General features: G+C 72.6%; 59 protein-coding genes and 1 pseudogene. 32 read left to right on the top strand and 28 right to left on the bottom strand.

What is annotated here, in order from left to right:
- The first annotated feature begins 311 nt into the window (after positions 1-311).
- The 11 genes from MFF58_RS06250 (at position 312) to MFF58_RS06200 (ending at position 11,560) form a co-directional block, all read left to right on the top strand.
- Complete coding sequence (locus MFF58_RS06250; RefSeq protein ID WP_238286069.1) at positions 312-1,205, top strand: cobalamin B12-binding domain-containing protein; 894 nt, start codon at positions 312-314, stop codon at positions 1,203-1,205.
- 29 nt (positions 1,206-1,234) lie between these two features.
- The gene (gene ppsR, locus MFF58_RS06245; protein WP_238286068.1) at positions 1,235-2,680 is read left to right on the top strand and encodes a transcriptional regulator PpsR; all 1,446 of its coding nucleotides are present in this window, start codon (positions 1,235-1,237) and stop codon (positions 2,678-2,680) included.
- 609 nt (positions 2,681-3,289) lie between these two features.
- Positions 3,290-4,174, top strand: coding sequence for a chlorophyll synthase ChlG (gene chlG / locus MFF58_RS06240; RefSeq protein ID WP_238286067.1), 885 nt, complete (start codon positions 3,290-3,292; stop codon positions 4,172-4,174).
- The gene (locus MFF58_RS06235) at positions 4,174-5,505 is read left to right on the top strand and encodes a BCD family MFS transporter (RefSeq protein ID WP_238286066.1); all 1,332 of its coding nucleotides are present in this window, start codon (positions 4,174-4,176) and stop codon (positions 5,503-5,505) included. The genes chlG and MFF58_RS06235 overlap by 1 nt, the downstream gene beginning before the upstream one ends.
- A gap of 4 nt (positions 5,506-5,509) precedes the next feature.
- On the top strand, positions 5,510-6,781 hold the full coding sequence (locus MFF58_RS06230) for a geranylgeranyl diphosphate reductase (RefSeq protein WP_238286065.1): 1,272 nt from the start codon (positions 5,510-5,512) through the stop codon (positions 6,779-6,781).
- Entirely contained in the window at positions 6,778-7,278 is a 501-nt protein-coding gene (locus MFF58_RS06225) for a TspO/MBR family protein (protein WP_238286064.1), read from the top strand. The genes MFF58_RS06230 and MFF58_RS06225 overlap by 4 nt, the downstream gene beginning before the upstream one ends.
- Positions 7,278-7,649 (top strand): hypothetical protein, encoded by a 372-nt coding sequence (locus tag MFF58_RS06220; RefSeq protein ID WP_238286063.1) that lies wholly within the window; start codon positions 7,278-7,280, stop codon positions 7,647-7,649. The genes MFF58_RS06225 and MFF58_RS06220 overlap by 1 nt, the downstream gene beginning before the upstream one ends.
- Before the next feature lie 22 nt (positions 7,650-7,671).
- Positions 7,672-9,273 carry a cytochrome c gene (locus MFF58_RS06215; protein WP_238286062.1) on the top strand — a complete coding sequence of 534 codons (1,602 nt, stop codon included), beginning with the start codon at positions 7,672-7,674 and terminating at the stop codon, positions 9,271-9,273.
- Between the two features lie 199 nt (positions 9,274-9,472).
- Positions 9,473-9,646, top strand: a complete 174-nt coding sequence (locus MFF58_RS06210; RefSeq protein WP_010686369.1) for a YqaE/Pmp3 family membrane protein — start codon at positions 9,473-9,475, stop codon at positions 9,644-9,646.
- 128 nt (positions 9,647-9,774) lie between these two features.
- The gene (locus MFF58_RS06205) at positions 9,775-10,905 is read left to right on the top strand and encodes an L-talarate/galactarate dehydratase (protein ID WP_238286061.1); all 1,131 of its coding nucleotides are present in this window, start codon (positions 9,775-9,777) and stop codon (positions 10,903-10,905) included.
- Positions 10,906-11,086: 181 nt separating this feature from the next.
- Entirely contained in the window at positions 11,087-11,560 is a 474-nt protein-coding gene (locus MFF58_RS06200; protein WP_238286059.1) for a hypothetical protein, read from the top strand.
- A gap of 180 nt (positions 11,561-11,740) precedes the next feature.
- Here the strand turns inward: MFF58_RS06200 and MFF58_RS06195 are convergent, their stop codons facing one another.
- From MFF58_RS06195 to MFF58_RS06175, 5 genes are all read right to left on the bottom strand, one after another.
- Positions 11,741-13,273 carry a L,D-transpeptidase family protein gene (locus MFF58_RS06195; RefSeq protein WP_238286057.1) on the bottom strand — a complete coding sequence of 511 codons (1,533 nt, stop codon included), beginning with the start codon at positions 13,271-13,273 and terminating at the stop codon, positions 11,741-11,743.
- A gap of 268 nt (positions 13,274-13,541) precedes the next feature.
- Positions 13,542-14,273, bottom strand: a complete 732-nt coding sequence (locus MFF58_RS06190; RefSeq protein ID WP_238286055.1) for a DUF1796 family putative cysteine peptidase — start codon at positions 14,271-14,273, stop codon at positions 13,542-13,544.
- On the bottom strand, positions 14,270-15,232 hold the full coding sequence (locus MFF58_RS06185; RefSeq protein WP_238286053.1) for an acetyl-CoA carboxylase carboxyltransferase subunit alpha: 963 nt from the start codon (positions 15,230-15,232) through the stop codon (positions 14,270-14,272). Before MFF58_RS06185 ends, MFF58_RS06190 begins: the two co-directional genes overlap by 4 nt.
- 108 nt (positions 15,233-15,340) lie before the next feature.
- Positions 15,341-16,714, bottom strand: coding sequence for a PleD family two-component system response regulator (locus MFF58_RS06180; protein ID WP_238286052.1), 1,374 nt, complete (start codon positions 16,712-16,714; stop codon positions 15,341-15,343).
- Positions 16,715-16,845: 131 nt separating this feature from the next.
- On the bottom strand, positions 16,846-17,217 hold the full coding sequence (locus MFF58_RS06175; protein WP_012318846.1) for a response regulator: 372 nt from the start codon (positions 17,215-17,217) through the stop codon (positions 16,846-16,848).
- A gap of 73 nt (positions 17,218-17,290) precedes the next feature.
- Here MFF58_RS06175 and MFF58_RS06170 point away from each other — a divergent pair, with 73 nt between their 5' ends.
- Positions 17,291-17,593, top strand: a complete 303-nt coding sequence (locus MFF58_RS06170) for a DUF3572 domain-containing protein (protein ID WP_308445420.1) — start codon at positions 17,291-17,293, stop codon at positions 17,591-17,593.
- A 72-nt stretch (positions 17,594-17,665) separates the two neighbouring features.
- Here MFF58_RS06170 and MFF58_RS06165 read toward each other — a convergent pair whose 3' ends face one another.
- Together MFF58_RS06165 and MFF58_RS06160 are read right to left on the bottom strand one after the other, a co-directional pair.
- Entirely contained in the window at positions 17,666-18,589 is a 924-nt protein-coding gene (locus MFF58_RS06165) for a cell envelope integrity EipB family protein (protein WP_238286050.1), read from the bottom strand.
- A gap of 123 nt (positions 18,590-18,712) precedes the next feature.
- Positions 18,713-20,557 (bottom strand): ABC transporter ATP-binding protein, encoded by a 1,845-nt coding sequence (locus MFF58_RS06160; RefSeq protein ID WP_238286049.1) that lies wholly within the window; start codon positions 20,555-20,557, stop codon positions 18,713-18,715.
- 311 nt (positions 20,558-20,868) lie between these two features.
- Here MFF58_RS06160 and MFF58_RS06155 point away from each other — a divergent pair, with 311 nt between their 5' ends.
- Complete coding sequence (locus MFF58_RS06155) at positions 20,869-21,282, top strand: helix-hairpin-helix domain-containing protein (protein ID WP_238286048.1); 414 nt, start codon at positions 20,869-20,871, stop codon at positions 21,280-21,282.
- 251 nt (positions 21,283-21,533) lie between these two features.
- On the opposite strand, the gene trpB is transcribed toward MFF58_RS06155, so the two are convergent.
- On the bottom strand, positions 21,534-22,775 hold the full coding sequence (gene trpB, locus MFF58_RS06150) for a tryptophan synthase subunit beta (RefSeq protein WP_238286047.1): 1,242 nt from the start codon (positions 22,773-22,775) through the stop codon (positions 21,534-21,536).
- 164 nt (positions 22,776-22,939) lie between these two features.
- Here trpB and msrA point away from each other — a divergent pair, with 164 nt between their 5' ends.
- Positions 22,940-23,656: a peptide-methionine (S)-S-oxide reductase MsrA gene (gene msrA / locus MFF58_RS06145; protein ID WP_238286046.1), complete on the top strand. Its 717-nt coding sequence runs from the start codon at positions 22,940-22,942 to the stop codon at positions 23,654-23,656.
- Positions 23,657-23,822: 166 nt separating this feature from the next.
- On the opposite strand, the gene MFF58_RS06140 is transcribed toward msrA, so the two are convergent.
- Both MFF58_RS06140 and MFF58_RS06135 read right to left on the bottom strand, forming a co-directional pair.
- Positions 23,823-24,773, bottom strand: coding sequence for a prephenate/arogenate dehydrogenase family protein (locus tag MFF58_RS06140; RefSeq protein ID WP_238286044.1), 951 nt, complete (start codon positions 24,771-24,773; stop codon positions 23,823-23,825).
- Positions 24,766-25,881, bottom strand: coding sequence for a pyridoxal phosphate-dependent aminotransferase (locus MFF58_RS06135; protein ID WP_238286043.1), 1,116 nt, complete (start codon positions 25,879-25,881; stop codon positions 24,766-24,768). The genes MFF58_RS06140 and MFF58_RS06135 overlap by 8 nt, the downstream gene beginning before the upstream one ends.
- Before the next feature lie 245 nt (positions 25,882-26,126).
- On the opposite strand from MFF58_RS06135, the gene MFF58_RS06130 reads away from it, so the two are divergent.
- The 6 genes from MFF58_RS06130 (at position 26,127) to MFF58_RS06105 (ending at position 29,586) form a co-directional block, all read left to right on the top strand.
- On the top strand, positions 26,127-26,438 hold the full coding sequence (locus tag MFF58_RS06130; RefSeq protein WP_238286042.1) for a hypothetical protein: 312 nt from the start codon (positions 26,127-26,129) through the stop codon (positions 26,436-26,438).
- Between the two features lie 134 nt (positions 26,439-26,572).
- Positions 26,573-26,740: a hypothetical protein gene (locus MFF58_RS06125; protein ID WP_238286041.1), complete on the top strand. Its 168-nt coding sequence runs from the start codon at positions 26,573-26,575 to the stop codon at positions 26,738-26,740.
- Between the two features lie 71 nt (positions 26,741-26,811).
- Positions 26,812-26,991 carry a hypothetical protein gene (locus tag MFF58_RS06120; protein ID WP_238286040.1) on the top strand — a complete coding sequence of 60 codons (180 nt, stop codon included), beginning with the start codon at positions 26,812-26,814 and terminating at the stop codon, positions 26,989-26,991.
- 194 nt (positions 26,992-27,185) lie between these two features.
- Positions 27,186-28,391 carry a homoserine O-acetyltransferase MetX gene (gene metX / locus MFF58_RS06115; protein ID WP_238286039.1) on the top strand — a complete coding sequence of 402 codons (1,206 nt, stop codon included), beginning with the start codon at positions 27,186-27,188 and terminating at the stop codon, positions 28,389-28,391.
- A gap of 29 nt (positions 28,392-28,420) precedes the next feature.
- Positions 28,421-29,140 carry a methionine biosynthesis protein MetW gene (gene metW, locus MFF58_RS06110; protein ID WP_238286038.1) on the top strand — a complete coding sequence of 240 codons (720 nt, stop codon included), beginning with the start codon at positions 28,421-28,423 and terminating at the stop codon, positions 29,138-29,140.
- 185 nt (positions 29,141-29,325) lie between these two features.
- On the top strand, positions 29,326-29,586 hold the full coding sequence (locus MFF58_RS06105) for a hypothetical protein (RefSeq protein WP_238286037.1): 261 nt from the start codon (positions 29,326-29,328) through the stop codon (positions 29,584-29,586).
- A gap of 13 nt (positions 29,587-29,599) precedes the next feature.
- Here MFF58_RS06105 and MFF58_RS06100 read toward each other — a convergent pair whose 3' ends face one another.
- Complete coding sequence (locus MFF58_RS06100; RefSeq protein WP_238286035.1) at positions 29,600-30,592, bottom strand: catalase family peroxidase; 993 nt, start codon at positions 30,590-30,592, stop codon at positions 29,600-29,602.
- Positions 30,593-30,768: 176 nt separating this feature from the next.
- Positions 30,769-33,120, bottom strand: a complete 2,352-nt coding sequence (locus MFF58_RS06095; RefSeq protein ID WP_238286034.1) for a lytic transglycosylase domain-containing protein — start codon at positions 33,118-33,120, stop codon at positions 30,769-30,771.
- 200 nt (positions 33,121-33,320) lie between these two features.
- Here MFF58_RS06095 and dapA point away from each other — a divergent pair, with 200 nt between their 5' ends.
- From dapA to MFF58_RS06080, 3 genes are all read left to right on the top strand, one after another.
- Positions 33,321-34,220, top strand: coding sequence for a 4-hydroxy-tetrahydrodipicolinate synthase (gene dapA / locus MFF58_RS06090; protein ID WP_238286033.1), 900 nt, complete (start codon positions 33,321-33,323; stop codon positions 34,218-34,220).
- Between the two features lie 15 nt (positions 34,221-34,235).
- Entirely contained in the window at positions 34,236-34,709 is a 474-nt protein-coding gene (gene smpB, locus MFF58_RS06085; RefSeq protein WP_238286032.1) for an SsrA-binding protein SmpB, read from the top strand.
- Between the two features lie 226 nt (positions 34,710-34,935).
- Entirely contained in the window at positions 34,936-35,505 is a 570-nt protein-coding gene (locus tag MFF58_RS06080; RefSeq protein WP_238286031.1) for a peroxiredoxin, read from the top strand.
- Between the two features lie 4 nt (positions 35,506-35,509).
- Here MFF58_RS06080 and MFF58_RS06075 read toward each other — a convergent pair whose 3' ends face one another.
- The 3 genes from MFF58_RS06075 to rpoZ all read right to left on the bottom strand — a co-directional run bounded on the left by MFF58_RS06075 (position 35,510) and on the right by rpoZ (position 39,342).
- A complete protein-coding gene (locus tag MFF58_RS06075) occupies positions 35,510-36,151 on the bottom strand; it encodes a LabA-like NYN domain-containing protein (RefSeq protein ID WP_238286030.1) in 642 nt (213 codons plus the stop codon).
- 343 nt (positions 36,152-36,494) lie between these two features.
- Positions 36,495-38,747, bottom strand: a complete 2,253-nt coding sequence (locus tag MFF58_RS06070; protein WP_238286287.1) for a RelA/SpoT family protein — start codon at positions 38,745-38,747, stop codon at positions 36,495-36,497.
- 184 nt (positions 38,748-38,931) lie between these two features.
- Positions 38,932-39,342: a DNA-directed RNA polymerase subunit omega gene (gene rpoZ, locus MFF58_RS06065; RefSeq protein WP_010685409.1), complete on the bottom strand. Its 411-nt coding sequence runs from the start codon at positions 39,340-39,342 to the stop codon at positions 38,932-38,934.
- A gap of 290 nt (positions 39,343-39,632) precedes the next feature.
- Between rpoZ and fabD the strand changes: the two genes are divergently transcribed.
- The 4 genes from fabD (at position 39,633) to fabF (ending at position 43,340) form a co-directional block, all read left to right on the top strand.
- Positions 39,633-40,577, top strand: a complete 945-nt coding sequence (fabD, locus tag MFF58_RS06060) for an ACP S-malonyltransferase (RefSeq protein WP_238286029.1) — start codon at positions 39,633-39,635, stop codon at positions 40,575-40,577.
- Between the two features lie 17 nt (positions 40,578-40,594).
- A complete protein-coding gene (fabG, locus tag MFF58_RS06055) occupies positions 40,595-41,332 on the top strand; it encodes a 3-oxoacyl-[acyl-carrier-protein] reductase (RefSeq protein ID WP_238286028.1) in 738 nt (245 codons plus the stop codon).
- Positions 41,333-41,661: 329 nt separating this feature from the next.
- Entirely contained in the window at positions 41,662-41,901 is a 240-nt protein-coding gene (locus MFF58_RS06050; protein ID WP_007559070.1) for an acyl carrier protein, read from the top strand.
- 176 nt (positions 41,902-42,077) lie between these two features.
- Positions 42,078-43,340, top strand: coding sequence for a beta-ketoacyl-ACP synthase II (fabF, locus tag MFF58_RS06045; protein ID WP_238286286.1), 1,263 nt, complete (start codon positions 42,078-42,080; stop codon positions 43,338-43,340).
- A gap of 130 nt (positions 43,341-43,470) precedes the next feature.
- On the opposite strand, the gene MFF58_RS06040 is transcribed toward fabF, so the two are convergent.
- The 4 genes from MFF58_RS06040 to MFF58_RS06025 all read right to left on the bottom strand — a co-directional run bounded on the left by MFF58_RS06040 (position 43,471) and on the right by MFF58_RS06025 (position 47,057).
- On the bottom strand, positions 43,471-44,184 hold the full coding sequence (locus tag MFF58_RS06040) for a YidB family protein (RefSeq protein WP_238286026.1): 714 nt from the start codon (positions 44,182-44,184) through the stop codon (positions 43,471-43,473).
- A 154-nt stretch (positions 44,185-44,338) separates the two neighbouring features.
- Positions 44,339-44,542 (bottom strand): hypothetical protein, encoded by a 204-nt coding sequence (locus tag MFF58_RS06035; RefSeq protein WP_238286025.1) that lies wholly within the window; start codon positions 44,540-44,542, stop codon positions 44,339-44,341.
- A 95-nt stretch (positions 44,543-44,637) separates the two neighbouring features.
- Positions 44,638-44,907: a hypothetical protein gene (locus MFF58_RS06030; RefSeq protein ID WP_238286023.1), complete on the bottom strand. Its 270-nt coding sequence runs from the start codon at positions 44,905-44,907 to the stop codon at positions 44,638-44,640.
- Positions 44,904-47,057, bottom strand: coding sequence for an OmpA family protein (locus MFF58_RS06025; protein WP_238286022.1), 2,154 nt, complete (start codon positions 47,055-47,057; stop codon positions 44,904-44,906). Before MFF58_RS06025 ends, MFF58_RS06030 begins: the two co-directional genes overlap by 4 nt.
- 174 nt (positions 47,058-47,231) lie before the next feature.
- On the opposite strand from MFF58_RS06025, the gene MFF58_RS06020 reads away from it, so the two are divergent.
- The 3 genes from MFF58_RS06020 to MFF58_RS06010 all read left to right on the top strand — a co-directional run bounded on the left by MFF58_RS06020 (position 47,232) and on the right by MFF58_RS06010 (position 48,875).
- A complete protein-coding gene (locus MFF58_RS06020) occupies positions 47,232-48,122 on the top strand; it encodes a hypothetical protein (protein WP_238286021.1) in 891 nt (296 codons plus the stop codon).
- 79 nt (positions 48,123-48,201) lie between these two features.
- Positions 48,202-48,450, top strand: coding sequence for a hypothetical protein (locus MFF58_RS06015; RefSeq protein WP_238286020.1), 249 nt, complete (start codon positions 48,202-48,204; stop codon positions 48,448-48,450).
- Positions 48,451-48,533: 83 nt separating this feature from the next.
- Complete coding sequence (locus MFF58_RS06010) at positions 48,534-48,875, top strand: hypothetical protein (RefSeq protein WP_238286019.1); 342 nt, start codon at positions 48,534-48,536, stop codon at positions 48,873-48,875.
- Positions 48,876-48,919: 44 nt separating this feature from the next.
- Here the strand turns inward: MFF58_RS06010 and MFF58_RS32220 are convergent, their stop codons facing one another.
- Complete coding sequence (locus tag MFF58_RS32220; protein ID WP_283206426.1) at positions 48,920-49,048, bottom strand: hypothetical protein; 129 nt, start codon at positions 49,046-49,048, stop codon at positions 48,920-48,922.
- Positions 49,049-49,553: 505 nt separating this feature from the next.
- Between MFF58_RS32220 and MFF58_RS06005 the strand changes: the two genes are divergently transcribed.
- Positions 49,554-49,805 (top strand): hypothetical protein, encoded by a 252-nt coding sequence (locus tag MFF58_RS06005; protein WP_238286018.1) that lies wholly within the window; start codon positions 49,554-49,556, stop codon positions 49,803-49,805.
- A gap of 163 nt (positions 49,806-49,968) precedes the next feature.
- Here the strand turns inward: MFF58_RS06005 and MFF58_RS06000 are convergent, their stop codons facing one another.
- Together MFF58_RS06000 and MFF58_RS05995 are read right to left on the bottom strand one after the other, a co-directional pair.
- The gene (locus tag MFF58_RS06000) at positions 49,969-50,211 is read right to left on the bottom strand and encodes a hypothetical protein (protein WP_238286017.1); all 243 of its coding nucleotides are present in this window, start codon (positions 50,209-50,211) and stop codon (positions 49,969-49,971) included.
- A 112-nt stretch (positions 50,212-50,323) separates the two neighbouring features.
- Positions 50,324-50,509 (bottom strand): hypothetical protein, encoded by a 186-nt coding sequence (locus MFF58_RS05995; RefSeq protein ID WP_238286015.1) that lies wholly within the window; start codon positions 50,507-50,509, stop codon positions 50,324-50,326.
- Between the two features lie 102 nt (positions 50,510-50,611).
- On the opposite strand from MFF58_RS05995, the gene MFF58_RS05990 reads away from it, so the two are divergent.
- On the top strand, positions 50,612-50,830 hold the full coding sequence (locus MFF58_RS05990; protein WP_279602823.1) for a hypothetical protein: 219 nt from the start codon (positions 50,612-50,614) through the stop codon (positions 50,828-50,830).
- A gap of 108 nt (positions 50,831-50,938) precedes the next feature.
- Here the strand turns inward: MFF58_RS05990 and MFF58_RS05985 are convergent, their stop codons facing one another.
- The 6 genes and pseudogenes from MFF58_RS05985 to MFF58_RS05960 form a co-directional block, all read right to left on the bottom strand.
- A complete protein-coding gene (locus MFF58_RS05985) occupies positions 50,939-51,262 on the bottom strand; it encodes a hypothetical protein (protein ID WP_238286011.1) in 324 nt (107 codons plus the stop codon).
- A 299-nt stretch (positions 51,263-51,561) separates the two neighbouring features.
- Entirely contained in the window at positions 51,562-51,861 is a 300-nt protein-coding gene (locus MFF58_RS05980; protein ID WP_238286009.1) for a PilZ domain-containing protein, read from the bottom strand.
- Between the two features lie 216 nt (positions 51,862-52,077).
- On the bottom strand, positions 52,078-52,260 hold the full coding sequence (locus MFF58_RS05975; protein WP_238286008.1) for a hypothetical protein: 183 nt from the start codon (positions 52,258-52,260) through the stop codon (positions 52,078-52,080).
- 224 nt (positions 52,261-52,484) lie between these two features.
- Positions 52,485-52,856: a hypothetical protein gene (locus MFF58_RS05970; RefSeq protein ID WP_238286007.1), complete on the bottom strand. Its 372-nt coding sequence runs from the start codon at positions 52,854-52,856 to the stop codon at positions 52,485-52,487.
- A gap of 92 nt (positions 52,857-52,948) precedes the next feature.
- Positions 52,949-53,218, bottom strand: a complete 270-nt coding sequence (locus tag MFF58_RS05965; RefSeq protein WP_238286006.1) for a hypothetical protein — start codon at positions 53,216-53,218, stop codon at positions 52,949-52,951.
- Positions 53,219-53,423: 205 nt separating this feature from the next.
- A pseudogene (locus MFF58_RS05960) lies at positions 53,424-53,517 on the bottom strand (MucR family transcriptional regulator); the annotation flags it as partial.

Below are 53,517 nucleotides of genomic sequence, written 5' to 3'. Positions count from 1 at the left end.
CGCCCCCAATTTGCCCGGCGCCGATGGCCCCGTCGTTGGCAGAGGCTAGGTCGAGGGTCCCAGAAGTGTCAAGTGCGCTTGACGCTTTTGCTCACTGACAGACGAGCCGATATTTTTCTTCCTCTAAGATCATTGCCAAGTTCGTCAGGAAGCGTATCGTCGCTGCCGCTGACGGACATTGTGGCAACTTGGCTGGTCGGGACCAGGGGCCAACGAAGACGAAGAATAGACAGGCGTGCAACGCCGCACCCGATTCGCGAACGCAGCTGCTGGTCCTTTCCGGGCCGGGGCCGTATCAGGGAGGGATGCCGATGGGAGACTGGAGGCATTTCGGCGAACGCCTGGAATATGGTCCACCGTCGGCCGGCTGCGGGCCCGTCGATGAGGGGAGCTCCGTCTTCCGCGATGCCGCCCTCGCCTGGGCCGAGCCGTACCGGCCGCTGCCGGACGCGCTGGCCCGCGTCGTCGAGGGCGAGATCCTGCCCCGACTGATGCTGGCCCACCGTCCCGCCGCGGGCCGCCGCGGGCAGCGCGAGCGCGGCCCAAGCCCGCGGGAGATCGCCGAGTTCAGCGCCCTGCTGCTCGCCCCCGGGCCGGTGGATCTCGACGCCCAGGTGGATGCCCTGCGGGACGGCGGCCTGCCGCTCGCGCGCCTCCTCCTCGACCTCCTCGCCCCCGCGGCGCGGCACCTCGGATCCCTCTGGGAAGAGGATGCCTGCGACTTCCTCGCCGTAACGGAGGCGCTCGGCCGCCTCCAGTCGGTGAGCCGCCGCCTCTGCGCCGAGCTGGAGAGCGAATCGGTCCCGGCGAACGGCCGCAGCGTGCTGCTGTTCCCCTGCCCCGGCGAGACCCATCGGTTCGGCCTGTCGATCGTTGCGAGCTTCTTCCGGGAGGCCGGCTGGGACGTGACCACGGCGGTGCCGGGCCCCGACCTCGATCCCCTGGCCCTCCTCGGCGCGGACTGGTTCGACGTGGTCGGCCTGTCGCTCTCCGCCGATGTCCTGCTGCCGGCGCTGGCCGCGACGGTGACGGACGTGCGGCGCGCCTCGCGCAATCCCGGCCTCCGCGTGCTGGTCGGGGGGCCCTACTTCGCCCGCCACGGCGGCGAGGCGGGGGTCGTCGGGGCGGATGCCTGCGTGGTGGACGCGTGCCTGGCACCCGCCACCGCGGAAGCTTTGCTGGACAGACAGGCATTGGCCTGCTGAAAGGGTTGCAACCCGAACATCACATTGCGGTGACCGTGACGCCCCAGCCCCGCCCCTCCCCGCAGCCGCCGCCCAAGGCGCTGCAGCAGGTGGCCGGCCACCTCGACGGCGAGGCGGTCGGGCGGATCGTCGCGGCCTCCGCGGACCTGTCGCTGGTGATCGATGCCGACGGGGTCATCCGCGACGCGACCATCGGCACCGATCTGGAGGCGGAGAACATCCCCGGGTGGCTGGGGCGGCGCTGGGTCGACATCGTGACGGTGGAGAGCCGGCCGAAGGTCGATTCCCTCCTGCGCGACGCGCGGCCCGAGGGCATCACCCGCTGGCGCCAAGTGAACCACCCCTCCCCCAGCGGCATCGACCTGCCGATCCGCTACGCCTCGATCCGGCCGGCCGAGGGCGGGCCGATCCTCGTGCTCGGCCGCGACATGCGGGCGGTGGCCGCCCTGCAGCGCCGGCTGCTGGAGACCCAGCAGGCCCTGGAGCGGGACTACGACCGCCTGCGCGCCGCCGAGACCCGCTACCGTCTGCTGTTCCAGATCTCGGGCGAGCCGGTCCTGGTGGTCGACGCCGGCGCGCGCCGGGTCGTCGAGGCGAACCCGGCGGCCGCGCGCCTGCTCGGGCGCTCCGCCAAGCGCATCGGCGGGCAGGACGCCGTCGACCTGTTCGATCCGGTCAGCACCCGGTCCCTGGAGGCGCAGTTCGCCGCCCTGCGGGCGACCGGGCAGGCCGGCGAGATCCGGGCCGTCCTGCCGCACGGCCGCGGCGAGGTGACGGTGTCGGCGTCGCTGTTCCGCGGCGAGGGCGGCGCCAGCGTCCTGATGCGGCTCGTGGCCGATCCGGCTCCCGCGGAGGGGGCCCCCGACCAGGAGGCGCCGACCCGCGCGGTGATCGACGCGATGCCCGAGGGTTTCGTGCTCACCGACCCGGCGCGGCACGTCCTGACCGCCAACGCCGCCTTCCTGGAACTGGCCCAACTCGCCACGGAGGGGCAGGCCCGGGGGCGCAGCCTCGACCAATGGCTCGGCCGCGACGAGACCGAGGCGCAGGCCCTGTTCGCGACGCTCGTCGACCACGGCGCCGTGCGCCGTTTCCCCACCGTCGTCCGCGGCACCTTCGGCGGCATTGAGGATGTGGAGGTCGCGGCCGTGTCGGTGGCCGGCGCCCGCCCCTGCCTGGGCTTCGCCATCCGGCCCGCCCCGCGGCGGATCTCGGAGGGCCGGTTCGGCGTCGGGCGGGAGGTTCCGCGCTCGGTGGAGCAGATGGCCGAGCTGGTCGGGCGGGTCTCGATGAAGACCCTGGTGCGCGAGACCACCGACCTGATCGAGAAGCTCTGCATCGAGGCGGCCCTTCGTATCACCCGGGACAACCGGGCCTCGGCGGCCGAGATGCTGGGCCTGAGCCGGCAGGGCCTCTACGCGAAGATGCGCCGCTACGGTGTCGGGGACCTCGACGGGCAGGCCGAGGAGGCCTGAGGCCCGGATCCGCCCGGGACAGTCCCGGCTGCGCGACGCCTCCCGTTTCCGCGACGCTCCCAGGACCGCCTCGGCACGTCGCGGCCGCCGCAGGGAGGATCGTGGGGCGCCACGGTGCCCGCCGCCAGGACGAACGGGGGCGCCGGCTCGCTCCGTCCCATGACGACCGCTCCGGCGGGTCGGGATCCGGTCTCGGCCAGCAGATCAGGATGGCATCGCCGGTCCGCGCCGCTCCGGGGTGGATCGTGAGCCGGCAGGGCGCGGCGTCCGTGGTGGACGGGACCGCGCGGGAGGTCCGGCGAGCGCGGGCCGGGCCGCACGCCCGCCGCGGAGCCGGCGCACGCCCGGGAGAGGCCGGGATCGGGCAGGATGCGGCAATGCGCCGGGGTCTGCCTCCGCACCCGCATCATGGGCGCGCAGGACGCGCGAAACGCCCTTCGGCGGCGCACAAAACCCCCGCCGCACCGGGCGTCGCATGCGCGCTCGACGCACGTGACGCATAATGTATTTTCGTCCGGCGGTTGTATTCGCCCGACAAAGGCGGCGCACAGCCCAGGCGCCAGTGTAAATCTATCTTGACACTCGGGCGGGGGGCGGTAGCCTCCCGGTATGGCCGCCACGCCCGCCCCGAGCGCAGTCCTCGAACTGCTGAAGCCGATCACGTGGTTCGCGCCGATGTGGGCGTTCGCCTGCGGCGTGATCTCGTCGGGGCAGCCCGCGCACGGCCAGTGGCCGGTCATCGCCGCCGGGGTGCTGCTCGCCGGACCGCTGGTCTGCGCCACCAGCCAGGCCGCCAACGACTGGTTCGACCGCCACGTCGACGCGATCAACGAGCCGAACCGGCCGATTCCCTCGGGCCGCATCCCGGGCCGCTGGGGCCTCTACCTCGCCCTGGTCTGGACGCTGCTGTCCCTGGTGGTGGCCGCGGCCTTGGGGCCGTGGATCCTCGGGGCCGCCCTGTTCGGGCTGGCGCTGGCCTGGATCTACTCCGCGCCGCCCCTGCGCCTGAAGAAGAACGGCTGGTGGGGCAACGCCGCGGTGGCGCTCTGCTACGAGGGCCTGCCCTGGTTCACCGGCGCCGCCGTGATGGCCGCCGCCCTGCCGGACCGCCGGGTGCTGGTCGTCGCGCTGCTCTACGCGACGGGCGCCCACGGGATCATGACGCTGAACGACTTCAAGTCGGTGGAGGGCGACCGGCGCATGGGCCTGCTGTCCCTGCCGGTGCAGATGGGCACCGAGCGGGCCGCCCGCTTCGCCTGCCTGGTGATGGCCGTGCCGCAGGTCGCGGTGATCGCGCTCCTCGTCGGCTGGGAGCAGTACGGGCATGCCGGCCTCGTGGCCGCCCTGCTCGCCGGGCAGGCGGCCCTGATGGTCCGGTTCCTCGAGAGCCCCCGGGAGCGGGCGGCCTGGTACAACGGCACCGGCACCACCCTCTACGTGCTCGGCATGCTGGTCGCGGCCTTCGCCCTGCGGCCGCTGGTGGGAGGGGCGTGATGGCATCGGATCCGAGCGCAGGCCTCGGCTGGCCCCAGATCGTCCGCCTCGGCCTCGTCCAGACGGCGCTCGGCAGCGTCGTCGTGCTGATGACCGCCACCCTCAACCGGGTGATGGTGGTGGAGCTCGCGCTCCCCGCCTTCGTGCCGGGCCTGCTGGTCGCCCTGCACTACGCCGTGCAGGTGCTGCGCCCGCGCTGGGGCTACGGCTCCGACCGGAGCGGCCGGCGCACCCCCTGGATCGTCGGCGGCATGGCGGCCCTGTGCCTCGGCGGGTTCGGGGCGGCCTGCGGCACCGCGCTGGCCGCCGAGAGCCTCGCCCTGGGTCTGGCGCTGGCCGCCCTCTCCTTCCTGTGCGTCGGCATGGGCGTCGGCGCGGCCGGGACCTCGCTCCTCATCCTGCTGGCGGGCGGCGTCGCGCCGGCCCGGCGCGGCGCGGCCGCCACCATCGTCTGGGTGATGATGATCGTCGGCTTCGCCGTCACGGCGCCGCTCGCCGGGCACTTCCTCGACCCGTTCTCCGGCCTGCGGCTCGTGGCGGTCTCCGGCACGGTCTCGCTCGTCGCCTTCTGCGTGGCGGCGCTCGCGGTCGCCGGCTTCGAGGGCCGCCTGCCGGCCCGCGCCCCCGAGCCCGCCGAGGCGCGGCGGCCGTTCTTCGCCGTGCTGGCCCAGGTGCTGGCCGATCCCGTGGCCCGGACCTTCACGGTCTTCGTCTTCGTCTCGATGCTGGCCTACAGCGCCCAGGAGCTGATCCTGGAACCCTATGCCGGCCTCGTCTTCGCGATGAGCCCCGGCGCCACCACGAAGCTCGCCGGCCTCCAGCACGGCGGCGTGCTCGCCGGGATGCTGCTGGTGGCCGGGGTGACGCTCGCCGCCCGCGGCACCCCCCTGGCCTCCCTGCGGCTGTGGATCGGGATCGGCTGCGCCGGCTCGGCGGCCGCCCTCTTCACCCTGGCGAGCGGCGCGGCGGCCGGTGCGGAATTTCCCCTGCGCGCGACGGTCTTCGCCCTCGGGGTCGCCAACGGCGCCTATGCGGTCGCCGCCATCGGTTCGATGATGGCGCTGGCCGGACGCGGCGACGCGCGCGAGCGCGGCACCCGCATGGGCGTGTGGGGCGCCGCGCAGGGCGTCGCCTTCGGGGCCGGCGGCTTCCTGGGCGCGGTGGCGGTGGATGCCGTCCGGCTCGTCACCGCCGAACCCGTCCAGGCCTACGCGGCGGTGTTCGCCGCCGAAGGCGTGCTGTTCCTCGCCGCGGTCGTCCTGGCGGCGCGGCTCGAACCCGCTCCGGCACCGGCCCCGGTGTCGCTCGATCCTGCCTTCAGCGCACGGTGATCCCATGGCTCGGTTGGATGTTGGCGGACGCGGTTCCCCCCTCCCCTCCGCGGAGGCGGGTGGCCCCCGCGGGGGGCGTGAGCCGCTCTACGACGTCGTGGTGGTCGGCGGCGGCCCGGCCGGGGCCACCGCGGCCACCGACCTCGCCCGGGCCGGCCACGCGGTGCTGCTCCTCGACAAGCCCGGTCGGATCAAGCCCTGCGGCGGCGCGATCCCGCCCCGCCTGATCCGCGATTTCGCGATCCCCGATTCCCTAATGGTCGCCAAGATCCGGTCCGCCCGGATGGTGGCGCCGAGCGGCAAGACCGTCGACATGCCGGTGGGCGAGGGCTTCGTCGGCATGGTCGACCGCGAGCAGTTCGACCCGTGGCTGCGGGCCCGGGCTCAGGAGGCCGGCGCCGACCTGCGCGAGGCCGCCTACGAGAGGATCACCCGGCCGGACGACGGGCCGGCGCTGGTCCACTTCGCCACGGGGGCGGGGGAATCGCTCGCCCGCCACGCCGTCCGGGCGCGCCTCGTCATCGGGGCCGACGGGGCGTGCTCGCCGGTCGGGCGGGCCGAGGTGCCGGGCCACGCCAAGATGCGGCAGGTCTTCGCCTATCACGAGATCCTGCGGGTGCCGGAGGCCGGCGCTCCCGGGGCGGCGGCGGTCGATGCGGCCCGCTGCGACGTCTACTACCAGGGCCGCCACTCGCCGGACTTCTATTCCTGGATCTTCCCGCACGGGGACACGCTGAGCATCGGCACCGGCAGCGCCAAGAAGGGCTTCTCGCTGCGCTCCTCGATCCGCACCCTGCGCGCGTCGACCGGCCTCGATCGGGCCGAGACGCTGCGCCGCGAGGGCGCGCCGCTGCCCCTCAAGCCCCTGAAGCGCTGGGACAACGGCCGGGACGTGCTGCTGGCGGGCGACGCGGCCGGCGTCGTCGCGCCGGCCTCCGGCGAGGGGATCTACTACGCGATGCTGGGCGGCCGGCTCTCGGCCGAGGCCGCCGCCGCCTTCCTGGAGACCGGCGAGGCCCGCGCCCTGGCCCTGGCGCGCAGGCGCTTCATGAAGCTGCACGGCCGCGTGTTCTGGATCCTCGGGATGATGCAGTGGGTCTGGTACCGCAGCGACGGCCTGCGCGAGCGCTTCGTCTCGATCTGCCGGGACAAGGACGTGCAGCAGCTCACCTGGGACAGCTACATGAACAAGGAGCTGGTCCGCGCGAAGCCCGCCGCCCACGCCCGGATCTTCTTCAAGGACCTCGCCCACCTGTTCCGCTGGGTCTCCCCGTGAATCCCTTCGCCGCGGAGGCCGGCTGGGGACCGGCCGCGGTGGCCGCGGTGGCCGCCCTCGTGGTGGCCGTTGCCGGCGGCCTCGCGACCAACACGGATGCCTGGTACCGGGCCTTGCGGGTCCCGGCCTGGAAGCCGCCGGACTGGGCGTTCGGGCCGGTCTGGACCGTCATCTTCCTGCTCACCACCACCGCCGGGGTGCTGGCCTGGAACGGCGATCCCGACCCCGCCGCCCGGGGCGTGCTGCTCGCCGCCTACGCGGTGAACGGGGTGCTCAACATCGCCTGGAGCGTGCTGTTCTTCCGGTTCCGCCGGCCCGACTGGGCGCTGGCCGAGGTCGTCGCCCTGTGGCTGTCCATCGCCGTGCTGGTCCTGGTCACCGGCCGGGTCGGCCTCGCCGCCGGGCTGATGAACCTGCCCTATCTCGCCTGGGTCAGCGTCGCCGCCTGCCTCAACCTGCGGATCGTGCGCCTCAACCCACCGTTCCGGGCCGCCTGATGGACGGCCCGCTCGCCGCCGGGTTCGCGTCCGGCCGGATCGTCGACGCCATCCTGGTGCTGGTGGCCCTGGAGGCGCTGCTGCTGGTCTGGCTGTGCCGGCGCGCGGCCCCGTTGGCCGGGCTGTCCCGGCCGGCCTTGCTGGCCAACCTCGCCTCCGGGGCCGCCCTGATGCTGGCCCTGCGCGCCGCCCTGGTCGGCGCCCCCTGGAGCGCGGTCGCCGCCTGGATGCTCGCCGGGCTCGTCGCCCACCTCGCCGATCTCGGCCTGCGGATCCGCAGCGCCATGGCGCATCGCCGCAGGGCGCCGGGACCAGGAACAACGCCGGGAACGGACGCGTTCACGCGCGTCACCACTTTCAAACGACTTTAATTTTCGCAGGGGAGACGTGGCCATGCAGCGCCCGAGGCAACGCACGAACCTCCCCGCATCCGGCTGGGCCTCGGCCCCGCTCCTGGCGGGCCTCCTCCTGGCCGGCCCGGTCCACGCGCAGGACGGCACCGATCCGGTTGAGCGGGGCAAGTACCTCGTGACCATGGGCGACTGCGCCGCCTGCCACACCGCGCCGGGCGGCAAGTACCTCGCCGGCAACTACGCGCTGAACATGCCCTTCGGCGTGATCATGACCCCCAACCTCACCCCCGACAAGGAGACCGGGCTCGGCGACTACGCGTATGCTGACTTCGAGAAGTCCTTCCGGGGCGGCTACAGCAAGCATGTCGGCTACCTGTATCCGGCCTTCCCGTTCGGCTGGTACACCAAGGTCAGCGACGAGGACACGAAGGCGATCTGGGCCTACCTGCAGTCGATCCCGGCGGTGAGCGAGAAGCGCCAGGAGAGCCAGATCCCGTTCCCGTTCAACGTCCGCACCGCCCTGGTGACGTGGCGGACCGCGTTCTTCACCGAGGCGCGCTTCAAGCCCGACCCGAACGCCAGCGCCGAGGTGAACCGCGGCGGCTACCTCGTGGAGGGGCTCGGCCACTGCGCCATGTGCCACAACGAGAACAAGCTGGTCGGCAATTCGAGCTTCGCGGGCCGCTTCGGCGGCGGCGTGATCGACGGCTGGTACGCCCCCAACATCACCCCGGACGGCCACCAGGGCATCGGCGCCTGGACCGACGAGCAGGTGGTGACCTACCTCAAGACCGGCACCGCCCCGGGCGACCGGCCGGGCGTCGCCGCCGGCCCGATGCGCCAGACCATCATGGAATCCCTCTCCAAGGTGAAGGAGGAGGACCTGAAGGCCATGGTGGCGTATCTCCGCACCGTGCCGGCCAAGCAGACCTACAAGCCCAAGGATCTCGCGGCCTTCGACACGCCCGACGCCCCGGGCGCCTCGACCTACCTGACCTACTGCTCCTCCTGCCACCAGCCCGACGGCAAGGGCATCGAGGGCGCGGTGCCCGCGCTGGCCGGGAACACCTCCGTCCAGTCCGAGGGGCCCGAGACGGTGCTGCGGGTGATCTACGGCGGGCTGGCCGCCCAGAGCGGCCTCGCCCCGATGGTGGCGATCGGCCAGCAGATGACCGACGTCGAGGTGAAGAACGTCACCGACTACATCCGCAACTCCTGGGGCAACAAGGCGCCGGTGGTGACGGGCGAGAAGGCGTCGGAGGCGCGCGCCGCGACCCAGACCATGCTGGCCGGCACCGCCCCCTGCGCGGAGATCGAGCAGGACAAGCTCAAGGCGGCCTTCGACAAGATCGGCGTGCAGGAGATGCTCAAAGGTCTGAAGCAGCAGGACTTCGTGCCGACGCTGGTCCGGCTGGTGCCGCAGATCAAGGGGGCCTCGACGGGCGCCACGGACGACGACGTGGTCAACGCCCTGACCACGGCCTTCTGCAAGGTCGGCCGCGACGACCCGCAATACGGCAAGCCGAGCTGGCCGGCCGTGATCGGCACCTTCGCCAACGTCGCCTACAGCCAAGTGAAGAATCCCGAGAAGCAGGCGGTGAACGTGCCCTCCGCGACCACGCCGCCGACCGGTAAGAACTGAGGCGGCGGGCGCCCCCTCGTCCCGGAACGCCGCCGCGGCGCCCCGGGACGAGGTACAAGGAGTTCTCGCCCCAAATTCTCGCCCGAAGCTCCGGTCCTGAGTGCCGGCCCGAAATCCGGTTCATCGCGGAGCGGCGGGAACGGACATGGCCGCGCCTTGTTGGGCGTGGATCCCTCAGGACCACAGCCCGGAGTCCCGCGTGTCCAGCCTCGTCCGCATCCTGCTCGCGATCTTCTTCCCGCCGATCGCGGTCCTCGTCACCACGGGTTTCGGCCTGCAATTCCTCCTCAACATCGTGTTGTGGATCCTGGGCTGGCTGCCCGGCACCGTCCACGCCCTGTGGCTGATGAACCGCGACCGCCCCCTCGTCTGAGCGCCCGCCGCCGCCGGGCGATGCCGGGGCGCATCGATCGATGCATCCTTCAAGTTGGACAGGCGGGTTGAACGCCGCCACCGGGACGGCCGGCCCTGCCGCGGCCGGCGGGCCCGGGGGAGGACAGCATGGCTCAGGACATCGTCACGGGCATCCGCCTGCGCTCCGTCGCCCTGCCGCTGCAGACGCCGATCAGCGACGCCAAGGTGCTCACCGGCCGCCAGAGGCCGATGACCGAGATCGCGATCCTGTTCTGCGAGATCGAGACCGGCGCGGGCCACCGCGGCCTGGGAATCAGCTACGCGAAGCGCGCCGGCGGGCCGGGGCAGTTCGCCCATGCCGGCGAGATCGCGCCCGCGCTCCTCGGGGCGGATCCGAGCGACATCGCCAGGGCCTGGGACACGCTCGCCTGGGCCGGCGCCTCGGCCGGCCGGAGCGGCCTCGCCGTGCAGGCGATCGGCGCCTTCGACGTGGCCCTGTGGGACCTCAAGGCGCGGCGGGCCGGCCTCCCGCTCGCCAAGCTCCTCGGGGCGCAGCGCGAGTCCGTGCGCTGCTACAACACGTCCGGCGGGTTCCTTCACACGCCGCTCGAGGAGCTGCTGGTCAATACCGACCGGTCCCGGGCGCATGGCATCGGCGGCATCAAGCTGAAGGTCGGCCAGCCGGACTGGGCTCAGGACATCGCCCGGGTGTCCCGCGTGCGCGCGCATCTCGGCGACGCCTTCCCGCTGATGGTCGACGCCAACCAGCAATGGGACCGGCCGACCGCCCTGCGGATGGGCCGGATCTTCGAGGCGTTCAACCTGATCTGGATCGAGGAACCCCTCGACTGCATGGACGCCGCCGGCCACGCGGCGCTGGCCGCCGCCCTCGACACGCCGATCGCCACCGGCGAGATGCTGACGAGCGTCGGCGAGCACTGGGACCTCATCCGCCAGGGCGGCGCCGACGTCCTGATGCCCGATGCGCCGCGGGTCGGCGGCATCACGCCCTTCCTCAAGGTGGCGACCCTGGCCGAGTTCGCCGGACTGACGATCGCGCCCCACTTCTCGATGGAACTGCACATCCACCTCGCCGCCGCCCTGCAGCGGGAGCCCTGGGTCGAGCATTTCGAGTGGCTGGAGCCGCTGTTCAACGAGCGCCTGGAGCTGGAGGACGGCCGCATGATGGTGCCGACCCGACCGGGCCTCGGCCTCTCCCTGAGCGACCAGGCGCTCGCCTGGACGCGCGCGACGGCGGGGTTCGGCAGCCTGGGCTGAGGAGCACGCCCCGGTCCGCTGTCCGGAACCGGCGCGGCAGACTTCCAGGCCCCTCCCGGTATGGTGGCGACGCGGGCCGGGCCGCGATGGCGTCCAGGGTGACCGGCACGGCACCGGGATCGCCGGGATCGCCGCTCCGTGACCGCGTTCGAGAGCGTGAAGCAGGATGTCGATGAGAGTGTTGGCACTCGCCGCCCTGGCCTGCCTGGCCGCCGACCTCGCCGCCGCTCAGGTCGCCGGGCCGACCGGTCCCGGCGCGGGCAATTGGGATCTGCGCAGATCGGGCGACGGGGCCGCGCCGGATTCGGCCTGCATGTTGATCCCGAAGACGCAATCGCGCATCCAGGTCGGCGGGAAGCGCCTCACGGTCACGGGCCTGCCGAAGAATTCAGTCTTCAATTATCAATACCGGATCGACGACAAACCCGCATCGACGCCCGCCATTCCGCCCGCCGACATGCAGAATGCCGGCGAGATCTATTTCGAAGGCGATGTCTTCAATGAAATCCTGAGCGGCCAACGGTTCAGGATCCGGATCCTCGACCGGTGGCACGAGGCCATCACCGAAGATGTCGATCTCGCCGGCCTGGATGCCCTGCACGGGCGGATGCGCGACGCCTGCACGCCGGGGGGCGCTGCGACGGGCGTGAGATGATCGCCTGACGCGGCCGTGCGGATCATCCGAGGTGCGCGGCGCCTCGACTCGATGTGGCCGGCGGCTCGTCCGTCCCGTTCCGGCGCGCCCCAGCCGGGCGCTCGATCTCCACGACCCCGCCGCGGGTTCGCCGGCCTGGGCTTTCGACGGGCGGGAGCGGGGGGCGCCCGGGACCTCCCGTCAGGGCTTGGCCTTCTCGGCCTCGGCCTTCCGCAGGACCGGCTTCGCGCCACCCTTGGCCTCGGGCTTGGCCTCTCCCTTGGGCTCGACCTTGGCGGTCTTCACCGGGTGGGCGGGGGCGTGCGCCCTGGCCGCCGGCTTCGGCGATGCCGGCCCGGCGGCATGGGCGACCTGCACCGGCTCCGGCACCACGACGGCGTCGACCGCAGGCGTCGGCGTGGGGGGCGGCGCGGAGGGCGGAGTGTCCTTCGCGAACATCTTGCCGAACAGCTTCGAGTAGCTGCTCGGATCCCCGTCCGCGTCCGCCACCGCGATCCGGGCGGGCTTCTCGGGGAGCGCCGCGGTGGTGTCGATCTGGGCGCCGGGCTCGACGCGGTTGGCCATCAGGGTGGTGGCCGGGGGCGCGACGCCCGGCCTGGCCGGTCCCCGCCCCCTGACGTCCGCCTTGGCGGCCTTGGCGGTGCCCGCCGGCTCGGCGGCCGCCATCATCGTGGGCTGGCCCTTCGGGCTGACCTCGATCTCCTGCGGGCCGGCCGCCAGGGTCTCGGGGCGGCTCACGTCGCCGAGGTTGTGCCGGCCGTATTCCTTCGCGTCGTAGGGGAGGACCGTCTCGGTACCGCCCAGGCTCGCGAAGGCGCCCGGGTTCTGCGGGCGGAAGACCGGGTTCTGGCCGCCGTCCTGGTAGACAACCCGCACCGCCGGCGTGCCCTTGGCGACGAATTCGGCGACCGCGTGCTCGTCGCGCTCGCTCTTCTGCGCCACAAGGGGATCGACCTTCGGCTTGCAGGCGCCGGCCGCCGCGTCGCCGCCGCCGAACACGTACTTGGTGCCGCACTGGCCGACCTTCGGCTCCTCGCGCAGGGCCTCGAAATAATCCGATCCCTCCTTGAGGTTGCGCCAGAACCCGATGTTCGGGTCGTTGCGGAACTTGGCCATGTTCTCGGCCGTCATCCGGAACGGGTAGGACTGGAACTGGAAGCTGCGCTGCCCGCCGATGAAGGCGTCACGGGCCACCGCGTAGATCTCCGCGATCGTGGCGTCCGTCATGGCGAAGCAGCCCGCCGACGAGCAGGTGCCGTGGACCATCAGGTACCTGCCGCTGCGCCCGTTGGCGCGGTCGACGGCGTTCGGGAAGCCGGTATCGAACGACAGATAGTACGAGGAATTCGGGTTCATCAGGCCCGGGGTGATCGTGTAGAACCCCTCCGGCGCCTGCCGGTCGCCCTCGCGGGTCTTGGGGCCGAGCTGGCCGGACCAGCGGCAGATCGGGTAGGTCTTCAGCAGGGCGTAGCGGCCGTCGCCGCCCCGCTTCCAGACCTCCATCTCCGCCTCCTTCTTGTAGGTGCGGATCAGGATCGGGTCGGAGGGCTGCATCCCCTTGGACTGCATCAGCGCGACCGTCTGGGGGGCGATCGGCGCGAGGCTGCGCGCGCTCGGGCCGTTGATGCCGGATCCGTCCTGGCAGGCGGCGAGCGACAGGGCCAGCAGGGAAGCGGCCGCCAACATCCGCGCAGTCGCGAGACGCGCCGTCATGGGGAACCTCAATCGTCCTACGCGCGCCCGCGGGCCTTGTTCGGCCGACGTCGGGCGCCACTCCCCAACCCAATAGGCTCGTTAAGCTTGCGCCTTCCTTACCGCAAGGACGCCGGCGCAACACTGCACCGCTCTCGCGGGGGAAAAGCTCACGCTTTTCACCGGGATCGGTCCGGAAAAAGCCCGAAACCGCGGCCGTGGCCGCGCCGAATCCCTGGCGCCTAGCGCGTTGATCTGTATTTCCCGCGGGCTGCGCCCGGCGCCGCGCTCAGCCGAACAGGGCGGGCCGCCGCGCCGCCTCGCCGCGGATGATCTCCACCAGCGCGGCGTCGTCCGCCGGGTCGGCCAGCCGGAGGCCCACCGGCTCCGAGGGGGTCTGCACGGTGAGCCAGCGGAGCGACGGCCGCAGGTCCACGGCCTCCGTCACCGCCATGCGGGGATGCCCGGTCTCGAGCTGCAGGAAGGTCAGGTGGTTGCGGCTGGCCCGCTGCGCCAGCAGGGCGTCGATCGCCTCCACCACGTCCCGGGGCGTGTGCAGATGGGTCATCATCCACAGGCGGTTGTCGGTACCGGGCGTGTCCAGCGCCGTGCGGATCCGGCGCACGCCCTCGGCCAGGAAGGCGTAGTCCCCCGCGTTCGCGGCCGGGTCGTGGTGGTTGAACACGCATTCGAGGCCGTGACGCTCCCGGTAGAGGCGGTGGCGCCCGCGCCAGATGTCGGGGCCGCGCCGCTCCGCCTCCGGGATGCTCTCCAGCTGATCGCGGTCGAGGAGCGCGGAGAAGTCGTCGGCGAGGCAGTCCCGGGCCATGCCCGGCATGGAGAAGATCCAGTCCAGCGGACCCGACCAGCGGCGCAGGTCCAGGGTCTTGAGCACGTGCGCCATCTGGCAGTTGCAGCCCAGCGAGACGTGGTTGGTCCGGCCGGGCTCCCGGGCGTCGCGCCGGCCGAGCAGCCGGCCGAGGGCGTTGAACAGGCTCCCCGTCGCGCCGGCTGGGGTCACAGGGTCCGGCCGATGGCGAGGAACTTCTCCGCGCGCCGGTCGCGGATCTCGGCCGGGCTGAGGCCGTCGAACGGGGCGAGCGCCTCGGCGATGGCCTGCCCGGCGGCCCGGATCGCCGCCTCGCGGTCCCGGTGGGCCCCGCCGGTCGCCTCCGGGATGATCCCGTCGATGACGCCCAGCCGCAGGAGGTCCTGGGCGGTGATCTTCATGGCGGTGGCGGCGTCGGCGGCGCGGCCCTGGTCGCGCCACAGGATCGAGGCGGCGCCCTCCGGCGAGATCACCCCGTAGATCGCGTGCTCCAGCATCAGGACCCGGTTGGCGGTGGCCAACGCGATCGCGCCGCCCGAGCCGCCCTCCCCGATCACCACGGCGACGTTGGGCACGCCCAGCGCGAGGCACGCCTCCGTCGAGCGGGCGATGGCCTCGGCCTGTCCGCGCTCCTCCGCCTCGATGCCCGGATAGGCGCCGGCCGTGTCCACGAAGGCGAGGACGGCTAAGCCGAACCGGTCGGCGGTCTCCATGAGGCGCACCGCCTTGCGGTAGCCCTCGGGCCGGGCCATCCCGAAATTGTGCCTCAGCCGCGCCTCGGTGGTGGCGCCCTTCTCCTGGCCGAGCACCAGGACCGGGCGTCCGCGGAAGCGGCCGAACCCGCCCAGGATGGCGGCGTCCTCGCCGAAGCTGCGGTCGCCGGCGAGCGGGGTGAACTCGGTGATGAGCCCGCCGCAATAATCGACGAAGTGCGGCCGCTGCGGGTGGCGGGCCACCTGCGTCTTCTGCCAGGGGGTGAGGGTGGCGTAGATCTCGGCGAGCGCCTGGCCGGCCTTGGCCTCCAGCCGGCCGACCTCCTCGGCGATGGAGACCGCGCCGTCGCGCGCGCTCACGGCGCGCAGCTCCTCGAGCTTCGCCTCCAACTCGGCCACCGGCTTCTCGAAGTCGAGGTAGGTGCGCGTCACCGCCATCGTGTCACAGGTCTTCCCGGGATCCGCCGCGCGGGGGCGGCGGGCGCGAGGTGTTGGCGATGCCGGGGGTGGTGTCAACCGGCGTGTTGGCCGGACGGCCGCGCGGGATCAGGCCGCCTGCGGCTCCACCCGGTTCCGGCCCGCCGCCTTGGCCCGGTAGAGGGCGAGGTCGGCGCGCTTGAGCATGGCGCCGGGTTCGGCATCCTCCGCGTGCCGCACGGCGACGCCGATCGAGACGGTGACGGGGATCGACCGGGTCGCCCGCTGCACCGGGAACGGCGCCGCCTCGACGCGCTCGCGGATGCGCTCGGCGATGATCTGCGCCTCGGCGAGGCCCGCCTCGGGCAGGATCACCACGATCTCCTCGCCGCCGTAGCGCGCCACGATGTCCACCGGCCGCGTGTGCTGGCGCACCCGCTCGGCGAAGCCGCGCAGCACCTCGTCGCCGGCCTCGTGGCCGTAGCCGTCGTTGATGCCCTTGAAGTGGTCGATGTCGAGGATCAGGGCGGCGAGCGCCGGGCGGCGGGCCCCCGCTTCGGCGAACAGCGCGCCGAGATGGTTGTCGAGGTAGCGCCGGTTGTGCAGGCCGGTCAGCCCGTCGATCACGGCCATCTGCAGGGAGGCCTGCATCGCCCCCCGGAGCGCCTCCGTGAAGCGCTTGCGCTTCACCTGGGTGCGGGCCCGGGCCAGCAGCTCGTTGCGGTCGACCGGGCGCATCAGGAAGTCGTGCACGCCGAAATCGAGGCCGCGGACCACCCGGGCGCGGTCGTGCTCCTCCGCCAGCATGATCAGCGGCATGGCGCGGGTCCGGTCCAGCGACCGGAGCTGGCTGCACAGGCGCAGGCCGTCGAAGCCGTCGAGGTCGAGGCTCACCAGGGCGAGGTCGAACCCCGCCTCGGCCGCGAGGCCGAGTGCCGCCTGCGGGTCGGGCTCGATGGTGACGGCGTGGTGCTGGCGCAGCGCCCCGGCCAGCCGCTCGGCCGAGCCGGGCCGGTCCTCGACCAGCAGGATCCGGGCGTCGAGGCCGGTCTCCGCGGTCGCGAGCGCCAGGGGATCGCCGATGCCGAACTCCCGCGAGGCCAGCGCCCGCTGGCGCAGCTCGTCGGTCACGGCCTTCAGGCGCACGAGGCTCCGCACCCGGGAGAACAGGGCGGTGTCGTCCACGGGCTTCGTCAGGAAGTCGTCGGCGCCGGCATCGAGGCCGCGCAGCCGGTCCGAGGGCTGGTCGAGGGCCGTGACCATCACCACCGGGATGTGGGCGGTGACCGGGTTGCTCTTGAGGTGGCGGCAGACCTCGAACCCGTCCATGCCGGGCATCATCACGTCGAGCAGCACGAGGTCGCACAGACCCTTCTCGCAGATCGCGATGGCGTCCGGGCCGTTCATGGCGGCGAGGGTGTCGAAATATTCCAGCCCGAGCTTCGTCTCCAGAAGCTTCACGTTCGGGAACAGGTCGTCGACGATGAGGACGCGGGCCGACATGGTTCCTCGCTGACGCGCGACCGGGCGGCCCGCACGGGGCGGACCGGGCTGACGCATCGGGACGGACGATTGAGGAGGTCACCCGGTCCGGCGCGGCCGGGTGACCTCCTCAACGGTGCGCCCCTCCGGGGTCACCGGGGTTCAAGATACGCGCGAACCGTTGCCAAAAACTTCGCGACCGAGATCGGCTTCGACAGGTAGGCCTCGCAGCCGCCCTCGCGGATCCGCTCCTCGTCGCCCTTCATGGCGAAGGCCGTGATGGCGATGACCGGGATGCCCTTGAGGTCGTCGTCCTCCTTGAGCCACTTCGTCACCTCCAGGCCGGAGACCTCGGGGAGCTGGATGTCCATGAGGATCAGGTCGGGATGATGCGCGCGGGCGAGCTCGATCGCCTCGATCCCGTGGGCGGTCTTCAGGGTCGCGTAGCCGTTCGCTTCCAGGAGGTCGTTGAACAGCTTCATGTTCAACTCGTTGTCCTCGACGATCAGCACCGTTTTCTTCATGATCCCCTGTCCCGGTGCGTGCCGATCATGATTAGCGGGCGGTGAAGCCCTCCCTCGCCTTTGTAGCGTTCACATGTTGATGAATGGCAAACCTCTTCAAGGGCATGAGCCCGCCGAACGGCTCGCTCTGGACGTTCTGTTGTGGATCGCTGGGGACGAAGACCGTCTTCTGCCCTTCATGGCGGCGAGCGGGCTCAGCCCCGACACGCTCCGCGAGAGCGCCCGGGAGCCCGCGTTCCTGGTGGGCGTCCTCGACCACGTGATGGGCGACGAGAACGTCCTCCTCGCCTGCGCGACGGCGCTGGAGATCAAGCCGGAGCGGATCGCCGAGGCGTGGCAGCGGCTGTCGCCGCGGCCGGACGACGAGTGGGCGTGAGGCGGGCGCGCCGCGCCCGCGCGGGCCCGCCGAGGGGGAGGGTGACGCCTGCGGGCTCGGCCGACCCCACCGTCAGGGCGTGCAGCCCTTACCGGCGTCCTTGCCGGCCTCCCGGTCGCCCCGTCCGGCCTGGGCATCGATGTCGAGGGCGGTCATGTCGCCCAGGATGGCGAACTCGCCGTAATCGAGCTTGAGCGCGCCGCTGACGCCGTTCTCGTAGAGATCGAAGCCGAGGGTGTAGATCGGCGTCCGCTCCCCGGCGCCCTCCGTGTAGTAGCTCAGGCGCACCGGCCAGTGCGGCATGGCGGCGAGCGAGCCCTCCCGCAGGGGCTTGTCGCGGGTCGAGCCGGCGGCGGGGGCCGGGCCCGTCTCGGTGTGGCCGATCACCGCGAAGGTGTCGTAGATCTTCCGGCCGTCGTCGGAGCCGTCGAAGACCTTGACCGACAGGGTCGGCTGGCCCGCCCGCGCGGTCTCGATCAGGCGGCGCATGTGCTCGCTCGGGAACAGCACCGGCCCCGCCACGGTGAGGGGCTTGCCGGGCCCCTTCAGCTTCACCGTGAGGCTGTCGCCCTGCTCGGAGGCGGTCCCGTCCACCGGCGCGGCGGGCTGGTTGTTGGTCAGCGTCGTCGTCTTGAACCGGAACTCGCGGCCCTGCCCGCCCTCGAAGGTGGTGCTGCGCATGTCCGACAGGCGCGCGCCGGTCTCCCCCGAGGACAGCTCCGTCACCTGCCGGGTCTGCATCGTGTAGCCGCGGCAGGCATCGCCGCGGAAGTCGATGACGATGCGCCCGCGGGCGCTCTCCACCGAGCGGGTGCCGCCGCCCTCGGCGAGCGACAGGTCGTAGACCGCGCGGTGGTTGGCCAGCACGATCGCGGGCGCCGGTGCCGGCGCGGCCGGCTTGGCCTCCGGCTCGGGGGCGGCGGGCGGGGCCGCCTGCGCCCCCCAGGCGGAGACGAGAAGGCCGGCCGTCAGCAGTCGGGAGAGGCGCAGGCGCATGGATGACCTCGGTTCAGTCCGCCGCAGATAGCAGGCTCAGGGAATCGGGCAATCCTCGGCCGTCGTCGCAGACCCGGGAACCCACCCGCGCCGCAGCGTGGCGGCATCCCCGCCGCGCGGCACCTAGCGGTAGCCCTCCGCCTGCAGCGTGAACAGCTCGGCGTAGCGCCCGCCCCGCGCCATCAGGGCGGCGTGGCTGCCCTGCTCCAGCACCCGGCCGCCCTCCAGGACCAGGATCCGGTCGGCCATGCGCACCGTCGAGAAGCGGTGCGAGATCAGCACCGCGGTGCGCCCGGCCGACAGCTCGCGGAACCGGGCGAACACGTCGTGCTCGGCCCGGGCGTCCAGCGCCGCGGTGGGCTCGTCGAGGATCAGGATCTCGGCCTCGCGGATGTAGGCCCGGGACAGGGCGATCTTCTGCCACTCGCCCCCGGAGAGATCGAGGCCGCCCGCGAACATCTTGCCCAGCGGCTGGTCGTAGCCCTCGGGCAGGCGCTCGATCACCGGGGCGGCGAGGCCGCGGGCGGCGGCGGCCGCGATGCGGTCCGCGTCGCCCGCGGCCTCGATGCGGCCGACCGCCACGTTCTCGCCGGCGGTGAGGCTGAAGCGGACGAAGTCCTGGAAGATCGCGCCGATCCGCGCCCGCAGGGCGTCGAGGTCGTAGGCCGGCAGCGGCACCCCGTCGAGGAGCACGCGGCCCTCCTGCGGATCGTAGAGCCGGGTCATCAGCTTGACGATCGTGGTCTTGCCGGCGCCGTTGCCGCCGACCAGCGCCACCGTCTCCCCGGCCCGGACCGTGAAGGACAGGCCGCGCAGCGCCCAGGTCTCCGTGCCGGGATAGCGGTAGCCGACATCCTCGAAGACCAGCCCCTCCCGGATCGGGCTCGGCACCGGCAGGGCCTGCGCGGGCGAGCGGATCTGCGGCCGGACCGCGAAGAACGAGAAGAAGTCGTCGAGGTACTGCGCTTGGCCCGTGATCTGGGTGACCCCCAGCAGCAGCCCCTCGATGCCGCCGCGCAGGCGCTGGAACGCCCCGGCCAGGAAGGCGAGGTCGCCCACGGAGAACGATCCCGCCACCGTGCGCCAGACGATGACCGCGTAGGCGGCGTAGTAGGCGAGCGTCCCGAGACTCGCGAAGGCGAAGCCCCAGCGCGCGCGGGCCGTGGCGAGGGCGCGCGTCTCGGCGAGCAGCCGGTCGGCGACCTCCGCGTAGAGGCCGATCAGGTAGCCCGAGAGGCCGAAGAGCTTGACCTCCTTGGCGGTCTCGACGCTGGCGCCGACGTAGCGCAGGTAGCCGAGCCGGCGCCGCTCCGGCGAGCGGTACCACGCGAGGCGGTAGCCGGCGCCGGTGAAGTGCCACTCGTTGAGCACCGCCGGCACCACGGCGAGGCCGATCAGCACCACCAGCCAGGGGGTGAAGGCCGCGACGCCGATTGCCAGGGCGGCCAGGGTCACCAGGGCCTGGAACTGCCCCAGCACCGTCCCGATCAGCCCGGTGCGCCCGCTGACCTGCTGGCGCGCCCGCTCCAGCCGGTCCTGCTGGGCGCTGTCCTCGAACTGCGCGAGGTCGAGGGCGGCGGCGTGCGCCATCAGCCGCAGCGAGGCCGCGCTGGCGTAGAGATCGCCGATCAGGGTCTCGGTGAGGTTCGTGAGGCGGCCGGTGAGGTCCGACAGCAGGGCGAGGCCGAACTCGGCCGCCACCAGGCCGGCCAGCCGCGCCCGGGCGGGATCGGCGAGCCATTCCGCGAGCCCCGCCTCCGGCGCCGGCCGGGCGTGCTCGGCCACGATCCCGTCGAGGATCAGCTTGGCGAGGTACAGGGTCAGCACCGGCAGGCAGGCCGCCACGAGGCGGAGGCACAGGCTCGCGGCGAGCAGCCGCGGACTCGCCGCGGCGACCTCGCGGAACAGGGTGGGCAGGTAGCGCAGGGATCCGAGTCGCTCGCCCAGGCGCGGATTCCGCCCCGTCATCCCCGGTTGATTTCACGCCGGTCGCGGTCGGCCGGTTGGACCGCGGCCGAAGACAACATAAATTGGAGCGGCATATAGTTTAAATCCTCATCGAGTGGTGCGTGCTCAGCGGTCCCGCAATCCTCAGAATTTCGGTCTTGCTCATCATCGCCGGCATATTGGCGGCGGTGGTTCAATTCCTGCTGCCGAGCCCGGGCCCCGTGCTCCAGCCCGCGCCCTCCCCCGCGCCCACCCAGATGTCCGAGTCGCCGGCACCCGTCCAGCCGCCGGCGCCGTCCGCTCCCGCCCCTGCGACAGCGACGCCGCCTGCGATGCCCCCTGCGACGGCTCCCATCCCGCCCGCGGCGGCCGAGCCGACCCGGGAGCCCCCCGCCCCGCCCCGGAGCATCGCGGCGCCGGCGGCCCCGAACCAGATGCCGTCCGACGCCCTCGCCTTCCCGTCCGAGCCGGCGCCGCCGGCCGGGTCCGGGGAATCCCCCGCCCAGGAGGCGGCGGCTGAGGCCGAGGTCGACCGGGCAGAGGATAACGCCGGCCCCCGGGCCGTGGCGGTGGTCGACCTCAACACCGCGTCGGTGGCGGATCTGAACCGCCTGCGGGGCGGCGGCACCATCGGCCGGGCGATCGTCGCCAAACGCCCCTACGCCTCGGTGGACCAGCTGCTGACGAAGCGGGTCCTCAGCCGGACGGTCTACGAGCGGATCCGGGAGCAGGTGACGGTGCGGTGAAGCGCCTCGGCCTCCGGGAGGGTCTGGCCGCCCGTCGCGTGCGGCGGGATCGGCCGATCACCCCCCGGGGCCACGCATGTCAGGTGGCGCGGCTGGATTGCTTCGCCCCGGTCGCGACGACGGCCGCGCCGGAATCGGCGAACGGCCTGAGACGGGCGGCGCCAGCGGCGCCCTGATCGTCGGGGCCCGGGTCACCGTCCATCGCGTTCCAGGCCCCTGTCACAGGGTGCGGTTCCGGCCCGGGCTGGCCCTCAGAGCGTCGTCCCGAAGATCTCCGCGACCTGCGGGATGTCCTTGTCGCCGCGGCCGGACATGTTGAGCACCATCAGGTGCTCGGCCGGGCGCTGGGGTGCCAGTTCCAGGATCTTGGACAGGGCGTGGGCCGGCTCCAGGGCGGGGATGATCCCCTCCAGCATCGAGCAGAGCTTGAACGCCTCCAGCGTCTCGGAATCCGTGGCCGACAGGTAGGTGACCCGGCCCATCTCGTGCAGCCACGCGTGCTCGGGGCCGATGCCGGGATAGTCGAGGCCCGCCGAGATCGAGTGGGCGTCGGCGATCTGGCCGTCCGCGTCCATCAGCAGGTAGGTGCGGTTGCCGTGGAGCACCCCCGGCTTGCCGCCGGTGAGCGAGGCCGCGTGCAGGCCGGACTGCACCCCGTGGCCCGCCGCCTCGACGCCGAAGATCTCGATCTCGCGGTCGTCGAGGAACGGGTGGAACAGACCCATGGCGTTCGAGCCGCCGCCGATGCAGGCCACGAGCGAGTCCGGGAGCCGGCCCTCCTGGGCGATCATCTGCTCGCGGGTCTCGCGGCCGATCACCGACTGGAAGTCGCGCACCATCGCGGGGTACGGGTGCGGCCCCGCCACCGTGCCGATGCAGTAGAACGTGTCGGCGACGTTGGTGACCCAGTCGCGCAGGGCCTCGTTCATCGCGTCCTTGAGGGTCTTGGTGCCGGATTCCACCGGGATCACCTCGGCGCCGAGCATCTTCATGCGGAACACGTTGGGCGCCTGCCGGGCGACGTCGACCGCGCCCATGTAGACGACGCACTTGAGCCCGAAGCGCGCGCACAGCGTCGCGGTGGCGACGCCGTGCTGGCCGGCGCCGGTCTCGGCGATGATCCGCGGCTTGCCCATGCGGCGGGCCAGCAGGATCTGGCCCAGCACGTTGTTCACCTTGTGGGAGCCGGTATGGTTCAGCTCCTCGCGCTTGAAATAGATCTTGGCCCCCTGCCCGGCCGGCGCCTTGGCGCGCAGGTGCTCGGTCATGCGCTCGGCGTAGTAGAGCGGGCTCGGCCGGCCGATATAGTGGGTGCCGTAGCTGGCCATGTCGGCGGCGAAGGCGGGGTCCTTCTTGGCCGCCTCGTAGGCCGCCTCCAACTCGAGGATCAGCGGCATCAGCGTCTCGGCCACGAACCGGCCGCCGAAGATGCCGAAGCGGCCGCGCTCGTCGGGGCCGGTGCGGAAGGAGTTGGGCTCGGGGGCGATGGTCACGGGACGAATCCTGCGCGCGGGGTCGATCTGTTGCCGGGTGCCTAGACCCATGTTGCCGCCGCCGCAATGCGGCCTGCCGCCCGCGTAACCGGAACGGGCCTCAGGACGAACGGGCTGTCAGCGCATGCCGCCGCATCTGAGACCGCATCCGGCAGGAGATCAGCATGGCTCTTCGTGACACGCTCCGCCCGCTCCTCGGCGCCGCCCTCGGGCTCGGCCTGGCGGGGGCGCTCCTGCTGCCCCGGCTGCCGGCCTTCGCCGAGGAGGCGCCCCGCCGCCTGCCGGAGGCCGCCGCCCCCGCGGCCGAGGCACCGGGCTCGCGCGTGGCCGTGTTCGCGGGTGGCTGCTTCTGGGGCGTGCAGGGGGTGTTCCAGCACGTCCGCGGGGTGACGAACGCGGTCTCGGGCTATGCCGGCGGCACCCGCGAGGACGCCGAGTACCGGAGCGTCAGCGGCGGCGGGACCGGCCACGCGGAGGCCGTGGCGGTCACCTACGACCCGGCCGCGATCCGCTACGACGAGCTCCTGCGGATCTTCTTCTCGGTGGCGCTGGACCCGACCCAGGTGGACCGTCAGGGCCCTGACAGCGGGCCCCAGTACCGCTCGGCCCTGTTCCCGCAGGATGCCGAGCAGGCCCGGGTGGCGCGGGCCTACATCGCCCAGCTCGACGCGGCCCGGGCCTACATGCGGCCCGTCGCCACGCGGGTCGAGCCGGGGGCGGCCTTCTACCCGGCGGAGGGCTACCACCAGGATTTCATGGCGCTGCACCCGACGCACCCGTACATCGCCGCCAACGACGCGCCGAAGCTCGAGGCGCTGCGCGGCCTGTTCCCGGAGCGGACGACGGCGCGGCCGGTTCTGGTCAACCGCCCGCCGGCGTGACGCGGGCTCCCAGCCGGTCCAGCCCGCTCATCCCGCGGTGACCGCCCGGCGGGCCGCGGCGGCGGTGTCCCGCCGGCCGCGCGACCCCGGCCCCCTCCGCCGGGGCCTCCGCTGCGTACCGGTGCCGCGGGATGGGGGCGGTCGATCGGATGGGCGCGGGGTCCGCTCACGCCTCCGGCGGGCGCGGCCGGCCGAAATCCGGGGCCGCGGTCTCCTGGCCCTGCGCCACGATGCTGCGCCGGATCGCCCGGGTGCGGGTGAACATCGCGTGGAGCGCGTCGCCGTCCCCCCAGCGGACCGCCTTGGCGAGCGCCGAGAGATCCTCGTTGAACCGGCCGAGCATCTCCAGCACCGCGTCGCGGTTGTTGAGGAAGATGTCCCGCCACATGGTCGGGTCCGAGGCGGCGATGCGGGTGAAGTCGCGGAAGCCGCTCGCCGAGAACTTGATCACCTCGGACTGCGTCGCCGATTCGAGGTCGGCGGCGGTGCCGACGATGTTGTAGGCGATCAGGTGCGGCAGGTGGCTGGTGATCGCCAGCACGTGGTCGTGGTGCTCCGCGCTCATCGTCTCGACGTTGGCGCCCATCCCCTCCCACAGCGCCCGCACCCGCGCGACGGCGGCCGGCGCGGTGCCCTCGGGGGGCGTGAGGATGCACCAGCGGCCGTTGAACAGGGTCGCGAAGCCGGCATCAGGCCCCGAGAACTCGGTTCCGGCGATCGGGTGGCCGGGGACCAGGGCGACGCCCGCGGGCAGGTGCGGCCGGATCGCAGCCACCACGGCACCTTTCACGGAGCCGACATCCGACACGATGGCGCCGGGCTTGAGGTGCGGGGCCATCTCGGCGGCCGCCGCCCCGATGGCGCCCACCGGTACGCAGAGAATCACGAGGTCGGTGTCGGCCGCGCCCTCGGCCGCATCGTCGGTGACCGCGTCGGCGATGCCGAGTTCGCGCACCCGGGCGCATACGGCCGGGTCGCGGTCCACCGCCACGATCGTGCGGGCGAGGCCGTAGCGCCGCGCCGCCCGGGCGATCGAGGATCCGATCAGGCCGAGACCCACGATGGCCAGCCGGCCGACAGCGGGCTCCCGGGCCTCGGGCAGGGTTCCCTCAGGCATGGGAGCCCCGCACGAAGGCGCCGAGCGCCGCCAGGAAGGCCTCGTTCGCCTCGGCGCCCGCCACCGTCACCCGCAGGGCGTCGGGCAGGCCGTAGGCGGTGACGCGGCGGGTGATGAGGCCGTGCTCGGTCAGGAACGCGTCGGCGTCGGCCGCCGAGCGGCCGGGGGCGTCGGGGAAGTGGATCAGCAGGAAGTTGGCGACGCTCGGCGTCACGGTCAGCCCGAGGGCGCGGGCGCCTTCGGTGAGCTTCGGCAGCCACTCGGCGTTGTGGGCGGCCGCCGCCGCCATGTGCGCCTCGTCGGCGATGGCGGCCGAGCCTGCGGCGATGGCCGGTCCCGAGACGTTGAACGGGCCGCGGATGCGGTTGACCGCGTCCGCGACGTGGGGCGGCGCCACCATCCAGCCGATCCGCACCGCGGCGAGCCCGTGGATCTTCGAGAAGGTCCGGGTCATCACGACGTTCTCGGATTCCAGCGCGAGTTCGAGGCCGGCCGAGTAGTCGTTGGCCCGGACGTATTCCGCGTAGGCGCCGTCGATCACCAGCAGCACCTGCGGCGGCAGGCCGGCATGCAGCCGGCGGATCTCGTCGAAGGGCAGGTAGGTGCCGGTGGGGTTGTTGGGGTTGGTGACGTAGACGATCCGCGTGCGCTCGGTGACCCGGGCCAGGATCGCGTCGACGTCGACGGTCAGGTCGCGCTCGGGCGCCACCACGGGCTCCGCGCCCGAGGCCAGGATGGCGATCCGGTAGACCAGGAATCCGTGCTCCGAGTAGATCCCCTCGGTGCCCGGCCCGCCATACGCGTAGGCCAGCAGCGACAGCAGCTCGTCCGAGCCCGCGCCGCAGACGATCCGCTCGGGATCGAGACCGTAGCGCTTGGCGATGGCGGTGCGCAGCGCCGTGGCGCGCCCGTCCGGATAGGTCTCGAGCTTGGCGGTGGCCTCGTGCAGGGCCGCCAGCGCCGCCGGGCTCGGGCCGAGGGGCGTCTCGTTGGACGAGAGCTTGTAGACCTTGCCGCCGCCGGGCCGCCCGCTCTTGCCGGGCACGTAGGTGTCGATCACCAGGACGCCGGGACGCGGTTCCGGACGGGCGGGTCGGGGGGCGGACATGGGCGGGCGACTCGGAATGCGCAGGGTGTGGTGGGTTCCGCGTCCGTCTACAGCATTTCCTCGGCCGGTGAACCCGGGCCGTCCTGTCGCGCGGCGGACCGGTCCGGGCTGAACCGGAGGCTCGTCCCGGCGGGGCCGCTTCCCGGGCGGGGCCCGGAGCGACGGTCTGCGCTCCGGCTCCATCCCCGCGCGACCGCGCCGCCCTAGATAGTCCCGGTCACGCCTCAGACCGCGAAGGACAGGCCATGCCCCTCAAACGCTACATGGATGGCGGCGCCCATATCTTGCCCGCCGACGAGACCCTCATCCGCTTCGCCATGACCAACGGCGAGCGGGTGATCGGGATCGACGTCCCGATTCCGGTGCTGCGCCGGCAGTTCGGCGGCGGGGACGATCTCGCGCCCCTCGACCTCTTCGCCCGCAACCAGGCGGTGATCGAGGCGGCCGCCAGCCAGGCCTACGACCGGACGCCGACGCCGAACGACCTCCTCGACATGGGGCCGGAGGATTTCGGCCCGGCGGCCTCCGGCACCCCGCCAGCCCCGGCCAAGCTCTGACCGGCAGGATCGATCCGCGGCAAAACGGCGACGCGCAAATGCCGCGGGGCACTCGCCACGTTTCGGCCTGTTGAACCCGGAGAAGGGTGCGCATCGGGCGTGCCGCGCCCCGAATGCTCCTTGGCGGATCGACGATGCCCGGTGACCTGATCCTCTGCAGCCTGTTCCTGATCGGGATCCTCACCTCGGTCGCCGCGGATTGCCGTCTGCGGCGCGCGGAGGCCGCCCCGTGGATGAACGGCTGCATCACGGCGGCCGGTGCGGCCCTGGTCTTCGTCGCCTGCGCGGCGGCGCTGCGCTGAGGAACCGTCCGGCCCCGGTCGGACTTGCCCAGCCGTGATCGCGTACCGCGCGGCCGGCTGGCGAGGTGTTCATGGTTTCGATACAGGCCCTCGTCGGGTGCGCGCTCGTGCTGGCCGGCATGTTCATCGAGAGCGCGGCGAGCCGGCACTGGCGCGGCGGCGTCCGGGCCGACCGCCTGGATGCCCGCGCCGCCCTGGCCCTCGGCCTCCCCGCTCTGGGGCTCGCCCTGATGGCGGCCCCGATCGCGTAAGTCCGGCACCGGTCGTATAGGACCGGCACCGGCGCCCCGCTCCGGGCGGACCCGCCGGCCTCGCGCGTTGACGCTCGGCGCCCCGCGCATTACCTCCCGACTTCGCTGGCCGCGTCGGGCGAGTGCGGCGCGTCAGGCGATGCCGTGCACTCCCCGTTCGGACCGGCTCGGAGACACGGTCGTCAAGACCCGCCATGGACACCCAACCGGACACGGCCCTGCGGCCCGACCCGATCGACGAGCCGGCCCGGCGCGCGTCCGAGCGCTCGCAGGCGCTCGACCCCAGGAGCCCGGTCGCCTGCTTCGGCATCGACACGCCGCTGCGCACCGATGCCGGCCTCGAGCTCGCTCCCTTCCAGATCGCCTACCAGACCGCCGGCACCCTCAACGCCGCCCGCTCGAACGCGGTGCTGATCTGCCACGCGCTCACCGGCGACCAGTACTTCGCCCACACCCATCCGGTCACCGGCAAGGGCGGCTGGTGGGAGACCCTGGTCGGCCCCGGCAAGCCGATCGACACGGACCGCTACTTCGTCGTCTGCTCGAACGTCATCGGGTCCTGCATGGGCTCCACCGGGCCGGCCTCGATCGACCCCGCGACCGGGCGGCCCTACGGGCTGAACTTCCCCCTGGTGACGATCCGCGACATGGTCCGCGCCCAGGCGATGCTGCTGGAGCACCTCGGTATCCAGGACCTGTTCCTGTGCATCGGCGGCTCGATGGGCGGGATGCAGGTTCTGCAATGGGCGGCCCTCTATCCCGAGCGGGTCTTCGCCGCGATGCCGATCGCCACCGGCGCCCGCCACTCGGCGCAGAACATCGCCTTCCACGAGGTCGGGCGGCAGGCGATCATGGCCGACCCGGCCTGGGCCGACGGACGCTACCTCGAGGCCGGCACGCGGCCCGCGAAGGGCCTGGGCGTCGCCCGGATGGGCGCGCACATCACCTACCTGTCCGAGCCGGCCCTGCACCGGAAGTTCGGCCGGCGCTTCCAGGGCGGCTCGGCGCCGACCTTCTCGTTCAACGCCGACTTCCAGATCGAGAGCTACCTGCGCCACCAGGGCCTGAGCTTCGTCGAGCGGTTCGACGCCAACGCCTACCTCTACCTGACCCGGGCGATGGACTATTTCGACCTCGCCGAGGACCATGGCGGCGTGCTGGCCAACGCCTTCCGGGGCACCAAGACCCGCTTCTGCGTGATCTCGTTCACGTCGGACTGGCTGTTCCCCACCCGCGACTCGCGGGCGATCGTGCACGCGCTCAACGCCGCCGCGGCGCCGGTGGCCTTCGTGGAGGTCGAGAGCGACAAGGGCCACGACGCCTTCCTGCTCGACGAGCCGGCGATGTTCTCCGCCGCCCGCGGCTTCATCGACGCCGCCGCCCGGGCGCGCGGCCTGTGACGCGTCTGGCGAGCGGCGGGTCCGGCAGGATGACCTTCGGCAAGCTGTCCCCGGGCAAGATCCGGCACGGCGCCCCTTGGGAGAGCGCGGACGCCCTGCCCCATACGGCCGAAGGCAACGGCGCCCGGGTCGACCACATCGTCGTCCTCGGCCTCGTGCCCGCGGGCGCCCGGGTCCTCGACATCGGCTGCGGCGACGGCTCGCTGCTGGCGCTGCTGCGCGACCGCCGCGGCATCGACGGGCGCGGGATCGAGCTGTCCCGCGAGGGCGTGAACGCCTGCCTGGCCCGGGGCCTGTCGGTGATCCAGGGCGACGCCGACACCGACCTCGCCAATTATCCCGACGGCGCCTTCGACGTGGTGGTCCTGTCCCAGACCATCCAGGCGACCCGCAACCCTCGGGTGGTGCTGGAGCACCTCCTGCGCATCGGCCGGCAGGTGATCATCTCGTTCCCGAATTTCGGGCACTGGCGGGTGCGCTCGGAACTCGCCTTCCGGGGGCGGATGCCGATCACCGAGATCATGCCGGATGCGTGGTGGGAGACGCCCAACATCCACCACTGCACCATCCGCGACTTCGTCGGGCTGTGCCGCCTGATCGGCGCCCGGATCGAGCACGCCACGGCGCTCAATGCCCGCGGCCGCCCGATGCGGTTCTCGATGCCCTGGTGGGTCTGGAACCTGTTCGGCGCCCAGGGGGTGTTCCTGCTCCGGCGCGAGGGCGACGGAGACGGAGAGGCCGGGCGCTAGGGCGCGCCGTGCACCCGGCGCAGCTCCGGTCGAGGCCCGGTCAAGCTCTCCGGTCGAGCCCCCGCGCAGTTCGACCCCTGCACCCGGGCGCCGCGCGTTGGGATCCACGGGGAACGCTCCCGGATGCGCCCGGTTGGTCCGGCGGGCCCCCGATCCGGGCCGCAGCCTGAATCCGTGGAGGTCCCGTGAGCGCACCCCATCGCACGATCCTGTTCGCCGTGGCCATCCTCGCCGGTGCGGCCGGTGCAGCGCGCGCGGCGGAGGGACAGGGTGCCGCGCCGTCGACCGAGATCCGCAAGGAGGGCAGCGGCCTCACCACGAGCGTGGGCGCGGGCGGCCTGACCGGCACCGGCGCCGTCAAGGACGGGGCCCGCACCGGCGACGGCACGGCGCGGACCGACGGTGCGAAACCGCCCTCCGCGCCGGCGGCGGGAACGACGCGCTGACCGGTCCGGCGCTCTACTGCGAGCGGCGGCCGAACGAGACCGCGTAGGCCTGGACGCGGGCGTCGATCAGGGGATCGTCCGAGACCTCGATCCCGTCGGTCAGGTTGTTGGGCATGAACAGCAGCGCCTTCTCGGCCTCGGCGCTGTCCGGCACCGCCTTGGACACCGTGAGCGTGCCGAGATCGACCGTCTTGCGGTCGTCCGGCCAGGGCTTGGTGGCGTCGTTGGTCGGGTCGCCGGTCGCGGCGAGCTGGGCCAGCACGCGGAACTTCGCCGGCTCCTTGGCGATGCGCGGGCCGATCTCCCCCATCAGGAAGTTCGGGTCGCGCTTGGCCGCATCCTCGGGCGGCAGGATCTCCTCGCCCTGAACCGGCTCGATGCGGAAGCGGAACGGCTGACGCTTGCCGGACGCGTCCACGAAGATGAAGGCGTTGACGCCGTTATAGGTCTGGCGGGCGAGGCTCGACGGGGTCTTGGCGGTCATTCCCGCCGTGGCGGCGGCCGGGTGGGCGGCCGCGAAGCGCTCCAGCGCGGTCGGGTGGGCCGCGTTCGGCCCGCTCTCGGCGACCGCCTTCAGCAGGTCGCGGAACTCCTCGCCGGTGGCGACGGGGAAGTACTTCAGCGCGTTGGTGACGACGTCCATCTCCGTGCCGTCGCTGAGCTTGAACTTCAGCGACATCCCGTGCGGGTTGGCGTTGGCCGAGCCGTCCGGGATGGTCGGGATGCCGGTGGCGTCCGAGAACCGCACCGTCACGGGCACCGGCGGTCCCTTGAACAGCGAGGCCTTGCTGAGGCCGGCCGCCTCGGCCGACGGGGTGAAGCTGCCCTCCGCGACCAGGCCCTTGGCGTGGTTGGCGCGCGCCCCCGGGTGCTTGCCGAACAGCGTGTTCATCACGTCGATCGTCTGCTCGGCCGTGGAGGCATCCTGGGCCAGGGAAGCGGCACCGGACGCGAGCGCCAGGGCGACGCCGACCGTCACGGCGCACCCAAATCGAGTCAACAGCATGGAAATCCTCTCGGCTGCGCCGGTCCTTCGGACCGGCGACGTCGGTCGGCCCACCTTCTAGTGAGCCTGACACCGCGTGCACAACCCGAAGCTTCGCAGCGGACCCGGGCCGGTTACCTCCCCGCGAGCAATTTCCGCGCCGGGCCTCCCCGGCGGGACCGCGGCGCGGCGAGTCCCTACCGCGCGCCCCGATGGAGATCGCCGTCGATCAGCAGCGCGCTGCGGCTGTCGAGCCGCGAGCGGTAGACCTGGAGGTTCTCCATGACCCGCTGCACGTAGTTGCGCGTCTCCGTGAACGGGATGCGCTCCACCCAGTCGATCACGTCGACCTCGCCCTTGCGCGGGTCGCCGTAGGCGTCGATCCACTTCTTCACGTTGCCGCCGCCGGCATTGTACGACGCGAAGGCCAGCACGTAGGAGCCCCGCCAATCCTCCATCAGCTCGCCGAGATGGGCTTGGCCGAGTTTGGCGCAGTAGGCGGGATCGCTGGTCAGGCGGTCGACGTCGAACGAGGCGGCGACCCGGCGGGCGGTGCGCTGGGCGGTGGCCGGCATCATCTGCATCAGCCCCCGCGCGCCGACGCCGGACTGGGCCCGGGGATCGAACTGGCTCTCCTGCCGGGCGATGGCGTAGACCATGGCCCGCTCCACCTGCGGGACCGCCGTGAAGGTCTCGTAGGTTGGGATCCCGATCGTCGGGTAGGCGTGGGCGTCGAGCGGCAGGCCGCGCTGCACCGCGAGCTTGCCGATCGCCACCAGGGCGCGGGGATCCTTCATGTCGGTGGCGAGGTCGCCGAGCGCCTGCAGCTCGCGCGGGTCGGACAGGTCCCGGGCCGCGTCGATGTAGAGCGGCAGGGCCAGCTCCTTGATCCCGGCCTCGCCGAGCAGGCGCAGGGCCCGGATGTAGAGCCGTCCGTCGAAGGCCTGGCGCTCCGCGCCCTCGAGGTCGGCCGGCGCCCGCAGGGGCAGGCTGGTCTGGCCGAGCCGCGCCCGCGCCACCTGGCCGTAATAGGCGATCGGCTGGAGGGCGGCCCGCCCGTAGTAGCGCTTGGCGTCCTCGGATTGGCCCAGCGCCTCGGCCGCCCGGCCCTGCCAGTAGGCGGCCCGCGCCACCGAGATCGGGCTCTCGGCGACCGCCGCCACCTGCGCGAAGTGCTGCGCGGCCGCCGCCGGATCGCCGGCGAAGCGGAGGGCGATCCAGCCCGCATGGAACTCGGCCTCGATCCGCTTCTCCGGCGTGCGCGCGGCCTGGCCGCCCGCGACCTTGTAGGCGGTCTTCGCGTCGCCGAGGTCGAGGAGCCGGCGCGCCACGATCCGGCGCTCGACCCACCACTCGTCGCCGTCGACCAGCACGTCCGGGTTGCTCGGCGCGGCGGCGAGGATCGCGGCGGCCTCCGCGGGCTTGTCGGCCCGGCGGTAGAACTGCGCCCGAGAGAAGATGTAGGAGGCGTCGTTGCGCAGGGACGGCGGCACGGCGGCGAGCGCCGCGGTCGCGCCCGGGGACTTGTCCTCCACGGCCCGGCGGGCGCGCACGAGGCTGGCATAGGCGCCGCCCGCGTAGCCGGCCGCCCGGCCGGCGCTCTCCCAATCGTCCTTCAGGAGCGCCCGCTCCATCCGGTAGCGGTGGTCGACCCGGGTCAGCGCGTCCGGGAAGGCGTCGAGCACCTTGCCCTCCAGGCTGCGCCCGAAGCTCTCGGCGCGCCACAGGTCGCGGACCATGTCGGCGGCGTCCGATTCGTAGCCGTCGGCGCGCAGGGCGAGCGCCAGGGCGAACTTGCCCGGCGCGCTCGACGGCTTCGCGGTGGCGAAGAAGGCCCGCACCGTCGCGGGGGATTTCCGCTCGGAGAGCAGCGCTTCCTCGGCCCGGCGGCGCAGCAGCGGGCCGGCCGGCCAGTCCGGATTGGCCCGCGCGAAGGCGATCGTGCGGGCGAAGCCGATGCCGGCGCCGGCGCGGATCGCCACCCATTCGAGCAGCGCCTTGGCGGCCGGATCGGTGAAGGTGTCGCGCATCCGGTCGCCGTCGGCGACCCGGCCCTTGCGGTAGAGGTCGATGGCGCCGCGCAGCAGCGTCGGGTCGGTGTCGCCGGAGATCTTCGGCCGGGCCGGGTCCGGCACCTCGGGCACCGGCGCTGCCGGGGTGACGGCGGCGTCGGGCAGCGGGAAGGCCACCGGGGCGTCGGGATCGGCGGAGGCGTAGGCCGCGGCGGCGGCCGGCAGCGCCCGCGCGGGCTCCTCGCCCTTGTCGTCGCCGCCGGAGGCGTGGACCGGGTCGAGCTTCAGGGCGTCGGCGGCGACCGGGTCGGCGGCCTTCGCGGCCTGCGCCCCGCGGACCTGGGCGGTCGACAGGGCGGCATCGCTCGCCGGCGGCGCGGGCTGGGTGGCGGGCGGCGTCGCCGCGGGCGCATCCGTGCCGGCGTGGCCGACTTGGCCGGTTTGGCCGGCCAGCGCGACGCCGACGGTGGCGACGAGCGCTACGGCGGCGAGAGAGGCGCGCTTCGAGGTCGGATTCGGGCCCGCGGATCGGATCACGATTTCCCCCTGCTGATCATCGGAGCGGGAAGAGGCGAGGATGGGATCGCGACCATAAAGATCGCGTTAACCGTCCCCACGATCTGTTTGCGCGGCGTGGCGCGACCGCCTATGTCTGCCCGTCCGCGCCCGTAAGGTGCGCGCCACGGGCGGCGCCGAGAACGCCGAGATCCCAGTTGGGACCCTTTGGGACGCCTGAGATGACCGAGATGACCGGGAGCCGCCTGCGGGGCTCGCTCACCGCGCTTGTGACGCCGTTTCGCGACGGGGCCTTCGACGAGGCCGCCTTCCGGAAGTTCGTGCGCTGGCAGATCGAGCAGGGCAGCCACGGCCTCGTGCCCACCGGTACCACCGGCGAGAGCCCGACCCTGACCCATTCCGAGCACGACCGGGTGGTCGAGGCCTGCATCGACGAGGCCGGCGGGCGCGTGCCGGTCGTGGCCGGTGCCGGCTCCAACTCCACCGCCGAAGCCGTTGAGCGGGCGCAGCACGCCGAACGCGCGGGCGCCGACGCCGTCCTGGTGGTGACGCCGTACTACAACAAGCCGACGCAGGCGGGCCTCTACGCCCACTTCAAGGCCGTCAACGACGCGGTCGGCATCCCGATCATCATCTACAACATCCCGCCGCGTTCCGTCGTCGACATGAGTGTCGAGACGATGGCCCGGCTCTTCGAATTGAAGAACATCGCCGGCGTGAAGGACGCGACCGCCAAGATCGACCGCGTCAGCCAGCAGCGACAGGCCATGGGGGCGAATTTCCTCCAGCTTTCGGGCGAAGATGCGACGGCCCTCGGCTACAACGCGCAGGGCGGCCACGGCTGCATCTCGGTGGTGGCCAACGTCGCCCCGCGCCTCTGCGCCGACCTGCAGGAGGCGACGCTGTCGGGCGACTACGCGCGGGCCCTCACCCTCCAGGACCGGCTGTTCCCGCTCCAGGCCGGTCTGTTCGCGGAGGCCAACCCGGCCCCGGTGAAGTACGCGCTGTCCCGGCTCGGGCACATGACCGCGGAACTGCGCCTGCCGCTGGTGCCGGTGACCGAGCCCACGAAGCGCATCGTGGACGACGCCCTGCGCCACGCCGGCCTGCTGGTCGACTGAGGGAAGTCTCGCATCATGGCCCCGAAACCGGAGCCCAGTCGGCGCATCGTCGCCGACAACCGCGCCGCGCGCTATCACTACACGATCGAGGACACGCTCGAGGCCGGCATCGCGCTGACCGGCACCGAGGTGAAATCCCTGCGCGGCGGCAAGGCGACGATCGGCGAGGCCTATGCCGGCCCCTCCGGCAACGACCTGATGCTGTTCAACGCCTACATCCCGGAATACCTGGAGGCGAACCGCTTCAACCACGACACCAAGCGCCCGCGCCGCCTGCTGCTGCACCGCCGCCAGATCAACAAGCTGATCGGCGCCACCCAGCGCCAGGGCTACACGGTGGTGCCGCTGAAGATCTACTTCAACGACAAGGGGCGCGCGAAGGTCGAACTCGGCCTCGGCAAGGGCAAGCAGGCCCACGACAAGCGCGAGGCGGCCAAGGAGCGTGACTGGCAGCGCGACCGGGCGCGGCTGATGCGGGATCGGGGCTGAGGCCGTCGCGGCGCGCTGCCCCGGGCTGCGGTGCATCGGCGAGGGTGGCGCCGCCGGACGCCGCCGCCCCCCCAGCGGGGACGGTCGCGGGACGGTCAGGGGACGGCGGGCGCCCCGGCGACCTCTCTGACGGGGCGGAGTGCGGCTCCTTGGCGCCGCCCGCGCGATGTCCCAAGATGGTGCCGTGCGGCGTGGCCGCGGCCTCGTGACCTTGCGGGAGACGCTCATGCCATCCACCCACGACGCCCTGCCCGACGACCTCCCCGTCCCGGTCGATGACGGCGCGGCCGCGCACCTGCGCGGGATGCGGCTGCCCGACGTGGCGCTCCTTGCCACCGACGGGCGCACGGTCTCGCTGGCGCGCCTCGCCGGCTGCACCGTGGCCTACGCCTATCCGCGCACCGGCGAGCCGGGGCAGCCGAGCCTGACGCCCGACTGGGACGCGATTCCCGGCGCCCGGGGGTGCACGCCGCAGGCCTGCGATTTCCGGGATCACCACGCCGCGCTGACCGCGCGGGGCGTCGCCCAGGTCTTCGGATTCTCCACCCAGACGAGCGCCTACCAGCGGGAGGCGGTCGAGCGGCTGCGCCTGCCGTTCCCGCTGCTCGCCGACCCGCACCGGGCCTTCGCGATGGCGGCCCGCCTGCCGGTCTTCGAGGCCGGCGGACAGGTTCTGCTCCGCCGCCTCACCCTGGTGATCGACGACGGGGTCGTCAGCCAGCTGTTCTACCCGGTCTTCCCGCCCGATGAGAGCGCGCGCCAGGTTCTCGCCTGGCTCGAGGGCGCCGGGGCCTGAGGGCCTACTCCTCCTCGGGCTCCGGCTGGCGGATGCCATAGCGGTTCTCGAGGCTCGGGTTAGGCCGGCCCTCGCCGCGGTAGCGGCTCGGCGACTCGCCGGACGCCCGGGCCGGGCGGTCGCCCGCATCGCGCCCGATCCGGCCCACGAGGCTCGCGAGGTCGACGAACTCGTCCGCCTGACGCCGCAACTCGTCGGAGATCATCGCGGGCTGGGTCTGGATGGTCGAGATGACCGTGACCTTGACGCCGCGCCGCTGCATGGCCTCGACCAGCGAGCGGAAATCGCCGTCGCCCGAGAACAGGATCATGTGGTCGATATGGGCGCTCAGCTCGAGGGCGTCGATCGCCAACTCGATATCCATGTTGCCCTTGTACTTCCGCCGGCCCATCGAATCCGTGAATTCCTTGACGGGCTTCGTCACGACGCGGTAGCCGTTGTAGTCGAGCCAATCGATCAGCGGCCGGATGGAGGAGTACTCCTGATCCTCGATCATCGCGGTATAGTAGAAGGCACGTAGAAGATTCTCCCGGGACTGGAATTCCTTCAGGAGCTTCTTGTAATCGATGTCGAAGCCGAGGGCCTTGGTCGTGGCGTAAAGGTTCGCGCCGTCGATAAAGACGGCGCTGCGGTGCGTCGCAGTCATGGAGTTTCGAAATCCTGAAAATACGGGTGACGGGAAATCATTTGATGAAACGGCCCGGCCGCCTTGCGGGACGGAGGGCCGGACCGGGCGCCACGATGGATCGTCGATATGATCTGTAATCCGGGGCGAAAAGCTTGGTCGCGCGCGCGACCGGTGCCCAGGCCCGCGGACCATTGGTTTGAAACGCGGACTTGTCAAGCAGAGCGTAAGATCTGCGACGTTGAAAATGGGATTCGTTGGCTGGATGGCCGCATCGGGCCACTCGGACAGGTCTTTCGCCGCTACTCGGAAGATCTATCGGTGATGATGGCAATCTGAGATCCGCCTCATCGGCCGGACCACGTCAGCCGTTCACCCGCTCCACGCTGTTCACCGGCCGCTTGCCGCGCAGCTCCGCGATGATGGCGTTGAGGTGCTGCAGGTCCCAGACCGACAGGTCGATGGTGATGTCGGTGAAGTCCTGCGTGCGCCGCTTCATCGAGATGTTGTCGATATTGCCGTCATGGTCGGCGATCACCTGGGCGATCTGAGCGAAGACGCCCGGCTCGTTGATGGACTTGAGCGCGAGGCGCGCGGGGAAGCGCTCGCCGCTGAGCGCCTCCGTGTCCCAGCGGACGTCGAGCCAGCGCTCCGGCTCGTTGTCGAAGGCCGCCAACGCCGCCGACTGGATCGGATAGACGGTGACGCCGACCCCGGGGGTCAGGATGCCGACGATCCGGTCCCCGGGGACCGCGCCGCCGTTCGGCGCGAAGTTGACCGGGAGGTCGCCCGCCAGGCCCCGGATCGGGATCGCGTCGCTCCGGGCCTCGTCCGGCCCGCCCTCGCCGCCCGGGAAGGTCAGGCGCATCGTCTGGTCGGCGGAGCGCACGAGGCGGCCGGCTCCGCCGGCCGAGCCCTGCGCGGCGGAGGGGCGGCGCTCGTCGCGATGGTCGGGATAGACCGCCCGGACCACGTCCCCGGAAAACATCTCCCCGCGGCCGACGGCGGCGAACACGTCCTCGGTGCTGGCGCGCGCCAGCCGCGGCAGGGCGCCCCGCAGCTTGTCCTCCGAGAAGGTCTTGGCCGCGCGCTCGAAGGCCCGGTCCAGGATCTGACGGCCGAGGCCGGCATATTGCCGGCGCACGGCCGTCCGGGTCGCCCGCCGGATCGCCGCCCGGGCCTTGCCGGTCACCACCAGGGATTCCCAGGCGGCCGGGGGCGAGGCCCCGTCCGAGCGGCTGATCTCGACCTCGTCGCCGTTGGCGAGCTCGTGCAGCAGTGGCGCCATCCGGCCGTTGATCTTGGCGCCCACCGCGGTGTTGCCGACGTCGGTGTGGACCGCGTAGGCGAAGTCGATCGGCGTCGCGCCCCGCGGCAGGGCGATCAGCCGGCCCTTCGGGGTGAAGCAGAACACCTGGTCCTGGAACAGCTCCAGCTTGGTGTGCTCCAGGAACTCCTCCGGGCTGTCGCCCTCGGCGAGCAGCTCGATGGTCCGGCGCAGCCACTGGTAGGCGCCGCTCTCGGCGGCCAGCCGCGGATGCACGCTGCCCTCGCCGCGCGCCGGCTCCCTGGGCGGCTCGATGCCGAGTTCCTTGTACTGCGCGTGGGCGGCGATGCCGTACTCGGCGATATCGTCCATGGCGCGGGTGCGGATCTGCAACTCGACGCGCTGGCTCTTCGGGCCGATCACCGTGGTGTGGATCGAGCGGTAATCGTTCTGCTTCGGGGTCGAGACGTAGTCCTTGTACCGGCCCGGCACCATCGGCCAGCTGGTGTGGACGATGCCCAGCGCCGCGTAGCAATTCTGCACGGTGTCGACGACCACGCGGAAGCCGAAGATGTCGGAGAGCTGTTCGAAGGCGACGGATTTGCGCTCCATCTTCGACCAGATCGAGAACGGGCGCTTCTGCCGGCCGCTCACCTCGGCGGTGATCCCCTGCGCGCCGAGCTTGTCGGTGAGTACCTGGGCGATGGTCTCGACCACGCTCTCGGACTTGGCGGTGAGCCGCTCCAGCCGCTGGGTGATGGTCGCGTAGACGTCCGGCTCCAGGTTGCGGAAGGCCAGATCCTCCAGCTCCTCGCGCAGCTCCTGCATGCCCATGCGGCCGGCCAGCGGCGCGTAGATGTCCAGCGTCTCCTGGGCGATGCGGTGACGCTTGTCCTCCCGCATGTGCTGGAGGGTGCGCATGTTGTGCAGGCGGTCGGCGAGCTTCACGAGCAGCACGCGGACATCCGCCGCCACCGCGAGCAGCAGCTTGCGGAAGTTCTCGCCCTGCGCGGCCTGCTTGGAGACGAGGTCGAGGCGCTTGAGCTTGGTCAGGCCGTCGACCAGCGCGCCGATCTCCGGCCCGAACAGCCGGCGGATCTCCTCCAGGGTCGCCTCGGTGTCCTCCACGGTGTCGTGCAGGACCGCGGCCACGATGGTGGCGTCGTCGAGGTGGAGGTCGGTGAGGATCGCGGCGACTTCGAGGGGGTGGGCGAAGAACGGATCGCCCGAGGCGCGCTTCTGCGTGCCGTGCGCCTGCATGGCGTACACGTAGGCGCGGTTGAGCAGCGCCTCGTCGGCGGCCGGGTTGTAGCGCTTGACCCGCTCGACCAGCTCGTACTGGCGCATCATCCGCCGGGACGGGGTCGGTTCCTGGGTCGTGCGCGGGGTCCGGATCACGCGCGATTGTTCCGCACCCGCCGCGCCAGCCTCCGCGGGGAGCGTGACCGCTGCGGGCTCGGAACGAGAGAACCCGGCGTCGCCGCCGGGTCCGGGATCACTCAGGTCGTGCGTGTCGAGACCCACGGGTCCAGGCTCACTCGCCCTCGTCGTCGGTCTCGACCGGCGGGGCGAGGTTCTCGAGACCGCGCAGGAGATCCTCCTCGCTCATGCGGTCGAACTGGACCGCGGCGTCGTCGCTGGAGGATTGCGGGGCCACCGCGGCGGCGGCCGGCGAGCTCGACAGCAGCGGCACGGTCTCGGCCTCCGGCTCGTCCACCTCGACGTATTTCTGCATCGAGTGGATCAGCTGCTCCTTGAGATCGTCGGCCGTGATGGTCTCGTCGCCGATCTCGCGCAGGGCCACGACCGGGTTCTTGTCGCGGTCGCGGTCGATGGTGAGGGGGGCGCCGGCTGCGAGCAGCCGCGCCCGGTGGCTCGCGAGCAGGACGAGCTCGAAGCGGTTCTCGACCTTCTCGATGCAGTCTTCGACGGTGACGCGCGCCATGCGGGGCGGCTCCTTGGGCTTGAGCGACGAATGCTGTCGGGTATGACGCCGTCTTACACCGGATGCCGTTCTGCAACAAGCACAGCGGGTTGCGCCGGGCGCGTCCCTGCCGTTCCGGGCCGCGGAGGGACCGCGGAAGAAACGCTGTGCGTGCGGCGCATCCTGCGGCGCTGTGTGCGGCGCAGAGTTGACACCCGCGGCCGCGGGTGCGAGTGCGCGCGCCATTCCAGTATCTCGGCCGACACGGGCGGCGTTCGCGCGGCGACCGGTGCCGGCGGTCAGGACCCACCATGCGCGCACTCATCTTTCCCGGCCAGGGCAGCCAGGCGGTCGGCATGGCGCGCGACCTCGCGGAGGCCTTCCCGCAGGCCCGGGCCGTGCTCGACGAGGTCGACGCCGCCCTCGGCCAGAACCTGTCGCGGCTGATGTTCGAGGGGCCGGTCGAGGCGTTGACCCTCACGGCCAATGCCCAGCCGGCCCTGATGGCGGCGAGCCTCGCGGTGTTGCGCGTGCTGGAGGCCGAGCGCGGCCTGGATCTCGAACGCGACGTGACCTGCGTGGCCGGCCACTCGCTCGGCGAGTACGCGGCGCTGGCGGCCGCCGGCAGCCTCACGGTCGCGGATGCCGCCCGGCTGCTGCGCCTGCGCGGCGAGGCCATGCAGGCGGCGGTGGCCCCGGGCGCCGGGGCCATGGCGGCGCTGATCGGCACCGATTTGGACACGGCCCGGTCGGTGGCCGAGGAGGCGGCTTCGGCGACGTCTTCGGAGGCGGTGTGCGACGTGGCCAACGACAACGGCGGCGGCCAGGTGGTGCTCTCGGGCGACCGGGCGGCCGTGGAGCGCGCCATCGGGGTCGCCACCGGCCGCGGGATCAAGCGCGCCGTGATGCTCAACGTCTCCGCCCCATTTCACTGCCGCCTGATGGCGCCCGCCGCCGAGGCCATGGCGCGGGCGCTCGCGGCCGTGACCCTCAGGGCGCCGCGCGTCACCCTCTACGCCAACGTCACCGCCGCCCCGGTCTCCGACCCGGAGGCGATCCGCCGGGCGCTGGTCGAGCAGGTCACCGGCACCGTGCGCTGGCGCGCGTGCGTCGCCGCCATGGCGGAATCGGGCGTCGACCGGTTCCACGAACTCGGCGCCGGCAAGGTGCTCACCGGCCTCGTCAAGCGCATCGCGCCCCAGGCCTCGGCCACCGCGATCGGCACGCCCGCGGACGTCGCCGCCTTCGCGCTCTGATCCCCCAGGAGCCCCGCATGTTCGAACTCACCGGCCGCAAGGCCCTCGTCACCGGTGCAACCGGCGGTCTCGGCCAAGCGATCGCCCGGACGCTGCACGCGCAGGGCGCCACCGTGGCGCTCTCGGGCACGCGCCCGCAGGCCCTGGAGGCGCTGGCGGCCGAGCTCGGCGAGCGGGCCCAGCCGGTGGCGGCCGACCTCGCCGACAGGGATTCGGTCGAGGGCCTCGTGCCGGCCGCCGAGGCCGCGATCGGCCCGCTGGACATCCTGGTGAACAACGCCGGCATCACCCGCGACAACCTCTTCATGCGGATGAAGGACGAGGAGTGGGAGCAGGTGCTCTCCGTCAACCTCACCGCCGCCTTCCGCCTGTCGCGGGCCGCCGTGAAGGGCATGATGCGCCGCCGCTTCGGGCGGATCGTCAACATCGGCTCGGTGGTCGGCAGCACCGGCAATCCCGGCCAGGGCAACTACGCCGCCGCCAAGGCCGGCCTCGTGGGCCTGACCAAGGCGCTGGCGGCCGAGGTCGCCTCGCGGGGGATCACGGTCAACTGCGTCGCGCCGGGCTTCATCAGCTCGCCGATGACCGACGCCCTCAATGAGAAGCAGCGCGAGACCATCCTGGCGCGCGTGCCCGCCGGGCGCCTCGGCGAGGGCGCCGAGGTGGCCGCCGCCTGCCTCTACCTCGCCTCCGTGGAGGGCGGCTACGTCACCGGCCACACGCTGCACGTCAACGGCGGAATGGCGATGTACTAGGATCGGTATACTGGTCTCGGCCGTCGCGGAATCGGTGCGAATCACCCGCCCCGGCACGCAAACGCCACACCCATGAAGGGTTTCTGAACGGCCCCTCGCCAGGGCGGGAGCCCTGTGCTACCAACCCCCCGCAGCCGCACAGGGGGTTGACGGTTCAGCGGGTTTTCAGTCCAAGGCCTCCCGGCGGGGGCACCCTGGTTCACCTTGCCGGTTACCTCGAAGCACGCGCGATCGGACACCGGCCCGTCAACAAGCCCGAAGGGGCGCGACGCGGCCAAGGCACCACCCCGAGAAGACTGACAGACCAAAAGGACGAGGACGGAAGACCGATGAGCGATATCGCTGAGCGCGTGAAGAAGATCGTCGTCGAGCACCTGGGCGTCGAGCCCGAGAAGGTGGTCGAGAGCGCCAACTTCATCGACGACCTCGGTGCCGACAGCCTCGACACGGTCGAGCTGGTGATGGCCTTCGAGGAAGAATTCAACGTCGAGATCCCGGACGACGCGGCCGAGACCATCCAGACGGTCGGCGACGCCGTGAAGTTCCTGGAGAAGAACTCCGCCGCCTGAGGGCGCCGGGACTCACGTTTCACGCGGCGCGGGTGAGGCGGAACAGCCCCCGCGCCGTTATGCGTTTCAAGGTTCGCAGACGTGATAGGTCCCGCCGGGACCGATCCCGTCCTCGACAGTTGTAGACGATGCGCTCCGGCGGCGGCCCGGAGGCGCTTCAGGACGGGATGGGCGTTATGCGGCGGGTGGTGGTCACGGGTCTGGGGATGGTCACGCCGCTGGGCAGCGGGGTCGAGCACACCTGGAGCCGGCTGATCGCGGGCGACAGCGGCGCCGGCCCGATCCGCGGCTTCGAATCCGCCGACCTGCCCTGCCGGATCGCCGCGCAGGTCCCCTTCGGCGACGGCACCGACGGCACCTTCAACCCCGACGCGGTGATGGAGCCCAAGGAGCAGCGCAAGGTCGATCCGTTCATCGTCTACGCCATGGCGGCGGCCGATGAGGCCCTGAAGGACGCGAACTGGCGCCCGGAGAGCCACGAGGACCAGTGCGCCACCGGCGTGCTGATCGGCTCCGGCATCGGCGGCATCGGCGGCATCTACGACGCCTCCGTGACCCTGCACGAGAAGGGCCCCCGCCGGATCTCGCCGTTCTTCATCCCGGGCCGGATCATCAACCTCGCCTCCGGCCAGGTCTCGATCGCGCACGGCCTCAAGGGCCCGAACAACGCCGTGGTCACGGCCTGCTCCACGGGCGCCCACGCCATCGGCGATGCGAGCCGCCTGATCGCGCTCGGCGACGCCGACGTGATGGTGGCGGGCGGCGCGGAGTCGCCGGTGAACCGCCTCTCGATCGCGGGCTTCTCCGCCTGCCGGGCGCTGACCACGGGCTTCAACGACGCGCCGGAGCGGGCCTCCCGCCCCTACGACCGCGACCGCGACGGCTTCCTCATGGGCGAGGGCGCCGGCATCGTGGTGCTGGAGGAGTACGCGCACGCCAAGGCCCGCGGCGCGAAGATCTACGCCGAGGTGGTGGGCTACGGCCTCTCGGGCGACGCCTACCACATCACCTCCCCGTCGCCCGACGGCGACGGCGCCTTCCGCTGCATGAGCGCGGCGGTGAAGCGGGCCGGGATCTCCCCGGCCGAGATCGGCTACATCAACGCCCACGGCACCTCGACGCCCATGGGCGACGAGCTGGAACTGAAGGCCGTGGAGCGGCTCCTCGGGGACGCCGCCGCGCATGCCACCATGTCGTCCACCAAGAGCTCGGTCGGGCACCTGCTCGGCGCCGCCGGCTCGGTCGAGGCGATCTTCTCCATCCTCGTCCTGCGCGACGGCGTGATCCCGCCGACCCTCAACCTCGACAACCCCTCGGTCCAGACCAAGATCGATCTGGTGCCGTTCGAGGCGAAGCGGAAGCAGGTGGATGTCGTTCTGTCGAACTCGTTCGGGTTCGGCGGCACGAACGCGTCGCTGGTGATGCGACGGGTCAACTGATGTCCGAACGGATGATCATCCGGTCGTCGTAGAGGACAGACCCGGCGACGCGATCAGGCGAGGATGTTGAGCGCAAGACTTTGATCGCTCGACGACGCGTCGAAGGTCTGTCGGAGGCGAAGGCCGGCGCTCACCACCCTCGCCGCTCCTCCTCGCCCGGCACCCGCCCCTGTGGCGTGAGCGCGTGCACCACCTCCGGCAACGCCTGCGCCAGCTGGGACAGGAGCGCCTCGCGGTCCAGCCCGGTCTGGCTCTGGAGGGTGTCCACCGTGTCGGGGCCGAGCGCCCGGGCGAGCTGGTCCGGGGCCACCGGACGGTTGGCGCCGTGGCCGATCCAGGACTCCATCACGTCGCCGAGGCCACCTTGGCGAAACCGGTCCACCAGCCCGTCGAGGCCGCCGAGATCGCCCTGATCGTCGGGTCCGGCGCGGCTCGGGGACGGAGCGCCGCCGGGGCCGTCGAGCATGCCGGAGAGGTCCGAGAAATCGCCGGGCGGCAGGGATCGGTCCACCGGACCGTCTGGGCCGCCGTCGCGGCGGCCGCCATACTGGTCCCAGCCGCCGATGTCGCCGCCCTCGTCCGGGGGCCGGCGCCCGCCGGCATCGGCGGGGTGCTGACCGGGGTCGCGCCCGTAGGGACCCGCCCCGCCGGAGCGGTCGGCCTCGGGCCCCGGCTCACCCTGGCGCCCGCGCCCGAAGATGTCGCCGAAGCCGCCGCCGGCACCCTTGGCCAGCAGCAGCATCAGCAGGGCCTTCACCAGGGGCGACATCCCCCCGGCTCCCTGCCTCTGCCCGCCGAACACCTGACCGAGCACGCCGCCGATCGCCGATTCGAGCAGTCCCATCCGCGTCACTCCCGCGATGCCCGGCCCCGGGCCCCGGCGGACAACAATCCGGAACCGGTCCCGGTTGCCGCGCGCCGCCTGGAAAGCGGCGCCCGGAGCCGTCGGGCGGCGCGACCGCGGAGCCGGACCGCGTCATGCGGGCGAGAGCCTGCCCTCAGCGGACCGTGTCCACCAGGGCCGCCTGTGCGGTGCCGCGGGCCGTGGTCGCGTCCGCGGGCTCGATCAGCGGCACCGTGGCGGCCGAGAGGGCGAGGGCTGCCAGGAACAGGCCGGTGGCGGCGGCGCCGGCCCGGGGGCGTGGCAGGCGGAGGGCGGCGCGACGCTGCGCCGGGCGGTGATGGCGGTCGATCCGGATCATGGCGGCCTCATCGGTTCGGGTTGGGCCAGGGGCCCTGCATGCCGGGGAAACGCCGGCAGGCCGCGTGCCGGTTCCCGGGTGCGTCGCCGAACCCGTCAGCTCCGGGTCACCAGCCGCCGTCCCAGCGCCCCCAGGATGCAACCCGCGCCGTAGGGCGGCAGGATCAGGGCGGCGGTCTCCAGCCAGAGCCCCGGCAGCCCCGGCACGAACCCGGCGATCGCCGCAGCCGCCAGCAGCCCGGAGAGCACGAACAGGCCGAGGGGCACGGCGTACCGGTCGGGCCAGCCCGCGAGCGCCCCGACCACGAGGCCGAGCAGGCCCGCCCCGGCGAGACCGGGCCAGAAACCAGCGAGGAGAAGCGTCACGGCAGCAGCGCGAAGGCGACGGGGCCGGCCGGCCCGTCCGGCCCGGGGGCGACCTGATCGGGGCGGGCGCCGGCCTGGAGGAGGTACTCCACCACGGCCTGCGCGCGCAGCCGAGGCAGGTCCTGCGGCGGCTCCTCGGGCGCGTCGGCGGGCTTCTTCGCCGCGGCCTTGCCGTGCCCGGTCGGTTCCTTCTTCACCGCATCCCTCTTCCCGGCCTCCTTCTTCGGGGGATCTCCCCGGGCCGCCCCCGTGCCGGCCGCATCCTTCCTGCCCGGTGCCGCGCCGCCGGCCGAAGCGGGCTTCCCCGATGCCGCGGTCTGGTCGGAGGGAACGGGCTTGGCTGGCGCGTCAGCCTTGGCAGGCGCGTCAGCCTTGGCAGGCGCGTCAGCCTTCGCCGGCACGTCAGCCTTCGCCGGCACGTCAGCCTTCGCCGGCACGTCAGCCTTGGCCGCGCTGGCGACCTGGGCGTGCTCGGCCGCGGCCGGATGAGCCTCCTCCCCCGGCGTCGGCCCGGCGGCGGGCGTCGGAGCGGCCTTGGCCGGATCCGCAGGGCCCGAGACCGTGAGGCGCAGGGTCGGGCACGCCTTGGCCAGGGCCGCCAGCGTGTCCAGCGTCGGGTAGAAGGAAGGCGTCAGTGCGGTGCTGCCCGCCGGGAAGCGCAGGCTCGCCCCCGCCACGGCGGCGGCGCCCTCGGCCCGGCAGGTTTCCGGATCGCGCCGCTCCGCCGGTTGCCGGGCCGACACCGCCGCGCGCCCGGTCCAACCCGGGGGCAGCGCCCCGGCCAGCCGGTCGGGGACGCGGGCGGCGCTCTCCCGGTAGAGGCTCTCGCCGGTCAACGTGAGGGCGCGGTCCGAGACCGTCACCGCGCCATCGGCGAGTCCGGTCACCAGGGGGATCGCGGCGGCGAGCGCCTCGCCGAGATCGGGCGGCGCCCCCTCGGCGAGGCGGGTGCGGTCGATCACGGGCTCGCGGAACAGGCGCGGCTTCAGGGCCTCCAGGATCCGCTCCCGGGTGCGCGCGTCCGGCACGTGCCCGCTGAGCGTGACCGCGTCCGCGGTCCGGCGGATCGTCACCCGGTAGGGCGAGAGCGGCCGCGCCGTGAGCGCCACCGCGCCGGCCTTCACGCCGGCCGGCCGGGCGTCGCGCATCAGCGCCTGCGCGTCCGGGATGGCCTGCCCGTCGATGGCGTCCCCGGTCATCGAGATGGTGCCGTCCGCGAAGGCGATGCGGCCGGTCTGGATCAGGTCGGCGAGGCGGAACGCGTAGGCGATGAGGCCCTTCGGGTCGATCGCCGGATCGAGGCCGCGCCCCAGGAGGAGCCGGTCCTCGACCTGACCGCCCGTCCCGACCGCGGCCTCCTGGGCTTCGCGCCGGGCCGCCTCCAGGTCGGACGCGGCGGGGGCGAACCCGTCGAGCACGATGCCCCGGGCGGTCTTCTCCACGGCGAACCGGTACTGCGCCACCAGCGGCGGCAGGATCTCCACTCGCCCGATGCTGTACCCCTCCGGCGGATCGGACAGGGCGGCCCGGAGCGCCTCGTAGGCGGGAACGTCCACGGCCTCGCCGGACAGGCTCAGCACGGTGTCGCTGAGCGACGCCCGGCTACCCTTGGTGAGCCCGGAGAGGCGCGCCGCCAGGAACGCCGCCGCGCTCGGGAAGTCCGGCGGCGCACCCCGGGCGGCCCGGGCGGTGTCGTCGAGGTTGGTGCCGGGGCTCAGGGCGCCGGTCACCCGCGCCTCCAGGACCCGCCGGCCGATCTCCACCGGGCGGCTGCCCTCCAGGGCGATCCGGTCGGGCCCGGTGCGGATCGCCGCCCACTGGAACGGCGCGGCGGTCTCCACGAGGCCGACCGCCGAGACGATGCGGCGGGGGCCGTCCAGCGCGGCGAGGCGGGTCAGGACGGTGTCGCGCACACCCACATCCGGCGCCTCCCCGGCCGCCAGGAGATCGCGGCCCCGGGCCTCCAGCCGCAGCCAGGGCTCTCCGGTGCCGGTGTCGGTGCCCGCCGCCACCGGCGCGCCCGCGGCCTCGATCCGCTCGGCGATCTGCGGGGCGGCGTAGAGGGTCGCGCTCGCCCAGGTCAGCGCGAGCGCCGGCAGGCCGGCGAGCCAGCCGGCACGGCGCAAGCCTGAGGCGAAGATTTCGGGCACCGGTCGACCGGGGGTTCGGGCAAAGACGCCGGCGAGACGACACCGCCATTCCGGCAGGATGAAGGCCGCCGCCGGATTCGGGGCCTCAGCGGCACGGCCCGCGTCAGCGCGCCGCCGGAGCCTCCGGTGCCGCCCGGCCGTTGACGCTGCGAAGCCTTTCGTCCGGAGATTGTCATGCGGGCCCTCCTCGCCGCCCTGCTGGTGCCGATCGCCCTCCCCGCCGCGGCTCAGAGCCTGTCGGCCACCGCGACGGTGCCGAATTCGGCCTCGCTGGAGCCGCTCACGGCGATCGGCAATCCGGGGCAGCTCAGTCTCGGGGGCGGTTCGACCACCGGGCCCTTCCCGACTCTCTCGGCGCAGACCGGCGGCCTCGTGAATGCCGGCCAGCTCAGCCTCGGCCGCTCCGGCGGGGGCGGCGGCACCGTCGGGGCGCCCTCGGGCGGCGCGCCCGGCGCGGGCCAGCTCGGATCCCAGGGGGGCGGCACCACCGGGGGCGCCGGCGTCGTCGGCGCGACGCCCGGGCGGAGCGGGATCAGCAACACGATCGGCGCCACGGGGTCCCGGAGCGGCTTCGGCGGCACGGCGCGCGCGAACTCGGGCGCGACAGCGGGCGGGGCCGCGGGCGGCGCGCCGTCCGCAACCGTCGGGACCGCCGGCTTCGCGGGCGGCCTGACCCCGCGGGGCTCGGGCGCGACGGCCGGCGGGTTCGGAACGGGCGCCGTCGGCTTCGGCGCGAGTGCGACCGGCACCTCGGGGGCGGCCGCCTTCGGGGCCGCAGGCGTGCAGGATCGTGCCGCCAGCCTCGGCGTGGCCGTCCCGGCGACGGGGACGACGGGCGGGGGAGGTTCGGGCGGGGCCGGGATCGCTGCCGGTTCCGGCGGGGCGGCGGACCAGGATCTCAACGCCGTGGCGCTCTCCCGCGCGGCGCAGGCCGGGGGCGGGACCGGCGGTGGCGCGGTCGGCGGTGCCAGCATCGCGGGCGGAGCGGGCGCGGCGCCAGGTCCGGGCGGTCTCTGCAACGGCCTGCCGGCCGAGGCCTGCCTCGCCGGGGCCGGCTCGTTCTGACCGGCGACGGCGTGGGGAACCGGCGTCAAGCGCTGCCGTTCATCCTGTTCCGGCACCTCGGCCGGGACAGGAGGCAGAGATGAACGTCACTCTTGGTCGCATCTCGCTCGCGGCCGTACTGGTTCTTGGCGTCTCGAGCGCGGCATTCGCCCGGGAAGCCGGTCCCCAGGCGCGCGGCGCCGGGAAGGCGTCGGGCCTGCACGGGATCGGTTTCACGGATCCGAAGTTCGGTTCGGCAATGCGCACCGGCAAGGATCAACCCTATACGTGGCCGGTGAGCGACCGCTATCGTCCGGTGTCCCAGCCCTTCTACGGCCGGGCCTACTGACGGCCCCCGCCGGCACCGGGAACACGCCCCGGCGCGGGAACGCGCCGGTCTCCGCAGCTCACAGAGACAGAGGAGGATGCGTGGTGCCTCCGTCGAGCCGGCTCATCCTCGCGGTGCTGGCCGCCGCGCCGCTATCGGCGCGGGCCGGCGAATTCGCCCCGACGCCGCCGGTGCCCGGCATGGCCCTGACGCTTCCCGGATCCGGCATGGCGACCGGCGCTCCGGTCCCGCTGGCCCCGGTCCCGTCACCCGCGGCCACCGCGCCGCCGGCTCCGGTCCCGACCCCGGCCCAGGCCGACCTCACCGGCCCACGACGGCCTAGGACACTCGGCAGCGGATTTCCGTCCACGGACGGCCAGCTTCCGAACCAGCGCACCGGACCGCGACGTGAGCGCGTGGTGCACGACATCTGCATCGGCTGCTGAGCGGATCCCGACATCATTGCCCCCGGGGGCGAATGCGGGTCGGGCTAACCCGGCGCGCCGGCCTTCACCCGGATCCAGCGCGGTGAGACGATGCCGCCGGCCTCGGTGACGATCCAGGGCCGCGCGTCCTCGACCGCGACGGTCCGTGCGGCGGCGGCCTGCGTCTCCCGCAAAATCGGGACTGAACGCCCCTCGGCGGACCGGCCCGCAGGACGACCGGCCGAGCGCCGTGGCCGAACGGTCAGCGCGGCGCGCATGCCGGATCGGCCGGCGTCATTTCTCGCTCCCCGAGCTTGATCGGCGGGACGCCCCCGGTGCGTCCGTCGGACACGGCTCCCGTACCGGCGATTCGCCTCGCCGGTCCAGTGGGATCCGCCGCCGGGTTTCGGGCGGATAAACACCGGACCGCGGCGTCGCGGAAAATCAAATCTTGCACGGCTTCAATTTTACTTTGAGATCTGCCACGTGGAAGTTTAATACATTTGCATCGAATGCATGGCCGAACCCAGGATCGACACGGCCGGCCGCTCCCGTTGTCCCGAGAGCATTGCATTACCGTGCTGATCCGGCGTTATGTTGCATTGCGAAATCCGCATGCCGCATCGCACAAATCCGTGGTGTCATAGGGCCGTCGATCGCACGTCGCGATCGAACACGCGATCGAAACGGAACCGCACCATGCGCACGATCCTCATCCTCGCGTCGGCCGCGCTCGTCTCGGCCGCCGTCATCCGGCCCGCTGCCGCCGACGACCACCTGAACCTGACGCCGCCCCTCTACCGGGAGCAGGCCCGCGTCGCGCGGCAGGTTCGCCCCGTGAGCGACATGACGACCACCCCCCAGCCCGTGGCCGCACCGGCGATCCCCCGTCGGGCGGGCTCGACGGCCGATCGCGCCATGATCCAGGCCTTCGCCGAGACGAGCCGCTGATCCCACGCTCCGCCGGCGGGATAATCGCTCGGCGGGCGCGGGCTCTCTGACGGTGGGCCTGAGCCGAGGCTGGAGCATCCCGACCCGCTTGCCCCGGCACGGTCACCAAGCCGCGATTACTGAGCCGCGATCACTGTGCCGCGGTGGCCGCATCCGCGGGGCATCAGACCAGGCGCAGGTTCCGGGCTGCCTCTGCGGGCGAGACCCCGCGTCGGATCAGCCTGCGGGTCCGCGCCCGCTGATCGCGTCCGGCGCTGAGGGTGGCGGATGCCGCCCGATGCGCGTCGAGCCACAGTTCCAGCCACGCGCAGTGCGCCGCCACGCCGAGCAGGACGGCATTCTCGGCCTGCCGCAGGCCCAGCCGCAGGCTCTCATCCGCCAGCCGGCCCACCTCCCCGTAGATCATCCGCGTCCCCGCCCCGATCCGTCCGGATGGTCCTGGCCGCGGGCGCGCAACCGCGGTGGCGCGTCCCTGGCCGTTCGATCATCTTGCTCCGCCATGCGACGCCGAAATTGCGTCAAATGTCGGTCTCGCGCCGGATGACCGCATCCTCGTCGAGCCCCTTCTGCGACAGGCCGACGTCGGGATCCTCGTCGGTGAGCGACGGCGACACGATCCGGGCGGCCGGCCCGGGTCTCGCGGGCTCACCCTCGGGCGGGGTGGTTTCCCGGTCCGGCGGCTCGCGCGTGCGTGCGTTCGTCATTCGGGACATCCCATCCGGAACCACTCCGTCCGACCAACGCGCCATACCTCCTCCGGCTCCTCAACGGAGCGCGGAGCGGCAGGATGGGATTGGCCGCGCTATATGGGAGCTGAGAGCAAGGAGTCCGTTGTGTTCACCGTCAAGGGGATCGACCCGTCCGGGCGCGTCATGACCTTCGCCTGCGGGACCGATGAGCAGGCCATGGAGAAGACCTGGGAGCTCGCCCGGCGCGGCTTCCGGGAGATCACGGTCGCCGATCCGAAGGGCAAGGAGATGTCCGCTATGGCCTTCGAGCGGTCCCTGAACATTGATTGGGAATGAAGCGCGGGCGATCCGGCAGCGCGGCCGGAAGGCCCCGCGGCCTGTCCGGCGGCCGATCCCTGCAATGACACTGCAGGTCGGGGCGCGGCGTCCGGCCCCGCGGGACCGTCAGTGCAATTCGTAGCAGTTCGTGATCACGCGCGGGTTGCGCGTCACATCGTACAGGATCGAGCACTGGACCAGGTAGGTCCGGTCCTTCTTCCGAAACAGGATCAAGGACGAGCGATTGTCGAAGGTCCCGGTATAACCGGCGATCTCCCAGCCGTCGGCGCTGAGCCGCTCGATGGTGAGCGGCTGCTCGGCCGCGGCCGCTGAGACGAAGCCGACACCCGTGATCGTGCCCAGCCGTCCGAGAACCGGCCCGGCCGCGCGGACCCGCCGGAGAAGGCGGCGCCCCAGAGGCTCCGTGATCCTGCGCGCCGGACGGGTCACAGCTCCGCGCCCGCGTCGCCGTCCGGTGCCGGCGTCCCCCGCGGCGGCGCAGGATCCGTCCCGGGCTCCGGCGCAGGCGCCAGCCGCGGAGGCGGCATGTCTCCGGTATTCGGCGGCGTCGGCAACCCCTGCGGCAGGTCGGGGACGGGAGGGTCGTCCTCACGCGGTGTTGAATCCGGCATGGCCTGTCCCCGCTATGGCGCTGCGCCTGCACGGGGCGGCAGCGTACGGTGGAGGGAACGACTCAATCGCGGGAAGGTGCCGCACCCACGGGCAACGCCGCCCGGGCCGGCGCCGCATCAGGCGGTTTCCAGCGCGTGGCTGCAACCCCCGCCGTGCAGACCCATCCCGGCGGATCCCTCCGTGGCGGCCCCGATCTCCTCCGCCTTGCGCCAGATCGCCCGGCAGACGAGGAACTCGTTGCTCGCATCGATGCTGAGGACGAAGCGTTCCGGCACGATCTCGGCGTCCGGAAGAGCGATGCGGACCCCGCCGGCCGAGCGGTCGTAGACGATGCAGGGCAAGGTTCGATGCTCGTCGACCGAGATGCTGCCGGCCTCATTCATCAATGTGCGCGGGGTGCTGCGTCGTTCGAACATCGCCGCCTCGTGGAACTGCGAGCGGCAGGATCGGTCACGCACCTTCAGGCCGCGTATGAGAAATGCGTCGCATTTTCAGTATCTGCTATCGACTGTGAATTACGTGTGTTTTGAGCGTATCCAGAGCGTATCTGGCGGACCAATAAAGTCGATGGCGGCGGCCGGCACCGGCCGCCGAGTGCCGCCTCGGCGGAGCCGGCCTGGAGCGCCGGAGACCTACTCGGTGATCACTTGGACGAGGGTCGTCAGGAAGCCCAGAGCGACGGCGCCGATGCCACCCATGAAGGCCACGTCCCATCCGGCGAATTCCTTCGACTGGGGGGCACGCATGAAGGCAAAGAGCGTGAGGGCAGCCCCGCACACGACGAGCGCGATGGCGAGATAGATCGGCCGAGACATGACGCTTCCTCCTCCAGCCGATCTCGCGTCCCTGACGGGCTCTTTATTCGGATGCAGGCGACCGGCTTGATCTGTCTTGTCGCATCCGTCGACAAACCATGACAGACGAAATCGCGGCGAACAAGCTGCCGTCAAGTTCTGCATCGCAGAACGACCATGAGGCGGATGCCGAGATCTTGCCCTCGTCCTCCGCTCGGCCGGCTCAGGGCGCGGTCCGATCCGCGTCAGTCGACGAAGACGCGGACGCCGTCGGTGTTGAGGATGTCGCGCTGATCGGCACACCATCGTTCCGCGCCCAGGGTCGCGATCTCGCCTGCGACGCGCCGGCCTTCCGCGGCGATGGCCGCACGGGCCCGGTCGTGGCCCAGGGCTTGGTCGAGGGCTCGGCGAACGGTGCGGGACAGGCCTTCGGAGACGGTGTCGTCCACCGTGTAGAGCGCGCGGCAGTACAGGACGATCCCGGCCTGCGCGCCGACGGTCCGGACGAGGCCCGCGATCGTCTCCGCGCGCTTGGCGGTCTCATCGTCCTCAGCGGCCGAGGCGCCGCCACCGAGCAGGGCGGCGAGGAGCGAGCCGGCGACCAGGGTACGTCTCATCCTCGGGATTCCCTCGGCGATCCGGGGTCGGGCCGCCCCGTCGACCGCGCTGCACGCCCGCGTGCGAACCCCGGCAATCCGGGCCGCGCCGGTTACCGGCGGGCCGCCATCAGATCGTGGGAGAGCACCGTCAGCTTGCCGATCAGGCTGCTGATGTCGTTGCCCTTGCAGGACCACTGCGTCCCGATCGCTTCACCGTCCGCCGAGACCGAAACCACCGCCACCGAGCGGAGCCGACCTTCGCGGGCGAGGGCCAGCTGGTCCTGCAGGACGGCGATGATCGAGGCGGTATCCTCATCGGCGACCGCGGGCGCGACATGCGCCGGGAACGGTACCACCGTGCTGGTCTGCTCTGGCTTCATGTCGCTGAACCCTCGGTTGTCATCCTGGGGATCGGCGTGCGCATCCGCTTTGTGCAGAGTATGGCAGCTTGTCCGTGTCGCGCGATGTCCCGGACGCGTGTGGCACTCCGGCAACGGTTTCGGCGGGGCCTGGACGGGGTGCGATCGGGACACTCGCCCGGTCAGCACCCCGTCGCAGCATGGCGTTGAGGCGGCCTTGGCCCCCTCAGGCGGCCTTGCCCTTGCGCTCGCGCTCGGCCATGGCGCCGGGCTGTCCGAGGCCGATGGCCTTGGCGAGGGCGGAGCGCTGCTCGGCGTAG

The organism is Methylobacterium longum (assembly GCF_022179385.1).
Classification (GTDB): domain Bacteria; phylum Pseudomonadota; class Alphaproteobacteria; order Rhizobiales; family Beijerinckiaceae; genus Methylobacterium; species Methylobacterium longum.
This window is presented reverse-complemented; position numbering and strand designations above follow the sequence as displayed.

What these genes read in the sequence shown, in the direction of transcription:
- MFF58_RS06195 (WP_238286057.1), bottom strand. Translation starts at nt 13,273, where the DNA reads ATGACGGCGCGTCTCGCGACTGCGCGGATGTTGGCGGCCGCTTCCCTG.
- metW (WP_238286038.1), top strand. Translation starts at nt 28,421, where the DNA reads ATGACCTTCGGCAAGCTGTCCCCGGGCAAGATCCGGCACGGCGCCCCT.
- smpB (WP_238286032.1), top strand. Translation starts at nt 34,236, where the DNA reads ATGGCCCCGAAACCGGAGCCCAGTCGGCGCATCGTCGCCGACAACCGC.
- MFF58_RS05990 (WP_279602823.1), top strand. Translation starts at nt 50,612, where the DNA reads ATGGGAGCTGAGAGCAAGGAGTCCGTTGTGTTCACCGTCAAGGGGATC.
- MFF58_RS06185 (WP_238286053.1), bottom strand. Translation starts at nt 15,232, where the DNA reads ATGGCGGTGACGCGCACCTACCTCGACTTCGAGAAGCCGGTGGCCGAG.
- MFF58_RS05965 (WP_238286006.1), bottom strand. Translation starts at nt 53,218, where the DNA reads ATGAAGCCAGAGCAGACCAGCACGGTGGTACCGTTCCCGGCGCATGTC.
- MFF58_RS06135 (WP_238286043.1), bottom strand. Translation starts at nt 25,881, where the DNA reads ATGTCCGCCCCCCGACCCGCCCGTCCGGAACCGCGTCCCGGCGTCCTG.
- MFF58_RS06220 (WP_238286063.1), top strand. Translation starts at nt 7,278, where the DNA reads ATGGACGGCCCGCTCGCCGCCGGGTTCGCGTCCGGCCGGATCGTCGAC.
- MFF58_RS06165 (WP_238286050.1), bottom strand. Translation starts at nt 18,589, where the DNA reads ATGCGCCTGCGCCTCTCCCGACTGCTGACGGCCGGCCTTCTCGTCTCC.
- MFF58_RS06005 (WP_238286018.1), top strand. Translation starts at nt 49,554, where the DNA reads ATGCGCACGATCCTCATCCTCGCGTCGGCCGCGCTCGTCTCGGCCGCC.
- MFF58_RS06160 (WP_238286049.1), bottom strand. Translation starts at nt 20,557, where the DNA reads ATGACGGGGCGGAATCCGCGCCTGGGCGAGCGACTCGGATCCCTGCGC.
- MFF58_RS05975 (WP_238286008.1), bottom strand. Translation starts at nt 52,260, where the DNA reads ATGTCTCGGCCGATCTATCTCGCCATCGCGCTCGTCGTGTGCGGGGCT.
- MFF58_RS06040 (WP_238286026.1), bottom strand. Translation starts at nt 44,184, where the DNA reads ATGGGACTGCTCGAATCGGCGATCGGCGGCGTGCTCGGTCAGGTGTTC.
- MFF58_RS06015 (WP_238286020.1), top strand. Translation starts at nt 48,202, where the DNA reads ATGAACGTCACTCTTGGTCGCATCTCGCTCGCGGCCGTACTGGTTCTT.
- MFF58_RS06235 (WP_238286066.1), top strand. Translation starts at nt 4,174, where the DNA reads ATGGCATCGGATCCGAGCGCAGGCCTCGGCTGGCCCCAGATCGTCCGC.
- MFF58_RS06070 (WP_238286287.1), bottom strand. Translation starts at nt 38,747, where the DNA reads ATGATGCGCCAGTACGAGCTGGTCGAGCGGGTCAAGCGCTACAACCCG.
- MFF58_RS06000 (WP_238286017.1), bottom strand. Translation starts at nt 50,211, where the DNA reads ATGATCTACGGGGAGGTGGGCCGGCTGGCGGATGAGAGCCTGCGGCTG.
- MFF58_RS06230 (WP_238286065.1), top strand. Translation starts at nt 5,510, where the DNA reads ATGGCTCGGTTGGATGTTGGCGGACGCGGTTCCCCCCTCCCCTCCGCG.
- MFF58_RS06120 (WP_238286040.1), top strand. Translation starts at nt 26,812, where the DNA reads ATGGTTTCGATACAGGCCCTCGTCGGGTGCGCGCTCGTGCTGGCCGGC.
- MFF58_RS06075 (WP_238286030.1), bottom strand. Translation starts at nt 36,151, where the DNA reads ATGACTGCGACGCACCGCAGCGCCGTCTTTATCGACGGCGCGAACCTT.
- MFF58_RS06180 (WP_238286052.1), bottom strand. Translation starts at nt 16,714, where the DNA reads ATGTCGGCCCGCGTCCTCATCGTCGACGACCTGTTCCCGAACGTGAAG.
- fabD (WP_238286029.1), top strand. Translation starts at nt 39,633, where the DNA reads ATGCGCGCACTCATCTTTCCCGGCCAGGGCAGCCAGGCGGTCGGCATG.
- chlG (WP_238286067.1), top strand. Translation starts at nt 3,290, where the DNA reads ATGGCCGCCACGCCCGCCCCGAGCGCAGTCCTCGAACTGCTGAAGCCG.
- MFF58_RS06205 (WP_238286061.1), top strand. Translation starts at nt 9,775, where the DNA reads ATGGCTCAGGACATCGTCACGGGCATCCGCCTGCGCTCCGTCGCCCTG.
- MFF58_RS06080 (WP_238286031.1), top strand. Translation starts at nt 34,936, where the DNA reads ATGCCATCCACCCACGACGCCCTGCCCGACGACCTCCCCGTCCCGGTC.
- MFF58_RS06170 (WP_308445420.1), top strand. Translation starts at nt 17,291, where the DNA reads ATGTTGATGAATGGCAAACCTCTTCAAGGGCATGAGCCCGCCGAACGG.
- rpoZ (WP_010685409.1), bottom strand. Translation starts at nt 39,342, where the DNA reads ATGGCGCGCGTCACCGTCGAAGACTGCATCGAGAAGGTCGAGAACCGC.
- MFF58_RS06035 (WP_238286025.1), bottom strand. Translation starts at nt 44,542, where the DNA reads ATGATCCGGATCGACCGCCATCACCGCCCGGCGCAGCGTCGCGCCGCC.
- MFF58_RS06130 (WP_238286042.1), top strand. Translation starts at nt 26,127, where the DNA reads ATGCCCCTCAAACGCTACATGGATGGCGGCGCCCATATCTTGCCCGCC.
- MFF58_RS06050 (WP_007559070.1), top strand. Translation starts at nt 41,662, where the DNA reads ATGAGCGATATCGCTGAGCGCGTGAAGAAGATCGTCGTCGAGCACCTG.
- MFF58_RS05970 (WP_238286007.1), bottom strand. Translation starts at nt 52,856, where the DNA reads ATGAGACGTACCCTGGTCGCCGGCTCGCTCCTCGCCGCCCTGCTCGGT.
- MFF58_RS06100 (WP_238286035.1), bottom strand. Translation starts at nt 30,592, where the DNA reads ATGCTGTTGACTCGATTTGGGTGCGCCGTGACGGTCGGCGTCGCCCTG.
- MFF58_RS05980 (WP_238286009.1), bottom strand. Translation starts at nt 51,861, where the DNA reads ATGTTCGAACGACGCAGCACCCCGCGCACATTGATGAATGAGGCCGGC.
- fabG (WP_238286028.1), top strand. Translation starts at nt 40,595, where the DNA reads ATGTTCGAACTCACCGGCCGCAAGGCCCTCGTCACCGGTGCAACCGGC.
- MFF58_RS06125 (WP_238286041.1), top strand. Translation starts at nt 26,573, where the DNA reads ATGCCCGGTGACCTGATCCTCTGCAGCCTGTTCCTGATCGGGATCCTC.
- MFF58_RS06020 (WP_238286021.1), top strand. Translation starts at nt 47,232, where the DNA reads ATGCGGGCCCTCCTCGCCGCCCTGCTGGTGCCGATCGCCCTCCCCGCC.
- MFF58_RS06140 (WP_238286044.1), bottom strand. Translation starts at nt 24,773, where the DNA reads ATGCCTGAGGGAACCCTGCCCGAGGCCCGGGAGCCCGCTGTCGGCCGG.
- fabF (WP_238286286.1), top strand. Translation starts at nt 42,078, where the DNA reads ATGCGGCGGGTGGTGGTCACGGGTCTGGGGATGGTCACGCCGCTGGGC.
- MFF58_RS06250 (WP_238286069.1), top strand. Translation starts at nt 312, where the DNA reads ATGGGAGACTGGAGGCATTTCGGCGAACGCCTGGAATATGGTCCACCG.
- MFF58_RS05995 (WP_238286015.1), bottom strand. Translation starts at nt 50,509, where the DNA reads ATGACGAACGCACGCACGCGCGAGCCGCCGGACCGGGAAACCACCCCG.
- MFF58_RS06175 (WP_012318846.1), bottom strand. Translation starts at nt 17,217, where the DNA reads ATGAAGAAAACGGTGCTGATCGTCGAGGACAACGAGTTGAACATGAAG.
- msrA (WP_238286046.1), top strand. Translation starts at nt 22,940, where the DNA reads ATGGCTCTTCGTGACACGCTCCGCCCGCTCCTCGGCGCCGCCCTCGGG.
- MFF58_RS06215 (WP_238286062.1), top strand. Translation starts at nt 7,672, where the DNA reads ATGCAGCGCCCGAGGCAACGCACGAACCTCCCCGCATCCGGCTGGGCC.
- MFF58_RS06155 (WP_238286048.1), top strand. Translation starts at nt 20,869, where the DNA reads ATGCCCCCTGCGACGGCTCCCATCCCGCCCGCGGCGGCCGAGCCGACC.
- dapA (WP_238286033.1), top strand. Translation starts at nt 33,321, where the DNA reads ATGACCGAGATGACCGGGAGCCGCCTGCGGGGCTCGCTCACCGCGCTT.
- metX (WP_238286039.1), top strand. Translation starts at nt 27,186, where the DNA reads ATGGACACCCAACCGGACACGGCCCTGCGGCCCGACCCGATCGACGAG.